This is a genomic window from Gilliamella sp. wkB171 (assembly GCF_001693755.1).
GTDB classification, from domain to species: domain Bacteria; phylum Pseudomonadota; class Gammaproteobacteria; order Enterobacterales; family Orbaceae; genus Gilliamella; species Gilliamella apicola_F.
In genome coordinates, this window is record NZ_LYST01000039.1 from 1 (window position 1) to 57,671 (window position 57,671).

General features: G+C 35.1%; 50 protein-coding genes and 1 pseudogene (1 of these 51 running past the window's edge). 31 read left to right on the forward strand and 20 right to left on the reverse strand.

Features of this window, described 5'->3' with window-relative positions:
* The 4 genes from A9G03_RS05025 to A9G03_RS05040 all read left to right on the forward strand — a co-directional run.
* On the forward strand, positions 1–669 hold a 669-nt coding region (locus A9G03_RS05025; protein WP_065798583.1), incomplete at its 5' end, for a DUF2884 family protein.
* Between the two features lie 80 nt (positions 670–749).
* Positions 750–1,601, forward strand: a complete 852-nt coding sequence (folD, locus tag A9G03_RS05030; RefSeq protein ID WP_065798584.1) for a bifunctional methylenetetrahydrofolate dehydrogenase/methenyltetrahydrofolate cyclohydrolase FolD — start codon at positions 750–752, stop codon at positions 1,599–1,601.
* 67 nt (positions 1,602–1,668) lie between these two features.
* On the forward strand, positions 1,669–2,160 hold the full coding sequence (gene ppiB / locus A9G03_RS05035) for a peptidylprolyl isomerase B (protein WP_065634976.1): 492 nt from the start codon (positions 1,669–1,671) through the stop codon (positions 2,158–2,160).
* Positions 2,153–2,905 (forward strand): UDP-2,3-diacylglucosamine diphosphatase, encoded by a 753-nt coding sequence (locus A9G03_RS05040; RefSeq protein WP_065634975.1) that lies wholly within the window; start codon positions 2,153–2,155, stop codon positions 2,903–2,905. The genes ppiB and A9G03_RS05040 overlap by 8 nt, the downstream gene beginning before the upstream one ends.
* Here the strand turns inward: A9G03_RS05040 and modC are convergent.
* The 3 genes from modC to modA are packed head-to-tail and all read right to left on the reverse strand — an operon-like array spanning position 2,884 to position 5,024.
* Positions 2,884–3,564 carry a molybdenum ABC transporter ATP-binding protein gene (gene modC, locus A9G03_RS05045; RefSeq protein ID WP_065798585.1) on the reverse strand — a complete coding sequence of 227 codons (681 nt, stop codon included), beginning with the start codon at positions 3,562–3,564 and terminating at the stop codon, positions 2,884–2,886. The genes A9G03_RS05040 and modC overlap by 22 nt on opposite strands.
* Before the next feature lie 6 nt (positions 3,565–3,570).
* Positions 3,571–4,260, reverse strand: coding sequence for a molybdate ABC transporter permease subunit (gene modB, locus A9G03_RS05050; protein ID WP_065798586.1), 690 nt, complete (start codon positions 4,258–4,260; stop codon positions 3,571–3,573).
* An 8-nt stretch (positions 4,261–4,268) separates the two neighbouring features.
* A complete protein-coding gene (modA, locus tag A9G03_RS05055) occupies positions 4,269–5,024 on the reverse strand; it encodes a molybdate ABC transporter substrate-binding protein (protein WP_065798587.1) in 756 nt (251 codons plus the stop codon).
* Between the two features lie 379 nt (positions 5,025–5,403).
* On the opposite strand from modA, the gene A9G03_RS05060 reads away from it, so the two are divergent.
* From A9G03_RS05060 to amtB, 9 genes are all read left to right on the forward strand, one after another.
* Positions 5,404–6,183 carry a TOBE domain-containing protein gene (locus A9G03_RS05060; protein ID WP_065798588.1) on the forward strand — a complete coding sequence of 260 codons (780 nt, stop codon included), beginning with the start codon at positions 5,404–5,406 and terminating at the stop codon, positions 6,181–6,183.
* Positions 6,184–6,195: 12 nt separating this feature from the next.
* Entirely contained in the window at positions 6,196–7,656 is a 1,461-nt protein-coding gene (gene modF, locus A9G03_RS05065; protein WP_065798589.1) for a molybdate ABC transporter ATP-binding protein ModF, read from the forward strand.
* Positions 7,657–8,050: 394 nt separating this feature from the next.
* Positions 8,051–10,054, forward strand: a complete 2,004-nt coding sequence (gene uvrB / locus A9G03_RS05070) for an excinuclease ABC subunit UvrB (protein ID WP_065634969.1) — start codon at positions 8,051–8,053, stop codon at positions 10,052–10,054.
* A 26-nt stretch (positions 10,055–10,080) separates the two neighbouring features.
* Positions 10,081–10,431: a RidA family protein gene (locus tag A9G03_RS05075; RefSeq protein WP_065798590.1), complete on the forward strand. Its 351-nt coding sequence runs from the start codon at positions 10,081–10,083 to the stop codon at positions 10,429–10,431.
* A 213-nt stretch (positions 10,432–10,644) separates the two neighbouring features.
* Positions 10,645–11,145 carry a 5-(carboxyamino)imidazole ribonucleotide mutase gene (gene purE / locus A9G03_RS05080; RefSeq protein WP_065634967.1) on the forward strand — a complete coding sequence of 167 codons (501 nt, stop codon included), beginning with the start codon at positions 10,645–10,647 and terminating at the stop codon, positions 11,143–11,145.
* A gap of 1 nt (position 11,146) precedes the next feature.
* Positions 11,147–12,226 (forward strand): 5-(carboxyamino)imidazole ribonucleotide synthase, encoded by a 1,080-nt coding sequence (gene purK / locus A9G03_RS05085; RefSeq protein WP_065634983.1) that lies wholly within the window; start codon positions 11,147–11,149, stop codon positions 12,224–12,226.
* 24 nt (positions 12,227–12,250) lie between these two features.
* Positions 12,251–13,738 (forward strand): dGTPase, encoded by a 1,488-nt coding sequence (gene dgt, locus A9G03_RS05090; protein ID WP_065798591.1) that lies wholly within the window; start codon positions 12,251–12,253, stop codon positions 13,736–13,738.
* 419 nt (positions 13,739–14,157) lie between these two features.
* A complete protein-coding gene (gene glnK, locus A9G03_RS05095) occupies positions 14,158–14,496 on the forward strand; it encodes a P-II family nitrogen regulator (protein WP_065634965.1) in 339 nt (112 codons plus the stop codon).
* A gap of 18 nt (positions 14,497–14,514) precedes the next feature.
* Positions 14,515–15,795 (forward strand): ammonium transporter AmtB, encoded by a 1,281-nt coding sequence (amtB, locus tag A9G03_RS05100; RefSeq protein WP_065798592.1) that lies wholly within the window; start codon positions 14,515–14,517, stop codon positions 15,793–15,795.
* 95 nt (positions 15,796–15,890) lie between these two features.
* Here the strand turns inward: amtB and A9G03_RS05105 are convergent, their stop codons facing one another.
* From A9G03_RS05105 to dsdX, 4 genes are all read right to left on the reverse strand, one after another.
* Entirely contained in the window at positions 15,891–16,346 is a 456-nt protein-coding gene (locus A9G03_RS05105) for a hypothetical protein (RefSeq protein WP_065798593.1), read from the reverse strand.
* Between the two features lie 146 nt (positions 16,347–16,492).
* The gene (locus A9G03_RS05110; RefSeq protein ID WP_065632912.1) at positions 16,493–16,978 is read right to left on the reverse strand and encodes a hypothetical protein; all 486 of its coding nucleotides are present in this window, start codon (positions 16,976–16,978) and stop codon (positions 16,493–16,495) included.
* Positions 16,979–17,197: 219 nt separating this feature from the next.
* A complete protein-coding gene (locus A9G03_RS05115) occupies positions 17,198–18,529 on the reverse strand; it encodes a D-serine ammonia-lyase (RefSeq protein ID WP_065798594.1) in 1,332 nt (443 codons plus the stop codon).
* Between the two features lie 23 nt (positions 18,530–18,552).
* The gene (gene dsdX / locus A9G03_RS05120; protein ID WP_065798595.1) at positions 18,553–19,890 is read right to left on the reverse strand and encodes a D-serine transporter DsdX; all 1,338 of its coding nucleotides are present in this window, start codon (positions 19,888–19,890) and stop codon (positions 18,553–18,555) included.
* A 228-nt stretch (positions 19,891–20,118) separates the two neighbouring features.
* Between dsdX and dsdC the strand changes: the two genes are divergently transcribed.
* A complete protein-coding gene (gene dsdC / locus A9G03_RS05125) occupies positions 20,119–21,054 on the forward strand; it encodes a DNA-binding transcriptional regulator DsdC (protein ID WP_065632915.1) in 936 nt (311 codons plus the stop codon).
* 55 nt (positions 21,055–21,109) lie between these two features.
* Here dsdC and A9G03_RS05130 read toward each other — a convergent pair whose 3' ends face one another.
* From A9G03_RS05130 to fdhD, 4 genes are all read right to left on the reverse strand, one after another.
* A complete protein-coding gene (locus A9G03_RS05130; protein ID WP_065798596.1) occupies positions 21,110–22,018 on the reverse strand; it encodes an EamA family transporter in 909 nt (302 codons plus the stop codon).
* A 181-nt stretch (positions 22,019–22,199) separates the two neighbouring features.
* Positions 22,200–23,441 (reverse strand): nucleoside permease, encoded by a 1,242-nt coding sequence (locus tag A9G03_RS05135; protein ID WP_065798597.1) that lies wholly within the window; start codon positions 23,439–23,441, stop codon positions 22,200–22,202.
* A 52-nt stretch (positions 23,442–23,493) separates the two neighbouring features.
* Entirely contained in the window at positions 23,494–24,312 is an 819-nt protein-coding gene (locus A9G03_RS05140) for a purine-nucleoside phosphorylase (protein WP_065632918.1), read from the reverse strand.
* Positions 24,313–24,745: 433 nt separating this feature from the next.
* Positions 24,746–25,555, reverse strand: a complete 810-nt coding sequence (gene fdhD / locus A9G03_RS05145; RefSeq protein WP_065798598.1) for a formate dehydrogenase accessory sulfurtransferase FdhD — start codon at positions 25,553–25,555, stop codon at positions 24,746–24,748.
* Positions 25,556–25,739: 184 nt separating this feature from the next.
* Between fdhD and A9G03_RS05150 the strand changes: the two genes are divergently transcribed.
* The gene (locus tag A9G03_RS05150) at positions 25,740–26,270 is read left to right on the forward strand and encodes a DedA family protein (RefSeq protein WP_065798599.1); all 531 of its coding nucleotides are present in this window, start codon (positions 25,740–25,742) and stop codon (positions 26,268–26,270) included.
* On the opposite strand, the gene mscM is transcribed toward A9G03_RS05150, so the two are convergent.
* Together mscM and asd are read right to left on the reverse strand one after the other, a co-directional pair.
* Positions 26,267–28,885, reverse strand: a complete 2,619-nt coding sequence (gene mscM, locus A9G03_RS05155; RefSeq protein WP_065633659.1) for a miniconductance mechanosensitive channel MscM — start codon at positions 28,883–28,885, stop codon at positions 26,267–26,269. The two genes, A9G03_RS05150 and mscM, sit on opposite strands and share 4 nt — an antisense overlap.
* Positions 28,886–28,889: 4 nt before the next feature.
* Positions 28,890–29,738 carry an archaetidylserine decarboxylase gene (gene asd, locus A9G03_RS05160; RefSeq protein ID WP_065798600.1) on the reverse strand — a complete coding sequence of 283 codons (849 nt, stop codon included), beginning with the start codon at positions 29,736–29,738 and terminating at the stop codon, positions 28,890–28,892.
* A gap of 210 nt (positions 29,739–29,948) precedes the next feature.
* On the opposite strand from asd, the gene rhaB reads away from it, so the two are divergent.
* The 6 genes from rhaB (at position 29,949) to rhaM (ending at position 36,140) form a co-directional block, all read left to right on the forward strand.
* Positions 29,949–31,355: a rhamnulokinase gene (gene rhaB / locus A9G03_RS05165; RefSeq protein ID WP_065798601.1), complete on the forward strand. Its 1,407-nt coding sequence runs from the start codon at positions 29,949–29,951 to the stop codon at positions 31,353–31,355.
* A gap of 35 nt (positions 31,356–31,390) precedes the next feature.
* Positions 31,391–32,641: an L-rhamnose isomerase gene (locus tag A9G03_RS05170; protein ID WP_065798602.1), complete on the forward strand. Its 1,251-nt coding sequence runs from the start codon at positions 31,391–31,393 to the stop codon at positions 32,639–32,641.
* 13 nt (positions 32,642–32,654) lie between these two features.
* Positions 32,655–33,479: a rhamnulose-1-phosphate aldolase gene (rhaD, locus tag A9G03_RS05175; RefSeq protein WP_065798603.1), complete on the forward strand. Its 825-nt coding sequence runs from the start codon at positions 32,655–32,657 to the stop codon at positions 33,477–33,479.
* 55 nt (positions 33,480–33,534) lie between these two features.
* Entirely contained in the window at positions 33,535–34,569 is a 1,035-nt protein-coding gene (gene rhaT, locus A9G03_RS05180; RefSeq protein WP_065633664.1) for an L-rhamnose/proton symporter RhaT, read from the forward strand.
* Between the two features lie 18 nt (positions 34,570–34,587).
* On the forward strand, positions 34,588–35,739 hold the full coding sequence (gene fucO, locus A9G03_RS05185) for a lactaldehyde reductase (RefSeq protein WP_065798604.1): 1,152 nt from the start codon (positions 34,588–34,590) through the stop codon (positions 35,737–35,739).
* Positions 35,740–35,825: 86 nt separating this feature from the next.
* Entirely contained in the window at positions 35,826–36,140 is a 315-nt protein-coding gene (gene rhaM, locus A9G03_RS05190; RefSeq protein WP_065633666.1) for an L-rhamnose mutarotase, read from the forward strand.
* Positions 36,141–36,185: 45 nt separating this feature from the next.
* On the opposite strand, the gene A9G03_RS05195 is transcribed toward rhaM, so the two are convergent.
* Positions 36,186–37,040, reverse strand: a complete 855-nt coding sequence (locus A9G03_RS05195; RefSeq protein WP_065798605.1) for a helix-turn-helix domain-containing protein — start codon at positions 37,038–37,040, stop codon at positions 36,186–36,188.
* A 29-nt stretch (positions 37,041–37,069) separates the two neighbouring features.
* Entirely contained in the window at positions 37,070–37,894 is an 825-nt protein-coding gene (gene rhaS / locus A9G03_RS05200) for an HTH-type transcriptional activator RhaS (protein ID WP_065633668.1), read from the reverse strand.
* A 650-nt stretch (positions 37,895–38,544) separates the two neighbouring features.
* Between rhaS and A9G03_RS12765 the strand changes: the two are divergent.
* Positions 38,545–38,646 (forward strand): annotated as a pseudogene (locus A9G03_RS12765) (carbohydrate porin); the annotation flags it as partial.
* A 224-nt stretch (positions 38,647–38,870) separates the two neighbouring features.
* On the opposite strand, the gene A9G03_RS05205 reads toward A9G03_RS12765, so the two are convergent.
* Entirely contained in the window at positions 38,871–40,289 is a 1,419-nt protein-coding gene (locus A9G03_RS05205) for a sodium:proton antiporter (RefSeq protein WP_082209404.1), read from the reverse strand.
* A gap of 686 nt (positions 40,290–40,975) precedes the next feature.
* On the opposite strand from A9G03_RS05205, the gene rlmF reads away from it, so the two are divergent.
* From rlmF to dld, 3 genes are all read left to right on the forward strand, one after another.
* On the forward strand, positions 40,976–41,974 hold the full coding sequence (rlmF, locus tag A9G03_RS05210; protein WP_065798606.1) for a 23S rRNA (adenine(1618)-N(6))-methyltransferase RlmF: 999 nt from the start codon (positions 40,976–40,978) through the stop codon (positions 41,972–41,974).
* 342 nt (positions 41,975–42,316) lie between these two features.
* A complete protein-coding gene (locus tag A9G03_RS05215) occupies positions 42,317–43,891 on the forward strand; it encodes a hypothetical protein (RefSeq protein ID WP_065798607.1) in 1,575 nt (524 codons plus the stop codon).
* A 165-nt stretch (positions 43,892–44,056) separates the two neighbouring features.
* Complete coding sequence (dld, locus tag A9G03_RS05220; protein ID WP_065633522.1) at positions 44,057–45,754, forward strand: D-lactate dehydrogenase; 1,698 nt, start codon at positions 44,057–44,059, stop codon at positions 45,752–45,754.
* Positions 45,755–45,993: 239 nt separating this feature from the next.
* Here the strand turns inward: dld and mutS are convergent, their stop codons facing one another.
* Positions 45,994–48,552, reverse strand: coding sequence for a DNA mismatch repair protein MutS (mutS, locus tag A9G03_RS05225; protein ID WP_065798608.1), 2,559 nt, complete (start codon positions 48,550–48,552; stop codon positions 45,994–45,996).
* 327 nt (positions 48,553–48,879) lie between these two features.
* Here mutS and gapA point away from each other — a divergent pair, with 327 nt between their 5' ends.
* The gene (gene gapA / locus A9G03_RS05230) at positions 48,880–49,878 is read left to right on the forward strand and encodes a glyceraldehyde-3-phosphate dehydrogenase (RefSeq protein ID WP_065633524.1); all 999 of its coding nucleotides are present in this window, start codon (positions 48,880–48,882) and stop codon (positions 49,876–49,878) included.
* 148 nt (positions 49,879–50,026) lie between these two features.
* On the opposite strand, the gene cspE is transcribed toward gapA, so the two are convergent.
* The 3 genes from cspE to yjgA all read right to left on the reverse strand — a co-directional run bounded on the left by cspE (position 50,027) and on the right by yjgA (position 51,781).
* The gene (cspE, locus tag A9G03_RS05235; RefSeq protein WP_065633525.1) at positions 50,027–50,236 is read right to left on the reverse strand and encodes a transcription antiterminator/RNA stability regulator CspE; all 210 of its coding nucleotides are present in this window, start codon (positions 50,234–50,236) and stop codon (positions 50,027–50,029) included.
* 406 nt (positions 50,237–50,642) lie between these two features.
* Positions 50,643–51,173: an inorganic diphosphatase gene (gene ppa / locus A9G03_RS05240; protein WP_065633526.1), complete on the reverse strand. Its 531-nt coding sequence runs from the start codon at positions 51,171–51,173 to the stop codon at positions 50,643–50,645.
* A gap of 71 nt (positions 51,174–51,244) precedes the next feature.
* Positions 51,245–51,781 (reverse strand): ribosome biogenesis factor YjgA, encoded by a 537-nt coding sequence (gene yjgA / locus A9G03_RS05245; RefSeq protein WP_065633527.1) that lies wholly within the window; start codon positions 51,779–51,781, stop codon positions 51,245–51,247.
* Positions 51,782–51,858: 77 nt separating this feature from the next.
* Here yjgA and pmbA point away from each other — a divergent pair, with 77 nt between their 5' ends.
* The 5 genes from pmbA to spoT form a co-directional block, all read left to right on the forward strand.
* Entirely contained in the window at positions 51,859–53,211 is a 1,353-nt protein-coding gene (pmbA, locus tag A9G03_RS05250; RefSeq protein ID WP_065798609.1) for a metalloprotease PmbA, read from the forward strand.
* 36 nt (positions 53,212–53,247) lie between these two features.
* On the forward strand, positions 53,248–54,954 hold the full coding sequence (locus A9G03_RS05255) for a SulP family inorganic anion transporter (protein WP_065633559.1): 1,707 nt from the start codon (positions 53,248–53,250) through the stop codon (positions 54,952–54,954).
* A gap of 46 nt (positions 54,955–55,000) precedes the next feature.
* Positions 55,001–56,221 carry a CinA family nicotinamide mononucleotide deamidase-related protein gene (locus A9G03_RS05260; protein ID WP_179854740.1) on the forward strand — a complete coding sequence of 407 codons (1,221 nt, stop codon included), beginning with the start codon at positions 55,001–55,003 and terminating at the stop codon, positions 56,219–56,221.
* Positions 56,222–56,357: 136 nt separating this feature from the next.
* Positions 56,358–56,648, forward strand: coding sequence for a DNA-directed RNA polymerase subunit omega (gene rpoZ, locus A9G03_RS05265; protein WP_065633529.1), 291 nt, complete (start codon positions 56,358–56,360; stop codon positions 56,646–56,648).
* A 19-nt stretch (positions 56,649–56,667) separates the two neighbouring features.
* Positions 56,668–57,671: the beginning of a bifunctional GTP diphosphokinase/guanosine-3',5'-bis pyrophosphate 3'-pyrophosphohydrolase gene (spoT, locus tag A9G03_RS05270; RefSeq protein WP_065633530.1), read on the forward strand. The gene runs 1,105 nt beyond the window's last position; only the first 1,004 of its 2,109 coding nucleotides appear in the window; the start codon lies at positions 56,668–56,670; its stop codon lies beyond the right edge, outside the window.

Consider the following 57,671-nt stretch of genomic DNA (forward strand, 5'->3'; position numbering starts at 1 on the left):
AAATTATTGTTAATTCTATTAATATTCCCAGTTATCGTCCTAGCTAAACAAAAAGAATGCGCAGTTAAACCCAGCTATGATATTACTATAACTGAAAAAAATGTGAGAATTTTCAATAAAAATAATGATCTAACTATTTTATCTAATGGGAATGTCGAGCTAAATCAAAAACCCGTTTTGCTAAATGCACAACGACAAAAACAGACGTTAATGTTTCAAAAGAATATTAGGCAACAGCTACCACAACTTGAACAGCAGGCTTTAACTATGTTGTCTACAGTTAAGTTTAGTTTTGAGAATGCGATTAAAAATAAACTTGGCAATGATAGTAAGTTGCAAAGTGAATTAAATAAATTATATAAAAGATTAGTAAAATTGTTACACCAGTCAATTATGACAGAAAATGGTAGGACAGAATTTCACTATCAAAATTTTAATAATTTGAAAAAAGATGGCGAAGAGATAGGCCAACGAATTTTTTATAATGTTGTGGGGGGGAGTATAGTCAATTTTAACTTCTTTCAAAATTATGCCACAATCAATGAAATTTCAAAAAATGAATGGAAAGCACAAAAGCCAAAACTTAAGGCTTTTGAAGCCCATATTTGTTCAGTTATTACCGATATAAATAATCAATATCAGCAAATATTAAGCGAACTCGAGCATTGAGAAATAAGTCAATAGACATTGATACAAACTTTTGCGAAAATAGCCTATCTTTAACGATAGAATGAAAGACATAGAAATTTATGACAGCACGTATAATTGATGGCAAACAGTTAGCTCAGCAAGTTAGAAATGACATTGCAAATAAAGTAAAAGAACGTATCGCTAAAGGATTATCTATTCCCGGACTTGCTGTTATCCAAGTTGGTTCGGATCCCGCATCAAAAATTTATGTGCAAAATAAACAAAAAGCATGTGATGAAGTAGGTTTTGCATCATTTGCTTATGATTTTCCCCAATCAACGACCGAAGCTTTGTTAACACTGATAGACGAACTCAATGAGCGTAAAGATGTTCATGGTATCTTAGTGCAACTTCCGTTACCGGATAATATCGATAAAACTAAAGTCCTTGAACGGATCCATCCGAGTAAAGATGTTGACGGCTTCCACCCATATAATATTGGGCATCTACTACAAAGAGACCCAATTTTACGTCCTTGTACGCCTTATGGTGTAGTGAAAATGTTACAATCAACCGGCGTCAATTTATCTGGACTGAATGCTACGGTTGTGGGCGCTTCGAGTATTGTTGGTCGGCCAATGGCATTAGAACTGTTATTATTAGGTTGTACAACAACTATTACCCATAGCCGTACTATAGATTTAGCTAAACATGTAAGCAATGCTGATATTGTTGTTGCGGGTGTTGGGATAGCTAACTATGTAAAAGGTGAATGGATAAAACCAGGTGCAATAGTGATTGATGTCGGTATTAATCGATTACCAAATGGTAAGCTTGCTGGTGATGTAGAGTTTGAAACTGCCGTTGAGCGAGCCGAATGGATAACGCCAGTTCCAGGCGGAGTTGGTCCTATGACTGTCGCTATGCTTATGAGTAACACCCTTGAAGCGTGTGAAAAATTTAGTCATTGATTTGATAGATTCGTTGAATTTTGGATTGGTAGATGTAAATTAAAAAAATGGAAATAAGGAACATTTTATGATTATATTTCACACTTCTTTAGGTGATATTAAAATTAAAACCTTCGATAATGAAGCGCCAGAAACGGTTAAAAATTTTGTTGAATATTGCAAAGAGGGTTTTTACAACAACACTGTATTTCATCGTGTGATTAATAATTTTATGATTCAAGGTGGTGGTTTTGAACCTGGTATGAAACAGAAAAAAACCAAAGCACCTATTAAAAATGAAGCTGATAATGGTCTAAAAAATGATCGTGGTACCTTAGCGATGGCTCGCACCTCTGATCCCCATTCCGCAACTGCACAGTTTTTTATTAATGTAGTGGATAATGATTATTTGAATTATCGATCACCTGATGTAAATGGTTATGGTTATTGTGTATTTGCGCAGGTTGTTGATGGTATGGATGTGGTAGATAAAATTAAAGCAGTCAAAACAGGTCGAAGTGGAATGCATTCCGATGTGCCTGTTGAAGATGTGATTATTAAGAGTGTAACGGTTGAATAATCCTACTCGTTATTTTATTGCAGATATTCATCTTACTGATAATGAACCTGCTCAAGATCATTTTGATATAACAGCAGGTTTTTTATCTTTCTTAGACAGTTTACCCGATCACTGTGAACTCTATATTTTAGGCGATCTTTTTGATTATTGGATTGGAGACGATGTCAATTCAATCTTACATCGTAAAATTGCCGATGCGCTAAACAATCTTTCTAACCGACATATAAAAAAATATTTTGTACATGGTAATCGTGATTTTTTATTAGGTAAGAAATATGCCAAATCTTGTGGCATGACAATATTGCCAGAGATTAATTGTTTACCTAATCAAGATAGCAATATTGTATTTTTGCATGGTGATTTGTTATGTCTTGATGATCCACAATATCAAAAATTCCGTAAAGTAATGCATAAAAAATGGTTACAAGCCCTTTTTTTATTATTGCCACTTCGTATTCGTTTAAAAATAGCAGGTAAACTACGTCAAGAAAGTAGCGCACATAATCAAATAAAGTCAGAAAATATTATGGATGTTAATCAAGATGCCGTTGAAAATATGATGAGCAATTATAATGCTAACATTATGGTACATGGTCATACGCATAAACCTGCAACTCATCATTTTTTTATTAACAATCAGCCAGTAACTCGTTTGGTCCTTGGGGCTTGGCATGACGGTATATCTTTTATTAAGCAAGAAACAAACAGTAATATCTTAAAACTTTATAACCACTCTTTTAAATAATCAGTTTGTAAAATGCTATCTTTTTCGCCAAAATCTTTTAATTTACCTTGTTCTAAGATTACTACATAGTTGGCGATACGCTTAACTTCATTAATGTTATGTGTAACGTAAATGACGGGTATTTTTATTTCATGAATTAACTGGTCGATATAACTTAACAGCTCTTTTTTTCTCGGCATATCTAGGGCTGATAATGGTTCATCCATTAATAACAATTGTGGATTAGTTAATAACGCCCGCCCAATAGCAACACGCTGTTTTTCTCCACCAGATAGCATGGCAGGATAACGATTTAATAAATGACTAATATTGAGTACTTCAATCATTTCATCTAATTTTTGCGAACTAAGTTTTTTTATTCCATAAGTTAAATTTTTCAACACCTTATAGTGAGGAAACAACAAAGCATCTTGAAAGACGGTCGCAATGTTTCGTTTTTCAGGAGGAATAAAAATATTTTGAGTGGTGGAAACCAACGTCACTTGGTTAAGCGTGATATTGCCATGGTCAGGTTTAACCAGTCCATTGATAAGATTTATCAAAGTTGATTTTCCCGAGCCTGATACGCCTAAAATTGCTGTCACTCCTTGACAAGGTATTGAATGTTTAAATTCAAATGCAAATGAAGATAGTTGTTTTTTTACATCTATTTCTAACATAACTTATTATCCAAATAATTTTTTCTTATGCCAACGATTGAGCATTTCGGATAAAAAGAGTGCCGCCAAAGACAACACAATGGATATTATACATAACCTCAAAGCAGCATGTTCACCATTAGGCATTTGTAACAGTGTATACATAGCAAGCGGTAGTGTTCGCGTTTCACCTTGGATATTAGAGACAAAAGTGATAGTGGCGCCAAATTCACCTAAACATCTTGCAAAACCTAATACAATACCCATTAAAATACCAGGAAATGCTAATGGTAGTGTAATAGTTATGAATACTTTTAATGGACTTGCACCTAATGTTCGAGCAACACTTTCTAAACGTAAATCAATGGATTCAATTGCTAGACGAATTGACCGTACCATCAATGGAAATGCCACAACTGCCGAAGCTAATGCGGCACCTTGCCAATTAAAACTAAAGCTAATTTGTAAATAATAATTTAACCACTCCCCTATAAAACCATGTCGTCCCATCGTTATTAACAGTAAATAACCTAAAACCACAGGGGGTAAAACTAAAGGCAGATGCACAAAACTATCAAAAAGTGATTTACCTAAAAATTGGCATCTAGCTAAAATCCATGCAGTCAAAATACCAATAGGTAAACTGAATAAAATTGCGGCCCCAGCTATTTTTAAGCTCAGTAGCAGTGTTTGCCATTCAAATTCGGTTAATATCATGAGTTTTATTATTTTGTTACAAAACCATATTTTTCAAATATGCGTTTAGCTTCAGGTGATTTTAAATATTGATAAAACTCTGTCGCTTCTGGTTTTAACAATGCTATTGGATACTCAATAGGATCAAATGAGTTAGCCGGAAAAACACCAATAATTTTGACTTTATCGCTAACCTTTGCATCTGTACTATATACAATGCCTAATGCAGCTTCGTTACGTTCAACCAGCATTAACGCATCACGTACATTACTTGCTGGTGCAAATTGTGGTGCTAATTTATCAAATACGCCTAAATAAGTTAAGGATTCTTTGGCATACAATCCAGCAGGGACATGATCGGGATCGCCAATCGCTAATTTTTCTGTTTTAGGTAAAATTGCATTCCAATCAGTGTTACTATTAATATCGATTTTTTCTAAATTTGACTGTTTAGGTGCGATTAATACCAAAGAATTTTTAAGTAAATCCTCTTTGTTTTTAACTAAATTATGTTCTATTAAATAAGTCATCCATTTTTGATCTGCTGACATAAAAATATCAGCGGGCGCACCTTGTTCGATTTGTTTGGCTAATACCGATGACGAAGCGAACGAAAAAATAATTTCCTGATTTTTGTGATTTGTTTTATATTCAGCTGCAATATCTTGCATCGCATTGGTTAATGATGCCGCTGCAAATAGGGTTACTTTTTCAATAGCTAAAGTGGAAAATGTGGTTAATAAGGTTGTGACTATTAAAAAAATTTTAATACGTGTTTTCATCATATTCCTCACGCTAAAAATAACTTATGTAATTTTGTATATTGATGATGATGCGTAAAGCGGTAACTGAGATTTAACATAAAAATCGATAATTAAAACAGCTATCATACCCCTTACTTATCAGGTTCATCATATTATAATAAACTTTTCGTTATATAAAATAAAATATATCGATAAATTAATAAACCTTTTCTGATTTAATCATAAGTTAATGATTGTTAATTGGATTGTTCCAAATAATTTAATTAGTTAATTGTTCTAAAAGGTATTTGAAAAGTAACATCAATCACTTGACGCAACTTTTTTGAAGGTAGTTGAAAAAACGTCTACAATAATTGAAATTATCTGAATAAGATGTTTTTCAGTTTATCAAGGTGGTGTCATGAGTTTTTCTCCAGAAATTTTATTAACTATAAATTCAAATCAGCAATTATTTACTGATCCAAGGCGTATAGCATTACTTAAAGCCATTGACCAAACCGGTTCTTTAAGCCAAGCCGCCAAATCAATTGGTATAAGCTACAAAACAGCTTGGGATGCAATGAGTGAAATTAATCGTTTAGCACCGACGCCATTTTTGATAACAATAACTGGAGGTAAAAATGGTGGGGGAACCAAACTCAGTGCTTATGCCGTCAGATTTATTCAACTTTATGATCTTTTGACCCACATACAGCATAACGCGTTTAATATTTTGAGTGATGATAACGTTCCATTGGATGATATTTTAAAAGCCACAGCGCGATTATCATTACAAACCAGTGCACGTAATCAATTATATGGTAGTGTTAAACGGATTGAGGCAAATAACATTGCCGGTTTTATTACGGTTTCGCTTGGGGATAATCAAACTGAATTAAAAGCTTATATAACTCACAAAAGTATCGAAAGGTTAAAGTTAACTACGGACAAGACTGTGCTACTGTTAATTAAAGCCCCATTGATTGAATTAAATGATTCGCTTGAAAATTGTTTATCAGTAACAGTTGAGAAAGTAACTACAGATGGTGAATGGACTGAAATTGCCTTTTGTTTAGCATCAGGTATGATGCTTTATGCAAGTAAATTAACGAATACAGTTAAGGATTATGCATTAATTGCAGGCAAAAAGCTGACAATATCAATTGATCCTCAGCATATTATTGTTGCTACATTAGTTTAATTTGAGGTATTTATGTTACATATTGAACACGCACACTATAAAATTAATGATCATAAAGTTTTTGTTATCGAATCATTAACCATCAATCAGGGGCATAGTGTTGCTTTTGTTGGACGTAATGGTAGCGGTAAATCAGTTCTAGCTAAAGCATTAGCCGGTGAACAACCGTTGCTATCGGGTAATGTGATTAATGAGTTTAAATCAATAGCGTATATTTCTTTTGAACAATTACAAAAGTTGGTAGATGAAGAATGGAAGCGCAATAATACTGATATGCTTAGCGAAGGCGAAAATGATACAGGATTAACGACATCGCAAATCATACAAGAATTTAAAACAGATGATGAGCGATGCTTACAGTTGGCAAAACAGTTTGGTATTAGTCAGCTGTTGACTAGAAAATTTAAATATTTGTCAACAGGTGAAACACGAAAAACTTTGATTTGCAAAGCGTTAATGTCAAATCCCGATTTATTAATTTTAGATGAACCTTTTGATGGTTTAGATGTTTTATCGCGTGAAAATTTAGCCGATAAGCTTGGTGAATTGTCTAAACAAGGAGTAACTATCGTATTAGTGTTAAATCGTTTTAATGAAATTCCTATTTTTATTGAAGAGATAGGCCTGCTTGTTGAATGTCAGCTCTTGAAATTTGGTAGTAAAGCAACAATATTAAATGACGAAACAGTTAAACAGCTAGCTGATCTAGAAAGCTTACCAAATGTACCTTTACCTGATGCAGATGTGCCTCCTGCTGCATTATCTAACGAAATCGATCGTGTGGTTTTAAATAATGGCTATGTCCATTATGATGATAAAGCCATTATCGATGGGTTAACTTGGCGGGTAAAAGCGGGTGAAAACTGGCAAATAGTTGGACCTAATGGTGCAGGTAAATCAACGCTATTAAGTTTAATTACGGGTGATCATCCTCAAGGATACAGTAATGATCTAACACTATTTGGTCGTAAACGAGGTTCAGGTGAAACTATTTGGGACATTAAAAAGCATATTGGCTATGTCAGTAGTAGTTTACACCTTGATTATCGCGTCAGTTCTAGCGTTAAAACAGTACTTGTTTCAGGCTTTTTTGACTCAATAGGTGTATATCAAGCCACAAGCGATAAACAAGCAAAGCTAGCCGATGAATGGCTTAAATTGCTAGGGTTATATACACAAGCTGATAAGCCTTTTCAGTCGTTATCGTGGGGGCAGCAGCGATTAGTGCTAATAGCTCGTGCTTTAGTAAAACATCCAACCTTGCTGATTTTAGATGAACCATTGCAAGGATTAGATCATCTTAACCGAGAATTAGTCAAAGGTTGGATAGATCGATTAATCAATGAAGGAAACACACAATTATTGTTTGTGTCGCATCATGCTGAAGATGCGCCAAAATGTATCACTCATCGTTTAACTTTTGTTCCTAATTTCGATCTCAGCTATCAATACCAATTTGAGACACTTAACTAATCATTAGTTAATAACTATTAAAATCAGTATTAAAAATAGAAATAATCAATAAAAAAAACGTATTTTAATGATGAAATTTTTACTTGATTATTGAAAAAAGTTTATAACGGCTATACTTAGAGAGTTATCCCCGATGCCTGTGGATAACTCTGTGAATAGTTTATTGAAAAACGCTTAAACTTCAATAACCATCAGGTTTTAGCTTGGTTTGGTTACAAGTTAAGCATGAATTGTTATTTTATTATTAATCAATTAGTTATCTTAAATCAAGCTATCTTTTTAAGGTGGGTTTGGTTAATTTTTAAGTTAACTGAACAAAAAATATAAGATTTTAAAAGGTCAAGTCTTTTTGGGGATAATTTTTATTAATAGGTAAAATATTAGGTCACGAGTAATGAAAAAATTTAAATTATGTTCTGAATTTAAACCTGCTGGCGATCAACCTGAAGCCATTAGACGGATAAGTCAAAATCTTGATGACGGTATTGCCCATCAAACATTATTAGGTGTGACTGGGTCAGGTAAAACCTTTACTATGGCAAATGTTATTGCTCAGCATAATCGTCCAACAATTATTTTGGCGCCAAATAAAACGTTGGCCGCTCAATTATATGGTGAAATGAAAGCGTTTTTTCCTGAAAACGCAGTTGAGTATTTTGTCTCTTATTATGATTATTATCAGCCTGAATCTTATGTGCCATCAACCGATACTTTTATTGAGAAAGATGCATCGATCAATGAACATATCGAACAGATGCGCCTTTCGGCCACTAAATCACTATTGGAACGTCGCGATGTTGTGATTGTTGCATCGGTATCAGCAATTTATGGTTTGGGTGCGCCCGAGACCTATATGGCGATGATTCTGCACCTGACTAAAGGTACCATTACCGATCAACGCTCAATCCTAACCAGATTGGCTGAACTACAATATACTCGCAATGAAATGGGTTTTAGTCGTGGTACGTTTAGAGTAAGAGGTGATGTGATTGATATTTTTCCTGCTGATTCAGACGAGTTAGCTGTACGAGTAGAATTGTTTGATGATGAAGTAGAACGCATTACTATGTTTGATCCTTTAACAGGCAGTAGTGTTAATGATGTCTCTCGTATTACTATTTATCCAAAAACCCATTATGTTACACCAAGAAACATTATGGAAAACGCTATTGCTGAAATTAAGCAAGAACTTAAAGAACGGCAAAAAGTATTGTTAGATAATAATCGTCTGTTAGAAGAGCAGCGTTTAACTCAGCGAACACTATTTGATATTGAAATGATGACTGAACTTGGATACTGTTCAGGTATCGAAAACTATTCCCGCTTTTTATCTCAACGTAAACCCGGTGATCCACCTGCAACCTTATTCGATTACTTACCTGCTGATGGTTTACTGTTTATTGATGAATCACACGTTGCAATACCACAGATTGGTGCAATGTATAATGGCGACCGTTCACGTAAATTAAATTTAGTTGAGTATGGATTCCGTTTACCGTCAGCACTGGATAACCGTCCATTGAAATTCACGGAATTTGAAAACATTATGCCACAAACTATTTATGTGTCGGCAACACCAGCTAAATACGAAATTGAAAAATCAGGTGGTGAAATTATTGAACAAGTAGTAAGACCGACAGGTTTATTAGATCCGATTATTGAAGTTCGCCCAGTTGCTACTCAAGTTGATGATCTTTTATCCGAAATTAAAATTCGTATGCAAAACGAAGAGCGGGTATTAGTAACAACACTAACCAAACGTATGGCTGAAAACTTAACAGATTATTTATCCGAGCATAATGTCAATGTGAAATATTTACATTCCGATATTAATACGGTTGAACGGATGGAAATTATTCGTGATTTACGGTTAGGTAAAGTTGATGTTTTGGTTGGTATAAACTTATTACGTGAAGGATTAGATATTCCAGAGGTATCGTTAATTGCTATTTTAGATGCGGACAGAGAAGGCTTTTTGCGTTCAGAAAGCTCACTCATTCAAACAGTTGGACGTGCAGCGCGAAATGTAAATGGTAAAGCCATATTGTATGCTGATAAAATCACGCCAGCTATGCAAAAAACCATTGATGAAACAGCCCGTCGTCGTAAAAAACAGGAAGATTTCAATCAAGCTCATGGCATAACACCAAAATCAGTACGCAAAGAAATAAAAGATATTTTAGATGCAGGATTAAGCACTAAAAAATCAACGACTAAAGTACAAGCATTTGAACCGGGTAAACCTTATCATTATGTATCTATTAAAGAAGTTCAAGCGAGAGTGAAAGAACTTGAAGCTATGATGTACGAAGCTGCCCAAAATCTCGAGTTTGAAAAAGCCGGTGTATTACGTGATGAAATAAAAAAATTACGTGCTGATTTTATTAAAGTCTCTTAAAAAAATCATCAAAGAAGGAAAACATGATGACAATTATTCGACTCGATCCACAAGACCGTTGGTCTGAAGCAGTTATTCACAATAATGTAATTTATTACACGAGTGTGCCAAGCAATTTAGTTAATGATGCCTATGAACAAACCAAAAGTGCCTTGGCTGAAATAGACAAAATTTTAGCTAGAGCAAATAGTGATAAAACCCGTATTTTAGATGCAACCCTATTTTTGGTAAACAAAAGCGATTTTGCTGCTATGAATAAAGCGTGGGACGAATGGGTTGCTCACGGCGATGCTCCTGTGCGCTGCACAGTCCATACTGGATTAATGAAAAATGAGTATTTAGTCGAAATAAAAATCGTTGCAGCAGTGTCGGTATAATATTTTGCAATAAACAACTCAATAATCGTTGGTGATTAATTACTTCATTATTCTAGATAAACTAACATGATAATATTATTAGCTTTTTTAGTAATAATATTATCACTACTATTGAGTTTTTCTTGTCATGTTACATATTGATTATTATCCCATTTGCTAAATTTTAGTGTATACTTTGAAAACTTTAAACTTCATCTATTGATATAATTTGCTATGCATACTCAAGCTAAAATTGCCATTGTAATGGGATCGAAAAGTGATTGGAGCACAATGCAACATGCTGCCGATATCCTCGATACACTTACGGTTAATTATCATGTTGAAATAGTTTCAGCCCATCGCACACCTGATAAATTGTTTCAGTTTGCTCAAGATGCTAAACGTCGAGGTTTTGATGTCATCATTGCTGGTGCTGGTGGTGCCGCTCATTTACCCGGTATGCTAGCGGCGAAAACATTGGTACCCGTATTAGGCGTACCCGTACAAAGTGCCTCGCTAAATGGTATTGACAGCTTATATTCCATTGTACAAATGCCTAAAGGTATTCCTGTTGGGACCTTAGCGATTGGTAAGGCTGGGGCTGCTAATGCTGCATTATTAGCTGTGCAAATTCTGGCATTACATGATAAAGACATCTATCAACGATTATCAACTTGGCGTTTAAGCCAAACTGATGAAGTTTTAAATAACCCTGATCCAAGAGTCGATGCATAATATGATAACTAAATCAGTTTGTGTTTTAGGTAATGGCCAACTAGGCCGAATGTTAAAGCAAGCTGGCGAGCCATTAGGTATCCATGTTTTTCCTGTTGGTTTAGATGTTGATCCAGCAACGATTCCTTATCAAAAATCAGTCATTACTGCTGAAATTGAACGTTGGCCCGATACGCCTTTTACTCAGATTTTAGCTCAGCATGGGCATTTTATTAATCGGGATGTGTTTCCAATTATTGCCGATCGTTTGAGTCAAAAACAACTATTAGATGAACTTAATCTACCCACAGCTAAATGGTTTTTGCTGAAAAATAGACAAGATTGGCCAACGCTATTTCAACAGTTAGGTCAATTGTTAATTGTTAAACGTCGTACTGGTGGTTATGATGGTCGGGGTCAATGGCGTATAGCGATTAATGACGATATCGACGTACCTGAAGATATCTATGAACAAGCGATTGTAGAACAGGCAATTGCATTCGATAACGAATTATCATTGATTGGTGCACGCAATGCGAAAGGTGAAACCGTTTTTTATCCATTGACGCATAATTTACATCAAGATGGTATTTTAAGAATGAGTATTGCTTTACCGGATAAAATGCCTGTATTACAAGCCAAAGCCGAAAAAATGTTATCCGCCATCATGCAAAAGCTCAATTATGTCGGCGTAATGGCAATGGAGTGTTTTGTTGTCGGTGAAAATCTATTAATCAATGAATTAGCGCCAAGAGTCCATAACAGTGGCCACTGGACCCAAAATGGTGCTTCAATAAGTCAATTTGAGCTTCATTTACGGGCAATCTTGGGATTACCAATACCAAAGCCTAATGTTTTTGCGCCTTCTATCATGGTTAATCTGATTGGAACTGAATTAAATTATGATTGGTTATCAATTGATTTAGTCCATTTACATTGGTACGAAAAAGAAGTCAGAGTTGGCCGTAAAGTGGGGCATTTGAATTTAACTCACCCTCAAATATCAACATTGATTGATTCGTTAGATACATTGTTACCTATGTTGCCTGTTGAATATCATCCAGCTATTTGTTGGGCAAAACAGCAATTTGAATCGTTATAGCTTGTTGAAGAAAAGGGTAGCGCCATGGTCAACTTTAGCAAAAAGATCAATTACCAACGTTATGCTAGTAAACAATATGACACTCTAACAGATGAATATTCAGTTTTACGCTGTTTTGAAAGTGATCGTGGACGAATTATCAATTCTGCAGCTATAAGACGCTTACAGCAAAAGACTCAAGTGTTTCCTCTCGAACGTAATTCAGTCGTCAGGAGTCGTTTGACGCATTCAATGGAAGTTCAACAAGTTGGGCGCTATATTGTTAAAGAAATTGTTAATCGTTTAATAAAATCTGGACAGTTAAAAGCGTTTGGTCTGGATAAATCGATTATGTCGATTGAAAGCTTAGTTGAAATGGCGTGCTTAATGCATGATATAGGTAATCCACCTTTTGGTCATTTTGGTGAATCGGCAATTAATCAGTGGTTTACGTTACGACTAGGTCTTGATAAACCTTGCAGCTACAGTATTCTTGAAATAAACAAACAAGACGATGATTTACTTACTGAATTAAAGCAAAAAATCCGCCAAGACTTGTCCAATTTTGAAGGGAATGCTCAAGCTATTCGTTTAGTTCATACAATTTTACGTCTTAATTTAACTTATTCTCAAATAGCCTCAATAGTTAAATATTCAAAACCCGCTTATTGGAAGGATGCGGTACCGTCTGAATTTGATTATTTAATGAAAAAACCCGGTTTTTACTTATCGGAAGAGCCCTTTATCAATGAATTATATCAACAACTTGATATAAAACCATTTCATCGTTACCCGCTAACTTACATCATGGAAGCGGCTGATGATATCTCTTATTGCATAGCCGATCTTGAAGATGCCGTTGAAAAGAAAATTTTCACTGTACAACAACTTTATCAATATTTAAAACAAGCATGGGGACCGGTTAAAAGCGGTGATTTATTTGATAAAGTGATCAATCGGCCTTTTGATAATTTTAAACAAATTGAGTCTACCGCTATTGGTATCGATCAGTTTTTTATGTATTTGCGAGTCAATACTATCAATAAACTTGTTCCCCATGCCGCAGAACGGTTTATTGAAAATATTGAAGCTATTTATGATGGCTCATTTAATCATGCTTTGCTTGAAGATCACGACGCTGAATACAAACTCCTCAATATTTTTAAAACTGTCGGTTTTGAACATGTTTTCAATCATGAATCTGTTGAAAATCTTGAACTGCAAGGTCATCGAATTATTACCGGTTTGCTCGATATTTATAGCCCATTACTTGCGATGCCCGTTGAGGATTTTATTAAATTATCCACTACAGGCAATCACAAAAAATACCCAATAGAAACCCGACTATATCATAAACTATCCCATAAACATTGTGATGCTTACCAACAAGTCATTAGCAAACTTGATAAAAATCAGCCAGTTTTTGATTGTTGGGAATTTTATTACCGTTGTCGTTTAATTCAAGATTACATTAGTGGTATGACAGATCATTTTGCTTACGATGAATATCGTAAATTGATGGTCACATTTTAATTTAGTTAATTGATTAAAGTTTTAGCACCAAAAAAAAGCAAAAGCACTACAATAGTGCATTAATTTTTAAACCCTATCGATAACCACATTTTTATTATCAACATATCCAAACACTTCTAACTATATTGCTCATCTTTTTTAATAAATAGAATGGTTGAAATTAGATTTGGTGTAGTTAATTCGTTGGCTAGAGAGTGAGTATTGATGACACTTTATTATTCGTTTTGTTAATTCTAGTTAAATTTTCTTTGGTTTGATTTCAACATTTTTATTTCTATTAATTGACATTAACATAATGAATTACATCGTTATTTTTATTAATGAGTATAGTCAATAACTACAAATCGAAATTTCTGGCATAGGCTTTGCATAAGTTTTGCATAAGTTCGGTTATACACCCTATTAATGAGGAGCAATTGATGAAATTAGTGACTGTTGTTATTAAACCTTTCAAATTAGAAGAAGTGAGAGAATCATTATCCAATATTGGCATCACGGGATTAACCGTTACTGAAGTTAAAGGATTCGGACGTCAAAAAGGGCATGCCGAACTTTATCGTGGTGCTGAATATAATGTTAACTTCCTACCTAAAGTAAAAATTGATTTAGCAATCAGTGACGAACAACTTGATGAAGTGATTAATACTATTACTAAAGCGGCTTATACCGGCAAAATAGGCGATGGCAAAATCTTTGTAACTCCACTTGAACATGTGGTTCGTATTCGTACCGGTGAAACGGATGAGTCAGCATTATAATCATAAAAGGATATCATTATGTTGAAAAAATTTATTTTACCTTTGGGTTTAGCGCTTTCAAGCTCAGCAATTGCTCAAGAAGCAACCGTCGCCGATAATGCTGATAACGGTTTTATGATGATTTGTACAGCCCTAGTTCTTTTTATGTCAGTTCCTGGCATTGCTTTGTTCTATGGTGGATTATTACGTGCTAAAAATGTCTTATCAATGTTATCGCAAATATTAGTCACCTTTTCACTTATTGCGGTATTATGGATAATTTATGGTTATACACTAGCATTTGGTGAAGGAAACTGGTTTTTTGGTAACTTTGAACATTTTTTACTAATTGGTATTAATATTACTGATGTATCTGGATCGATTTATGAATTGATTTGGGTCGCTTTTCAAGGATCCTTTGCTTGCATTACTTGTTGCTTAATACCAGGTGCATTTGCCGAACGTACGCGTTTTTCAGCGGTATTAATTTTTATGGTGTTATGGTTTACCTTCTCTTATATCCCAATGGCCCATATGGTATGGGGTGGTGGCATTTTAGGTGATGAAGGTGCGTTAGATTTTGCGGGTGGAACTGTTGTTCACATCAATGCAGCTGTTGCAGGTTTAATGGGGGCGTATTTACTAAAAAATCGAATAGGTTTTAATCGTGAACCACTAAAACCTTTCAACCTTCCTTATGTTTATATCGGTGCCGCTATTTTATATATTGGGTGGTTTGGCTTTAATGCTGGATCTTCAACTCACGCTGATCAAATCGCGGGGCTTGCTTTTATTAACACCGTGGCGGCAACGGCAGCAGCAGTTTTAGCATGGTCTATTGCTGAGTGGGTTTTACGAGGTAAACCTTCATGTTTAGGTGCGGCATCAGGCATCATTGCTGGATTAGTTGGAATAACGCCTGCAGCTGGTTTTGTTGGTGTTGGTGGTGCTCTGTTGATTGGTTTGATTTGTGGCTTTGCAGGCGTTTGGGGCGTATCTTCGCTAAAAAGAATTCTTAAAATAGACGATACTTGTGATGTATTTGGTGTACATGGTGTTTGTGGTATTGTTGGTTGTCTATTGACTGGTATTTTTGCGTCAGAATCACTCGGTGGCATTGGTTATACAGAAGGTACCAGCATGGCAAGCCAGATTGGTATACAATTAATGAGTGTAATAACTTGCATTATTTGGACGGCAGTTGTTGCTTTTATCTCGTATAAGATTGCAGATATTTGTGTTGGCTTACGTGTGTCAGAAGAACATGAACGTGAAGGTCTAGATATTAATAGCCACGGTGAAAGCGCATTTAACAATTAATTCTTAAACAAATATAACTAATTTAATTATAAAAAAATCTACAGTGAAATTAACACTGTAGATTTTTTGCTTATATTAATTATGATAAATGTCTTTTAGTCATCCCAAAGCATAATTGCATTATCTTGCGTAAGGATTAACGGTGGTGAAAACAGATATTCTTTAATGGTATCTGGTAATGCATTTAAGTCATTCAAATCAAGCTTAAGATCAGGATTTGATTGGCTAAGTTCTGCTATTCTGCTTGATAATATTTGATTGATCCTCTCACATTCTAAATCTTGTTGATTTTTTAACGTTTCTAAATCAGGTTCATTGAATGCTTCACGATAAATAAACTGGAAAGCATCGATATCCTTAAAAACATCTTCTAAAACATACTGTTGATATTTTGAATGACGTTGTTTCAATGCTTCTAAACGTAACGCAATAATTTCATCTTTTTGATCCGGATAATCTAAAATTGAATCTTTATCTGTTAATTGCTTTTTTTCAGGAATTGACTCATTAAAAGATGCTAAAGTAAATAATGGTTTTTTGTTCGATGTCATTTATTATTTCATAACCTATATTATTGAATAATAAAATAAATTATTATTTTGTTCTAAAAATAATCTTGCTTAATGTCATCAATTTTTTTGCAAAAATTGATGACATATTTCTAATATTGATTCATTTATCAACACTTCTAATCGGACTAATTCCCGTCTTCCCAAAGCATAATTGCATTATCTTGTGTTAAGATTAACGGTGGCGCAAACAGATATTTTTTAATTTTATTAGGCATGACAGTAATATCATTTAAATCCAGTTGCACGTGTGGATAAATTTTTGCCATTTGTTTTAACCGCATGCTTAATAATTCTTTGACCTTATTCGATTCTTTAGCAAAGGCTAATTCCTCTTTCAAAAGGCTTATTTGCCTTTTATGATGCTCTGATTCGAACATCTCAGGAAATATAAAACGCATTTCTCTATTATTCTCGATCTTAGCTTTACTATTGTATTCTTTATCTTTATATTCGCCATGGTGTAACTTAAGCTCCTTAACATGTAATGCAATAATTTTATTTATGTTTTCAGGATAATTTAATTTAGAATCTAAATCACTTAAGGTATTTTTTTGAGGTAATAATTTATCACTTTGTACTAAGGTAAATAATGGTTTTTTATGTGTCTTCATTTCTATAACTTCCTTTTTTTAGGACAATAAGATAACGATCTGTAGAACATTAAAAAACGACTGTTACTCTATCGCAAAAAAATTTGAGGTAAACATAACGTTTTAGTATAAAAACAACTAAAACCTCAATTATTACTTTTATCTCCTTTTCATTAAAGATGATGTTATTATCATAAGATAAAACATCATGTTATTATTATTTTAACATTTTAATAAACGCTATATTTTTGCCAATTTAAGGTATTTATCCATTTCTTCTTCTGGAACCATACCTCCACCTGTAGCCCAAACTAAATGGGTAGCATTTTCTAAAATTTCGGGTGAAAAATTATTTCGTTGTAAATACTCTGTATTTGCTTCTAATTTTGATGGACCTATCATTCCTGCTAGTGCTGAAGGCTCCAATTGAATTTTTTCTTGCTGGTTCAACAATCCAAGTAAGTCATACATTTTTTGATCACTAATTGTCAAATAGCCATCAATTAGCCTTTCCATTGCAGGCCCAACAAATCCAGAAGGTCTACCAACAGCTAAACCATCAGCAGCAGTAATATTATCGATACCAATATCTTGGACAGCAATTTTGTCGTGTAATCCTGTATATACACCTAATAACATACAAGGTGAATGGGTTGGTTCTGCGAAAATACAATGTACATTATCACCAAAGGCTAGTTTTAATCCAAAAGCAACACCGCCAGGACCTCCGCCTACACCACAAGGTAGATATACAAATAATGGATGTTTTTCATCAACAATTATATTCATTTCTTGGAACTGTTTTTTTACACGATCACCCGCAACCGAGTATCCTAAAAATAGGTTTTTCGAATTTTCATCATCTATAAAAAAACAATTAGGATCAGACTCAGCTGCTTTACGACCTTGTTCAACAGCTACGCCGTAGTCTTGTTGATATTCAATGACATTTACACCATGGGAACGTAGTTTATTCTTTTTCCATTCTCGAGCATCACTAGACATATGAACACTGACTTTGAAGCCTAATTTAGCGCTCATAATACCTATAGATAAACCAAGATTCCCTGTTGAACCAACCGCAATACTATATTGACTAAAGAATTGTGTAAAACTCTCTGAAAATAATTTACTGTAATCGTCAGTTTCAGTTAATAGTCCATTTTCTATGGCAAGTTTTTCCGCATGATATAATACTTCGTATATTCCGCCACGAGCTTTTATAGAACCTGAAATTGGTAAATGACTATCTTTTTTGAGGAACAAACTTCCTGTAATTTTTTGTTGATAGTGGCTTTCAAGTGCTGCTTTCATGTTTGGTATAGCAACAATATCTGACTCTATAATTCCTTTAGTCACCACTGTATCTGGAAATACTTTACAAAGATAAGGTGCAAATCTAGCTAATCTATTAGTAGCATCATTTACATCTTGTTTTGTTAGTTTGACATAAGGTAAGCCTTCCGTCAAGGTGGTCACCTTAGGATTAAACCAAATTGTCTCCTCTAGGTTTATTAAATTATTGACTAAAGGATATTGTTTTATTAATTTTTTTATATTGTTAGGTGTCATGAATCCATTCCTGTTACTATTTTTTAAATAATATAAGACAATAAAAAAGTAACTGCCAATGCGACTAACGAAGCAATAAAGGTAGCAGATGTGTAATATTTGAATATTTCATTTAATGTTGCGCCACAATATTGCTTTACAAGCCAAAAAAGCGAATCTGTTACAATTGTACAACCAATAGCGCCCGAACCGATCGCTAACGTTATGATTTCAGGGCTAACATTAGGGTAAAGTGGCAACATAGGTGATACAATAGCTGTTGCTCCCATCATGGCAACCGTTGCAGAGCCCACTGCCGCATGTAATATGATTGCAACCAACCACGCCAATAAAATAGGGTGCATATTTAGCTGTGATAAAATACCCGCTAATCCATCACTCAAACCACTACTTTTTAACACCCCATTAAATGCACCACCCGCACCAATAATCAACAAGATATTAGCAATTGAAGAAAAGCCACTTTCTGTTTTTATTAATAAATCTGACATTCGCATTTTTTGGCGAATACCTAGTATATAGTAAGCAACAAAAGCACCAATGAACATTGCCGTAATCGGGTTACCAATGAATTCTAAAATTTGATACATAAAGGTTGTTTTATCTATATTGAGTTCAGCTATTGTTTTAATTAGCATCAAAATAATGGGTAATAGTACTGTAAATAATGTAGCACCCAATGAAGGAAGTTCTAATTCATCTCGAATTTTCATTTCGGAAAACTCTTTTGGTACTGTTTTAAAGGGGATTTTTTTGTTAATCATTTTTAGAAAAATTGGTCCTGCAACTAACGAAGCTAAAAGACCTATCATTAATCCATAAACGATTACCGTACCAATATCTGCCCCAAGAGCATTAGTGACAAATAAAGCTGCCGGGTGAGGGGGGACAATGCAATGAACAGCCATCAATGCAGTACAAAGAGGGATAGCTAATGTTAAAAGTGAAGTTTGTGTTTTCTTTGCAATTGAAAAAGCCAAAGGAATTAGTAAGACCACACCAACTTCAACAAATAGAGTAATGCCGCAAATTAACCCTACTAAAACCATAATTACTTGTGGTGATAAGAAGCGACATTTTTGCAATGTTAAACCAATACGTTCTGCTGCTCCTGAGACTTCCATCATTTTGCCAAGAATGGTTCCTAATCCAATTACAGCGGCTAAAAATCCTAAAGTATTACCAATTCCATCTTCGATGGCAGAAATCATTTTGAGAGGAGGCATTTTCATTAATAATCCAACGTAAAAGCTGGCTAGTAATAACGATAAAAAAGGATGAAGCTTAAATTTTATTATCGAATACACTATTAAAATAATACTCGTTACTAAAACAACAATAAACCAAATTTGTGAATCCATATTGTTTTCCTTATATTATATAGTTATCAGTGTAATTAAAGATTTTTATCGTTAATTTGACAAATGATTAATAATTAATTTCACATGATTTATTTTCATGCATAAATGTGATTTCAATCAGTATATTAAGCAATAAGATAGTTAAAATTTTAACCAGTATTTAAAAATTAGTTTTAGATAGATAAATAACAGAATTAATGTTTTAATGAAGTTGGGAGAGGACGAGCTATGTATGATGAAAGTAAGTTATTTAGCAAGAACCGTGTTATCAATCGTTATCAGTTATCAAAATTGCATACATTTGAATCAGTGGCCCGACACCTATCCTTTTCATTAGCAGCAAAGGAGCTATATATCAGTCCGAGTGCTGTAAGCCATCAAATAAGCAAATTAGAAGAAGAGCTTTCGATTAAATTATTCCATCGATTTCATAGAAAAATTGCATTGACTCACGATGGTGAAAATTTATACACAGTCGTAAAAAATTCCCTTCATATCTTAAATCAAGAAATATTAGAAATTAAAAATCAAGAGATCTCAGGTACGCTTACTGTTTATTGTAGGCCGTCTTTTGCACAAGGTTGGTTAATACCCAAAATATCACAGTTTGTTTGCCGTTATCCTTATATATCGCTCAATATATTATCAGGAAATGAGATTATTAATTTTTCACGGCATCGCATTGATTTAGCTATTTATTATGACGATATTATTTATGATGAATTGGTTTGTGAACATTTATTTAATGAAACAATTATTCCAGTTTGTAGCCCTGATTATGCAAAACAAAAAAATTTAACTAATAAAGTTGAAAATTTAGATAAGTGCCTTTTACTGCATGATAATCAGGCTTGGGGTTATGATTCTAATTGTGATGAATGGATGGGGTGGGCTAATCATTATTCTTTGCCTTTTGATTTTAATGATATACCCAAAATAGATTTTGATCGTTCTGATCTTGCAACTACTGTCGCTGTTAATCATGGTGGTGTTGCTATGGGGCGACGGAAATTAATCGGCAAGTTACTTGAATCGGGTGAGCTTATTACACCTTTTCCTGAAATGGAAATGTTATGTAAACAGCGCTATTACATCTTACGAGCGCAAGCCAAATATAACCCCAAAGCAGATATCTTTATAAAATGGCTAAAAAGCCTAGTTTAATAAAGTAATGCTAGGCTAAAGGTAAGCGTTTAGGCTTCCCTTTAGTCTAAGTATATTATTTATTCCGTTTTAAATGTTTCAAATTGGATAGTGCGATGGATAGTAGAATAATAATGACACCAATCCATTGATTAAAATAGACCGATTCTTTTAAATAAAAATATGAACAGGTGACGGCAACAGGCAGTTCAGCTGCGGATAATATTGCACTTAATGAAATACCAATTTTGGGAATGCCAACAGAAAACAAAAACGGAGGTAATACGGTGCCTAGTAGTGCTAATAAAAATCCTAATTGATAAAGTTGATCATTCAAATTTAATTTAAAGAAGAATAAAGGTGGGAATATAATAAAGGTTATTATGCACGCTCCGGTTATCATCAAAGCACTTTTCTCTAATTTTGGTAATTCATTGCCAATATTACTGCTTGTACTGATAAATAGCGAATACATTAAGGCCGCTAAGAAACCAAAAAAACAGCCGGTTAAGTTCAAACGAATATCTTGATTAAATAGTCCAGCGGCTAGGCAGCTACCGGCTATAATGGTAATTACCGTTAAAATTTGAGTCGTAGTCGGTTTATTTTTGAAAATAACATAATCGATAATAATACTAATCCATAAATACTGCATTAATAGTATTATAGCAATAGATGCAGGAACGAGTTGAACACATTGATAATAGCAAATGCCAACTAAACCAGGGAAGATACCCACAGCACATACTTTCAATCTGTTAGTTTTGGGATTATGAGTTGTCGTTGCTGTACTTTTAGGTTTTAAGAATGTTTTAACTATTAAGTGAATAATCCATAATATTAGCATACCCAAAAAACATTGTACGCCAGTAACTTCACCAAGGGAGTAGCCAGCTTTATAAGCGGTTTTCACAATAGAGGAGAGCACACCAAAGCTGCACGCCCCTAAAAAAACTAATAAACCACCTAAAAATTTTTCTTTCATATTTAAATCTCATAACTTATATAAATTAATTTTGTAGCTAAAAAGCAAACGAAATAAGAGACCACAGGGTGGAGACCCTGTGTCACTTTTCATTTTTTAACATATTAGAATAACGAATACTAAGTGAATCAGAACAGAATGTAAGCTTGAATTATTAGCCCATTAGTTTGATTGTGGTAAGTTATTGCTTAACTGTTTCGTTTCTATTATGGTCATAGTTAAAGGTAAAGTAAAAAATAATTCCCAACACTAGTGCATAAGATGCAAATATTAACCATATTGTTTGCCAATCTCGACCAGTTGTGTAAGTGTATTCATCAACCACCATACCACTTAAGATTGAACCCAAATATGCACCAATTCCATTTACCATCGTCATAAAAAGCCCTTGTGCACTTGCTCGAATATTGGAATTAACTTCCTTTTCTATAAAAATTGATCCCGAAATATTAAAGAAATCAAATGCACAACCATAAACTATCATGGATAACAACAGTAAGACAAAACCAAATGGTGTTGGATCACCAAACGCAAATAAACCAAATCGGAGCGTCCAAGCTATCAGGCTTATCATGATTACTTTTTTTATTCCAAACTTTTTAAGAAAAAACGGAATAGTTAAAATAAATGCCACTTCTGCCATTTGTGATACGGATAATAATATCGCTGGATGCTGAACAATCAAACTGTCTGAAAATTCAGGAATTTTACCAAAGTCTTTTAAAAATGCCCCGCCGAAAGTATTAGTGATTTGTAGTATTGCGCCAAGTAACATCGCAAATAAAAAGAATACTGCCATGACGGGTTTTTTAAATAACACAAATGCATCAAGCCCTAAACGAGAAGACCAAGATTGTTGTTGGCTATGTTTTATTTCAATATTTGGTAACGTTGCGCTGTAGATCACTAATACGACTGATGCCGCACATGCCACATAAAGTTGTCCATTACTGGAATCTAACTTCAGTAGACTTATCATCCACATAGCAATAATAAAACCTACTGTACCAAACACCCGTATTTTAGGAAACACTTCGACAGTATTTAAGTTATTTTTATCTAAACACGCGTAACTAATTGAGTTAGATAGCGCAATAGTTGGCATGAAAGCCATTGCATTAGCAAACATCAACCAAAATAGTAAACTTGATGTCGTCACTGATGCAGCATAAAAAAGCGCAACAGCACAAATCGAGTGACACAGCATGTACAAATATTTTGCTTGAATAAATTTGTCAGCAATAATCCCTATAATACAGGGCATAATTAATGCGGCTAAGCCTTTAGTACTGAAGATCATACCTATTTCAGCACCAGAAAATTTTAGTGTATTAAAAAGATAAATACCTAAAGTCGTTAGCCAGCTTCCCCAAATAAAGTATTGGAAAAACATCATTATTTTTAATCTATTTTTTATGTTCATTATTTAAATCCTAAATAAATTGAACTGCTTATATAAAATTAAAAACTATGAACTAAAAACGTGCAATGGTTTTAGTAATGAGTTGTAAAAAAGTGGATTTTACACGTTCAGCGGTTTCAATCACTTCTTCATGGCCGAGTGGTTGATCTAAAATGCCACAAGCCATGTTAGTTAAACATGAAATGCCGATAGTTTTAATCCCTGAATGATGAGCAATAATTGCTTCAGGAACTGTTGACATACCAACTGCATCAGCTCCTAATGTACGGATCATTCTAATCTCTGCTGGAGTTTCGTAGGTTGGTCCTGTCCACCAAGCATAAACACCTTGTTGTAAAGTGATATTTAGCTCTTTAGCTACTTCGCTAACCGTTGCTCTTAATTGCTTGTTATAAACTTCACTGACATCCAAAAAGCGAACACCTAATTCAGGATTATTTGGACCCATTAATGGATTATTAGCGGTTAAATTAATGTGGTCAGTGATTATCATTAAATCACCTGGTTTAAAGCTAGTGTTGACTGCACCACAAGCATTGGTAATGATCAGTTTTTCAACGCCTAGCATTTTCATTACACGCACAGGGAAGGTAACTTGATCTAATGAAAAACCTTCATAGTAATGAAAACGACCTTTCATCGCGACAACAGTCTTATCACCACATTTACCAATCACTAATTCATTTGCATGACCAACAGCTGCTGATTTAGCAAAGTGTGGAATAGTGTCATAAGGAATGTGAACGGCATCTTCAAGAGTATCGGCAAAAGGACCTAAACCTGATCCAAGTATAATTCCGATTGTTGGTTTTTTGTCGGTTTGCTGTTGAATATAGTTTACTGCTTGTTGAATATCTGCTGTTTGATGCATGACTGTATCCTTTCAAATTGTAGTAGTCTTAATGATGAATAAAATGCAGTGATGTTAAATAATCACTTAAAACTTGCTTATATTTTTATCATGAATAAAAAATACGTATCTCAATTGTTCACATCGATCTAGTATGTCATAGAAAACGATGTGAATAATTGACTTTTTCTCAAAACGAGAAAACGATCACATAAAAAGAATATATAATAAAAACAACGTAGTTTTCATTTTTCAGGGTATATTATGATGATGTTCTGATAATAATGAAAGGGACTTTTTAGGTTTGGTTTAATTTTTTAAATTAAATTGCTATATTTAACTTTATTAATCAATGAATTATCTTGAAAATTAATTTAAAAAATTAAAATATAAAGATTACTTATGATACATTAAGTTTCAATTTGACAACCGTGTTTATCTTATAGAATTATTATTACTCGATGATCCGATTGCTATCGGTATAGATCACCCCTTTATCACCTCTAAAAAATCCAATCAAAGTCAGGTTACTTGTTTTGGCTTGATCAACTGCCATCGATGTAGCTGCTGAAACCGCACAGAGAATTTCGATGCCACAGATAGCTGCTTTTTGTACCATTTCATAACTAGCTCGACTTGAGACTAATATTATGCCTTTTATATCTGTTTTATTTTGAGCGAGGTATTTAGCGCGATAACCTAGTAGTTTATCTAACGCTACATGTCTACCGATATCCTCAAAACCTGCAATAAAATTACCATGTAAATCAAGCCAAACTGCTGCATGGGTGCAGCCTGTTTTCGCCCCAACTTGTTGCACTTGGTTTAGATAGGCTAGTGAATGCGCAAAATCTGATAACTGAATTTTGTCATTGGATGGCAAAGTTGGAAAAATTGAGCATACCTGTTCAAGTTGCTCTGTTCCACAGATACCACAACCAGTGCGACCGGTTAAATTACGACGTTTTTCTTTTAATTGATTGAAGCGTCTGGAAGATAATTCAATATGAACTTCTATCCCTTTTAATGAGTCGATAATATCAATCCCATAAATGTCATTAACCGATTCAATAATATTTTCAGTTAACGAAAAACCAATCGCAAAATACTCAAGATCTTTCGGCGTCGCCATCATAACTACATGAGAAATACCGTTATAAATTAATGCAATAGGTTTTTCTATGGCAATCGTATCAAATTGAGGATCGTTTAGCGTGCTATTGCTAAATTTTGTTACTAATACTGTGTTAATACCGTTAGTCATGGCTGGTCTCTGGCTGTTTATTTTTGAGCATTGCTTTAGATTTACATTGCTAATGTGAATAATCAGTAAAGCAATTTAGCTGCGTAATAAGATTCTGCCAATACATGATTAACACAATCTTAAACTTATATTATTATGGTAAAATGCATGAATCTAATCAATTAATAATTTACCTAATACAATTATGTCAATACATGAATTTACCTATGCAATAATGCAGTTTATTCAAGCTCATCAACTATGGGCATTGCCAATTATTTTTTTATTGGCATTCGGTGAATCTTTAGCCATTATTTCATTGATTGTGCCAGCAACAGCAATTTTATTGGGTGCAGGCGCTTTAATTGGTACTGGTGTTATCTCATTTATTCCGGTATTGATTGCTGCATCGCTAGGTGCTGTGATTGGTGATTGGCTCTCTTATTGGTTAGGTAAGCATTATCACAAACAAGTAATCTCTTCTTGGCCATTAAGTAAGTACCCAAAATTGGTTTATCGTTCTGAACAATTTTTTCAACGCTATGGCGCTTTAGGGGTTTTTGTTGGTCGATTTTTTGGACCATTTCGAGCAATAGTACCGTTAATTGCTGGCACAATGCATATGCCTGCAACTAAGTTTAATCTAGCCAATATCTCTTCTGCGCCAATTTGGGCATTTGTGTTATTAGCGCCAGGTGCATTTGGTGTACCTTGGTTAGAAACGCTTTTCGGTTAAAGCGTGCCAACTGTGTAGCTACGGCGTCCACTTTTACGACCAAGCGCTTCCAAATTGGTTTGTAATGGTGGAAATGGTAATTTTAAATCATGCTGACGATAAGCTTCTAAGATTAATTTATGAATTGCTGTTCGTAAAAGCATTCGATGCCCCATTTCGGCTGCAAACACACGCAGTTCAAATAATTGTATTCCTTCTTGAATATCGACTAAAAAGACTTGTGGTTCGGGATCGTTTAACACATATTCACATTCCATACAGGCTTGTTGTAATAGGTTTATTACCAAATCACTATCAGCATCAATAGTTGCAGGGATAGTTAACACAATACGGGTAATGGAGTCTGATAACGACCAGTTAACTAATTGCTCAGTGATAAAAGCTTTATTCGGCATGACGATTTCTTTGCGGTCCCAGTCAACAATTGTAATTGCACGCGTGTTAATTTTAGTGATATTGCCGGTTAAATCACGAATAGTGACGGTATCCCCGATTCTGACCGGTTTTTCAAATAAAATGATTAAGCCAGAAATAAAGTTAGCAAAAATTTCTTGTAGACCAAAACCTAAACCAACACCTAATGCAGCAATAAGCCATTGTATTTTTGACCAATCAATCCCAATAAATGAAAATGCAATCATACAACCGATCATTAAAATAATATATTTAGAAATTGTTGAGATAGCATAACCGGTGCCCGGTGCTAAATCTAAATGTTGTAAAATTCCTAATTCGAGTAATGCTGGTAGGTTTTTAACGGCTTGCACGGTGATTGTCATGACTAAAATGGCAATACATACCGCGCCAAGGGTAATATATTGTTCGATTTCAACGCCATTGACAATGGTGCTTGTGCCCCAAAGTTTTATATTATTCATGAAGGCAAATGCCGAATGTAGTTCAGACCATAGCAATATCATACTAATTAAAGCAATCAGCATAATAATCGATCTAACTAATTGTAACGATTGTGCACTAATAACATCTAAGTTGATGACTGGTTCATCGACACCTTCATTCACCGATGTTAACTCTTCTTCGTGTCCTTTCGCGCGTTGCATGCGCTCTAATCGGCGTTGTTTGTCTCGTTCAAATTCAATACGACGTTTTTGGATCCACATCCAACGTCGAATCATAAAATAGATAACTAATAAACCAAACCAGATAATAACTGATGCTTCAAGTCGACCTAATAATACTTGTGCTGTAGATAAATAACCTAAACAAGCCGCAATAATAGCTAACCAAGGCGCACTTAATAAAATAAACCAAAGAATGTGACTTAATAAGTTATCGCCAGATCCTTTTTTATCAATATAAAGAGGAACGCCGGCTCGATGGATTGATTTAGTCATAAATACTAAAGCAAAGCAAAGAATAATGAAGGCTGTTCGTCCTATGGTGGCTGCAAATTGGCGGTTGTTAAACTGATCAAAACTCATGACAATCATAACAAGCGGAATTACTACCCAAACCGAAAGTTGATAGTATTTCATTGCTTCTCGTACACTTGATTTGGACCAGCCAAAATGGGTAATAAATAGACCATTTTGTTCTGCAAAATGTGCAGTAATAATAAAGACCCATAAAATAGGCGCAGCAGCATTTACCCCATAACCCAGCGCTACTGCGACAGGGTAGTCCCAGTTAATTTGCAGCGCATACCCAAAAACAGCCCATAAAATAGGTACAGGCAGCGCCATAATTAGCGAATAGATAATTACTTTTAATGTTAAAGAATAACTATCTTGCGTTACTTTACCTACGCGTGAGGCGGATTTGTTTAAAAATGCGTAATATTTTGTGCGCATTTTAAAGTGGGTAACCACAAATAGCATCGCTAAAATCAATAAAAATAATGGCTTAGGTGTTGTTAATACTTCACAACTGGCATTATATAGCTGAGTTAAGGTATCGATTGAAAAAATGACATACACAACATCTTTGGCCAAATTAACCGGGAATTTAAGTGAAATTGGGTTAACATCAGCCACCCAGAAAAAATAGCGGTGTGCCGCGTCATTGACTTCGTCAATTGCATTGGTTAATTGTTTATTTGAAATTTTTAATTTCGTTAATTCTAAAATAGTGGTATCAGTACCCGAAATTAATGTTTTAAGTAATTCGCTTTGTTCGCGTAACAAGCGTCGGTACTGTGTAGCGAGTTTTACACTATTAAGTGGGCTACTTAAAGTTGGATAGTTGTCTAATGCGGTTAGCGTATTGGAGTAATTAAGCTGTTGGACTTTTGCTTCGGCGATTTCGGCATCAAGCGGTTGAGACTTGGGTTTTTCTGGTAAACGTAGTAGCTGTTGGCGAAGGGTTTCGCCAAGCGCGGTTGAAAAACTTAACCATTCACCTTGTTCAGCCAGTGTCGCTAACGTATTTTGTACATGTGAAATCTGCGTGGTAATGTTATTTTGTTCATTAATGATGCTGGTTAAATGCGATTTTTGGAACTCCATATTTTGACGAAGTTCATCGTTTTTATCACTTAACTGATTCACAACTTGTGATAGCTCTTCTTCATTATCAATAGTTAAAATTGCTTGTTCAGCAAACGTTAATGAAGATAACAGCAATAATACACAACAGCAAAAACCACGCATCCACATAATGTTAGATCCTTTCAGCTAGCTTTTGACCAACGCGCGTTATGTCACCAACTTTAAGATGACTATCAAATGCAATAGCATTTGATGCAAACAAGGTAATGACAGTTGAGCCTAATTTAAAACAGCCCATATCTTGTCCTTTAGTTAATTTCACTTCGCCAGCATAGGTCCAACGTTTCATAATACCTTCGCGAGGAGGAGTGATACAGCCTTCCCATTCTACTTCAATACTACCAACAATCGTTGCACCGATTAAAATTTGTGCCATCGGTCCAAATTCGGTTTCAAATAGACAGATAACGCGCTCATTACGCGCAAAAATATTCGGTATACTTTCGGTTGTTGCTTTACTGACTGAGAACAATGAACCAGGCACATAAATCATTTCACGTAAAATGCCATCACAAGGCATATGAAAGCGATGGTAATTTTGAGGTGATAAGTAAGTTGTAGCATAAGCGCCATCTTTAAAAAACTTGATCATATCAGGATGGCATGCCAATAATGATTCTAAAGAATAAAAATGCCCTTTAGCTTGTAACAATAAATTATCTTGAACGACACCAAATTGGCTTATCACACCATCGGCAGGCATGACAATAGAATTAGCCGCTGAATCGATAGGACGGGCATCGTCTTTTAGCTCACGAGCAAAAAAATCATTGAAAGTTTTATATTCTTTTACATCACTAATTTTTGCTTCACTTAAATCAACTTTATACAGTTTACTAAAGCCTAAAATCATCCATGTTGTCACTTTCCCTAAATGTTTATTAGCAATCCAACCAAATATTAGGGTTAATAGCTGTTTAGGTAGTAAATATTGAATAATTGCTTTTAACTGATTAAACATAGGTTACTCTCAAATTATTTTTATAAACACGTCATTATACCAATAATTATTAAGAATGTATAAAACCAACATAAATCGATAATTTGTGCGGTAGATCACACTGAGTTTTAAAATTTTGCCAATATGGTTAATACAATGGCAATCAATTGAAAGTATTTATGTTATACGTTATCTACACTCTACCCATTAGCAATAATGGGGATAGTGATAATGGCTGATAGATATATTGCCGCAATAGATTTAGGTGCTTCAAGTGGGCGGGTAATGTTGTCTTGTTATCAAGCGGACAATCAACATTTAACCCTGAAAGAAGTGCATCGATTTAAGAATGATTTTAAATCACTAGATGCCAATTTTTGTTGGGATCTTGATTATTTAGAGCACGAAATCATTACCGGTTTAAACAAAATTATTCAGCAAAGTATTAAGCTTGATAGTATCGGCATTGATACTTGGGGCGTGGATTATGTACTGCTTGATAAACATGGACAAGTCGTTGGCCCGACTTATGCTTACCGCGATCATCGTACCGATAATGTTATGTCACAAGTTCAATCAGAGCTTGGAATCGAAAACATCTACCAAAAAACCGGTATTCAATTTTTAACCTTTAATACCCTTTATCAACTTAAAGCCATGATGAGGGACAATCCAACTTTGTTATCACAAGTCACGGATTGGGTGATGATACCGGATTATTTAATTTATCGATTGACTGGTAAGTTAAACCGTGAATATACCAATGCAACAACAACACAACTGGTTAATGTGACAACACGTGATTGGGATCAGCAATTGCTCGATTACTTAGGTGTGCCGCGGAAATGGTTTGGCGATATTACCATGCCCGGTAATAAAGTCGGTTATTGGCAAAGTCCGAATGGCGAACAAATTCCAGTTATTGCTATAGCCAGCCACGATACCGCTAGTGCAGTGATTGCCGCTCCCATAACAGATAAACAAAGTGCTTATTTGTGTTCAGGGACTTGGTCATTAATGGGCATCGAGTCAAATCATCCATTTACCGAAGTTCAAGCTCTAAACGCTAACATCACCAATGAAGGTGGGGTAGAAGGGCATTATCGCGTCTTAAAAAACATTATGGGTTTATGGCTATTTCAGCGTGTTTGCATAGAACATAACATCCCTAACATTAGTCACATTATTGAATTAGCAAAGCAAGAACAATCCTTTGCTTATGTGATTAATCCTAATGATGACAGGTTTTTAAATCCCGCGTCCATGACCGAAACCATAAAACAGGTCTGCCGTGAAAAATATGAACATGCTCCTGAACGTTTATCACAATTAGTGCGCTGTATATTTGATAGTTTAGCCACTTTATATCGTGATGTAATTGCAGAATTATCCCTACTTATCAAGCAACCAATTAATACCTTACATATTGTTGGTGGTGGTTGCCAAAATACTTTTCTCAATCAGTTATGTGCCGATCTTTGTCATATCAACGTGACCGCAGGTCCTGTTGAATCGTCAGCCTTAGGTAATGTCGGATACCAATTAATTTCGTTAGGGGATATCGATGATGTTAAGACGTTAAGACAGATTATCTCGCACAATTTTGATACCCAATATTATTATCCACAAAATAGTTAATTAAAAAATTTACCCAATTTATTAAGGAGTTACTAATGAGTACAGTTGAAAATGCTTATCAAAGTGCTAAAGCAAGATTTGCCGAAATAGAGGTAGATACCGATGCAGCTTTAGCTAAAATGGCTAAATTACCAATTTCAGTCCATTGCTGGCAAGGTGATGATGTTACAGGTTTTGAAACACAAGAAGGTGAGTTAACAGGCGGTATACAGGCGACAGGTAATTATCCAGGCAAAGCACGCAATGCAAGTGAACTTAGGGCCGATTTAGATAAAGCGTTTAGCTTAATCCCGGGTCCAAAACGGTTAAATTTACATGCGTCATATTTAGAAGCTGATCACAAAGTTGATCGTAATGAAGTAAAACCGGAACACTTTGCGAATTGGGTGAGCTGGGCTAAAAAGCAGCACATTGGTTTAGATTTTAATCCAACTTATTTTTCTCACCCATTAAGTAATGAAGGCACGTTAACGCATGTTGATGCAAAAATTCGCCAATTTTGGATTGAACATGGTAAAGCGTGTCGTAAAGTATCTGAATATTTTGGTAAAGAGTTAGGTACACCCTCAGTAATGAACATTTGGTTACCTGATGGCATGAAAGATATTACCGTCGATAAATTTGCACCAAGACAACGTTTATTAGAATCGTTGGATGAAATTATCAGTGAAAAAATCGATCCTAAATATCATATTGATGCAGTAGAAAGTAAATTATTTGGTATTGGACTTGAATCTTATACTGCTGGTTCAAATGAATTTTATCTCGCTTATGCTACATCACGTAAAACTGCACTCTGTTTAGATGCGGGGCATTTCCACCCAACAGAAGTCATTTCAGACAAAATTTCTGCCGTTATGCCATTTGTTGAACACCTATTACTGCATGTAAGCCGCCCTGTACGTTGGGATAGTGATCACGTCGTACTTTTCGATGATGAAACCCAAAATATTGCCAGTGAAATCATTCGTAATAATTTATTTGATCGAGTTCATATCGGCTTGGACTTTTTTGATGCATCAATCAACCGTATCGCGGCTTGGGTAATTGGTACACGCAACATGAAAAAATGCCTATTAAAAGCGTTATTAGAACCTACAGCGCAACTCAAACAATTTGAACGTGAACGAGACTTTACTTCCCGACTAGCATTACTCGAAGAACAAAAATCCTTACCTTGGCAAGCAGTTTGGGATAAATATTGCCAACAAAATGGCGTGCCAGTAGGACGTGCTTGGCTTGATGAAGTTCGTCAATATGAACAACAAGTATTAACTCAACGATAATGAGGTGAAAACAATGCAACAGATTCTATCTTCTTGGTTTGTGCAAGGCATGATCAAAGCAACGTACGACATGTGGTTAAAAGGTTGGGATGAACGTAATGGCGGTAACGTAAGCTTACGATTATTAGACACCGATGTCACTTCATTTCAAGGTGACTTTTATGCTAATCCACGGCACGTATCATTAACACAAGATGTGACTAAGTTAGCCAATCAATACTTTATTGTGACAGGCTCTGGAAAATTTTTCCGAAATGTCATTTTAGATCCCGCTGATACCTTAGCTATTGTCAAAATCGATGAGCAGGGTAAGGGCTACTATATTATGTGGGGGTTGATTAATGGTGGTTTACCCACTTCTGAGCTAGCCGCTCACTTACAGTCTCACATCGTTCGAATGGAAAAAAGTCAAGGTAAAGATCGCGTGATCATGCATTGTCATGCAACCAATTTAATTGCATTAACTTATGTTTTAGAACTCGATACCGCAGTTATTACCCGTTTACTATGGGAAATGAGCACCGAATGCTTGGTGGTTTTTCCTGATGGAGTAGGTGTTGTGCCTTGGATGGTGCCAGGCAAAGATGAAATTGGTTATGCCACAGCACAACAAATGGCAAAACATACATTGGTTTTATGGGCTTTTCATGGTGTTTTCGGTACTGGTCCTACATTGGATGAAGCCTTTGGGCTTATTGATACAGCAGAAAAATCAGCAGAAGTATTAGTTAAAGTTTTATCAATGGGTGGTAAACGACAAACTATTACAACCGAGCAATTTAGACTGTTGGCACAGCGCTTTGATGTCAATCCAATTGAAGAAGCATTAAAACCTTAGTTAGGTTTAGCTCAGAATATATTAAATTATATTCTAAACATATAAGGACACATATATGGGTAGTTCAATTATTTTAGGTATTTTTTGGCACTTTGTCGGTGCTACATCGGCCGCTTGCTTTTATGCACCATTGAAAAAAGTCAAAAATTGGTCATGGGAAACAATGTGGTCAATCGCGGGTATTTTTTCATGGATTATTTTGCCTTGGTCTATAAGTTACTGTTTATTGCCTGATTTTTGGGGATATTATGGTAGTTTCAGTTCAGATATATTAATTCCTGTTTTTCTATTTGGTGCAATGTGGGGAATTGGTAATGTCGGCTATGGACTGACTATGCGCTATTTGGGTATGTCCATGGGAATAGGTATTGCAATTGGCATTACCTTAATTGTTGGTACGTTAATGACGCCGATATTACAAGGTAAATTTGGTGAACTTGTCGCTTCAACGGGCGGCAAAATGACACTACTAGGCGTAGTTGTCGCTGTTATTGGGGTAGCCATTGTTACTTATGCGGGACTTTTAAAAGAAAAAACATTAGGCGTACAGGTAGCGGATTTTAATCTACGCAAAGGACTATTGTTAGCGGTAATGTGTGGGATTTTTTCTGCTGGTATGTCTTTTGCCATGAGCGCCGCAGTACCTATGCATACTAAGGCTGCTGAATTAGGTGTTTCTCATCTGTATGTTGCGTTACCTAGTTATGTAGTCATCATGGGTGGTGGCGCGATAGTTAATCTTGGTTTTTGTATTTCCCGCCTCTGTTTTAAAAAAGAACTGTCATTCAAACAAGATATCTCGGTTGCTAAATCGTTACTCATTAGCAATGCATTGTTTGCCATTTTGGGCGGTGCAATGTGGTATTTTCAATTCTTCTTTTATGCATGGGGCCATGCCAATATCCCAGCAGAGTATGGCTTTATGAGTTGGATGTTACATATGAGCTTTTATGTGCTCTGTGGTGGTATTGTTGGTTTAGTTTTAAAAGAGTGGTTTGGAACCGGGAAAAAACCAGTAAAAGTATTATGTATAGGTTGCTTAGTTATTATTTTGGCTGCCAATATCGTTGGTTTAGGCATGGCAAATTAATTGAAAGGAAAACAGATTATGGCTTATAGAATGATTTTAAATGAAACCTCTTATTTTGGTGCAGGGTCAATCCAACATATCGTTGATGAAATTAAAAAACGTGGTTTTAAAAAAGCATTGGTGGTTACTGACAAAGATCTAATCAAATTCAAAGTAGCAACAAAAGTAACAAAATTATTAGATGACAATGGTTTTGCTTATCAAATATTTGATGAAGTCATGCCAAATCCAACTATCGGAATTGTTAAAAAAGGGGTAGAAATTTTTAAACAGTCAGGTGCTGATTATTTAATCGCTATCGGTGGCGGATCTCCGCAAGATACGGCCAAAGCCATTGGTATCATTATTAATAATCCTGAATTTGCTGATGTGCGAAGCTTAGAAGGCGTTGCACCAACTAAAAAACCTGCGGTTCCAACGATAGCCATCCCAACAACAGCAGGTACCGCAGCTGAAGTGACTATTAACTACGTCATTACCGATGAAGAGAAAAAACGCAAATTTGTCTGTGTTGACCCTCATGATATTCCGGCTGTTGCAATCATAGATTCAGATATGATGACAAGCATGCCAGCGAGTTTAAAAGCGGCAACTGGGGTAGATGCGCTAACACATGCCATAGAGGGTTATATTACTAAAGGTGCTTGGGAACTATCAGACATGTTCCATCTTAAAGCAATAGAAGTTATATCTCGTTCATTACGTGACTCAGTAAAAGGGATTGCAAAAGGTTCAGAAGACATGGCATTAGGCCAATATATTGCTGGTATGGGTTTTTCAAATGTGGGATTAGGTTTAGTTCATGGAATGGCACACCCGCTTGGTGCTTTTTATAGTACACCGCATGGTGTTGCTAATGCCGTATTGCTACCGCATATCATGGATTACAATGCCGAATTTACTGGTGATAAATATCGTGATATTGCTAAAGCAATGGGGGTGGCAGACACTGAAAAAATGACAATAACGCAGGCCAGACAGGCTGCTGTTGATGCAGTAAAACAGCTTAACAAAGATGTCGGTATTCCAGCAACATTGAAAGATATTGGCGTTAAACTCGAAGACATTCCAGCACTAGCACAAGCTGCCTTTGATGATGTTTGTACCGGTGGTAATCCACGTGAAACTAATGTTCACGAAATTGAACAACTTTATCAGGCTATTTATTAATGATAAGTTGCTGATTTAAAATTATGAAATAGGTCAATATTATATCGACCTATTTCATAGGTGATGCTTAATAAGAAGGAATGATTATGTTAAGAAAAGCTTCAATCATGCAGGTTAATCCTGATAAACATGCGGAATATAAAAAACGACACGATGAAATTTTCCCAGAATTAGTGAAAGAGTTAAAAGCACATGGTGCACATAATTATTCGATTTTTCTCGATCCAAAGCGCAATCTTTTATTTGCTTACGTTGAAATTGAATCAGAAGATCGTTGGGATGCTATTGCCAATACGGCTGCTTGCAAAAAATGGTGGGCATTTATGCAAGATATCATGCCAAGTAATGCTGATAACAGCCCAATAAGTGAAGCGCTTTTACCTGTGTTTTATCTTGAATAAAAATGGACTCTCTTTTATAAAATTAAAAGAGAGTCTCTACCTTCATTAACGTTTATTGGTTTTATTGCTAAATTTTGCTCGATATTGTGACGGTGTCTGCTTGGTTTCTTTTTTAAATACGACTGAAAAATAGTTACTATCATCATAACCACATTCAGCCGAAATCATACTAATTGAGTATGGCGTGTTACGCAGTAATGACATCGCTGTACACAAGCGCCGCTTTTGTAGATATTCATTAATTGTCATGCCCGTTTGAGTTTTAAATAAACGGCTTAGTGATCTTGCAGCAATATGATTTTGCTTACAAAATATGTCTAAATTAAATGGCGTGGCTATGCTATTGTGCAGTACGGTAAATAATAAATCCAATTGATGAGTTGCGGTTGGTGATTGAGTATTAGGCATTTGTTTAATACGATCTAATAAAATGACTAACTGTAAAAATAGCGCTTCGGCCAGATGCACGGATGCTAAATTATTTTTTTTTGATTCAATCGCGATCTGTTCAATTAAAGGGGAGACCATTTTAATTAAAGAAGGTTTAATGCGCCAGCCTCGCTCGGTGTGCTTGGCATTTTGTTTTGGCAAATATTGTTCAATGATTGATGATAAAAATAGAGCATCTCGTAAATATAAAATATTGTCGAGTTTTAGATTATTTACCGATTCATAACCATGAATATCTTTAGGGTTAATATATAAAATATCACCACTAGTGATTGGATAAATATAATCATTCCAGTGATGTAATCCATTACCCGAACAGACAATGACAATTTCATGAAAGTCGTGGTCATGCAAAGGAAAGGGTTGTTGATGATCTCTTTTTTCGACAGTAACAGTATTAATATCTGCAATAAAATAATCTTGTCTAAATAAATGCAAATAGTGATTCATAAGCTGTTCCTGACGTATATATTTACCTATTAATGATAACGTTTATCTGGACAAGTACGTAATTCTTGTGGTCCAAAAGTAAACTCCTGTTTAAAACAAGTCGAAAAATAAGCACTATCATTAAATCCACATTCTTGCGCAATGTCTGTGATGGATTTATCTGTCTGAATTAATTGTGTATAGGCATCAGCCAAACGTAATTTTATAAGGTATTTTTGCGGAGTTGTGCCTAATTGATCTTTTACATGACGATGAAAAGAACGTAATGATAATGAAAATTGCTCGGTTACCTTATGCCAATCAATCGGTTCTTTAAAATGGAATTGTAGATAGCGTAATAGCTGTTTAACGCGGTTATCACTGGTGCCCGTACCTTGATTTACATATTGATTTTGTTTGAATAATAGTAATAATTGTAAAAAAAGGCTTTCTTGAAAAGCATTGCTTTGCACTGATACTTGATTCAATTGCGCTAAAATGATGTGTATATTTTTGTCACAATTTTTATCAAAAAAGAAGTGAGATTGGCACAAATCTTGATTCGGAATCAATTCATTAATACCATTGATGAAATGAAAGTTGTCAGGATCTCTAAATAAAATATTTGTTAAATGTAAATTGTTCACGTTTTCGTATAAATGGCAATCACTAGCGTGAATATAAAACATCATACCCGGATAAAGATCGAATAATCGACCGTTTAAAATATGCTTGCCATAACCTTTTGTGACAATGACTATTTCATTAAAATTATGCGTATGTTCAGGATACACAGGTTGGGGCTCTCGCGGCTCTATAGTGATATTTTGCTGACTAGAAGCAAAAAAATCTTTATCGAGTAACTTCTGTATCATGCGCGATCCTCACTTTATTGCAAATCACTTTAGCCTTATTCTAAAAAGGAAAAGTGTATCTGACCTTTAAAATTCGGACATGGTAAATCTTTTTTTGGCTGTAATTTATAGTAACTTAAGACTTTTTATTAAAATTGTGCGAAGACTCACATTTTTATGATGAGAATTTTATAAATTCAATGGGTAAAGTTTACTTACTCTATAACCGTTTTTTGTTACAGAGTATTATGTAAAGTTAGGTTGTTATTTTCTATTTTTACGTTCATCTTATGGCTTAATACTAAAACTTTTTTATAAAGTTTTTTGAAATGTATATTGTTGGCAAAACTACATAACAAGACAATTTCGTTAATAGTCATCTTACTTACTCGTATTTTTAGCTTTGTAAATAATAATTTTAAACGCTTAATATACTGTTTGGATGTTAAGGTTGAGGCCTGTTTGATATGGCGACAATCTATATAAAGTGGCAGCGCTGTTTAGTCAATATTAAACTTGATTAAGTAAACATTGATTACAATAGCAATAGAAAGCATTTGGAATAATATTGGCTTTGGTTATATTTACGCCGATAACGATATACAAACCTTTTACAGCAAGTTATAGCGAAGAAAGTAAAATTTATGCTAAAGGCATAATATAAATTACATACTATTAATGCATCATATTCAATTGCTAATGTGATGGATATGAACAATTTTAATCTTTACTTAGGCAGTTACAAATCACAGCTAAAATGCAATGCAAAATAGGGTGCCGATAACCGTTATTGTGGAATATTACGCTTTAAATATTTTTTCTAAACTTAATTTATTAATTAAACCAGATAATTTTTAATATCTGGTTTTACGCTGAATGACACAATAATATTATTGCGCTAACTATTGCTATAGTGCAGTACACATAATCTATTATTCGTTCATCTTATAATTTGTTATGTTTATTAAAATAACATCAGTAGTAATGTTAGGGCATGTTAGATAAAAAATATCAAATTATTGATGATAAACACTGGAATCAATATGCTAATTGACCATTTCATATAACCAAAAAAGCTTGGCATATTAATTTGGTGTTGTGTTGCTATACTTTTAACCATAAAGTTAGGTGCGTTGCCTATGTAGCTAAGTGCTCCCATAAACACCGATCCCATTGATATAGCTAATAGTGTTTTTGCCATGGTGGTCATTAACGTCATGGCATCGCCTGATGCTAGATTGAAAAACACCAAATAAGTTGGTGCATTGTCTAAAAAGCCCGAAAGTAATCCCGCAAACCAAAAATACAAACTATTAATTGGCTCAAGATGGTCGTTGTTAACGAACGTTACAATTGCCGATAAAGCGCCATTACTGCCCGCGCGTAAAATAGTTAATACCGGTACAATCGTAATAAATATACCAATAAACAATTTGCCAACTTCAATAATTGGATCCCAATTAAACTCATTACCTGCACGAACTTGTTTTGGTGTAATCATGACAGATGTAACTGTGATGAGTAACAATAACAGATCTCGCACCAGATCAGGTAGGCCAATTGAGGTTGCTAAAATAGTAAAAGTGATTGAAGACTGCCAAATTCCCGACATCAATACACAAATAATAATGGCTACCAATAAAAAAATGTTGGTAATACCGTAGAGTTTAAACAGTTGAGTAGGTTTAGTCTCTATCTTTGACGATTGACCATATTGCTGGCGAAAGTAATAATTGTCGATAATATAAAAAATTATTAATAATAAAATCGTCGTCAATAATACCGGACAAAGCATATGCTTAACAGTCCAAAAAAAATCAACCCCTTTTAAAAAACCAATAAATAACGGTGGATCACCTAATGGTGTTAATCCACCGCCAATGTTAGCAACGAGAAAGATGAAAAAAATAATAATATGAACAGATTGATTACGGTGACGATTAGCTCTAATTAAAGGACGAATCATTAACATTGCCGCACCTGTAGTGCCCATAATTGAGGCTAATATCGTGCCGACTGCTAACAATACAACATTCAATTTAGGCGTACTAATAATATCACTTTTAATCAAAACCCCACCCGATACGGTATACAGGGCAAGTAGTAAAACGATAAAAGGGATATACTCTTCTAATATTGCATGAGCGGTTAGATTGACGGTGGTTTGCATGCCGAATGAATAAATGGCAGCAACTATAAACAGTGTTGTCCAAAAAATAATAATTTTGCCGTAGTGATAGTGCCATAATCGCGCTAAAAATAGTGGACATAATGCAATCGAAAGCAAAATACCAATAAAAGGTACAGCCCAAACTAAGCTTAACTGTTCACCGTTAAATTCGGAAGCATAGAGCTCAAAAGAGCTAAATAGCAATATGATAAAAGGTACACAGAATAATTTGAATGGGATTCTCATGGCATTTCCATTTGGATTAAAAGTTGAAAATTATAACAAATAACAACGCTTTTTCGAATGGAATGAATTAAGTCATTCTTGAGTATATTAATAACTAGCTTTGATTAAATTCATATCATTCAATCAACATTAAAGTTAATCATAATACTGGACTTATTGAAGCTATTAACGTTTAGTTATTCATAAATTACGATCATTAACCATAGAACAAAACTGTAAAACAGTGAAAAGTAATGTGCTTCAAGTAGCAAAAATAGCCCTGGCGGTGAATAAACTGTAAGTTATATTCAATTTTATCGTTGATGGTAAAGTGAGTAAACCAAACATTTTAATACAAAAGTGACTAATGAATTTAGTGACGAGCTCAAATTAGCCGACTCTATAATTAATCAGTTTTATTATAATTTGTTGGATAACAAAATAACTTGCGTCAATAAAATGGTGATTAGATACCACTCAATCATTTTAGACTAGTTGTATTTGTTTGAAATATTATGATGAGGGGGGAATGTTTTAGCTGGTAACAGCAAAACCATAGATGGTGATGGTAATTATTTTTTCTGATACCTGTCGCAATTATCAAGCAAGTGAATGGATATTCAAAGTAAGCTAGGTTCAGTTTTTTACTTTTCCTTATTATGCGTAAAACCTTTATAATAGACAGTCTTTTTATTGTTGGATAAAACATGCAAAAACAGTCGAACTTAGCAAACAAAACTGCTTTACATCAACGTAATAAACATCGCCAAGGTTATGACTTTTTGGCGCTATGCGAAACGTTACCTGATTTCACACCGTACGTTAAACCAAATCAATACAATAATTTATCGATCGATTTTGCTGATCCAATGGCAGTTAAATTGCTAAATAAAGCATTGTTATTACATTATTATCAACTGAGCAATTGGGATATTCCCAGCGAGTATCTTTGCCCACCCATTCCTGGCCGAGCAGATTATATTCATTATCTAGCCGACTTACTTGCTTATGATAACAACGATAAGATCCCTGTAGGTAAGCAGATCCGTGTTCTTGATATTGGTGTAGGGGCAAATGTAATTTACCCCATTATTGGTCGAGCTGAATATAATTGGTCATTTGTGGGGAGTGATATTAACCCAATCTCAATCAAAGCCGCAAAGCTTATCATTCAGTCTAACCCATTATTAAATGGTTTTATTGATTGTCGATTACAACGTGATACCTCAGCAATTTTTAGACAAATTATAAAGCCGAAAGAATTTTTTATGTTAACTATGTGTAATCCACCTTTTCATGATTCGGCACAAGCAGCACTGGCGAGTAACCAAACTAAGCTCAAAAAGTTAGGTAAATTGCAGTATTCAAAATCTAATCCTGCACTCAATTTTGGTGGTCAGCAGACCGAATTATGGTGCAAAGGGGGGGAAAGTGCTCTTATCACCAATATGATCAAAGAAAGCACACAATATAAACAGCAATGCTTATGGTTTACTTCGCTGGTTTCTAAAAAAGAGTCACTCAAAGTGCTTAACAAGCAATTAATCACAGTTAAACCTGCTGAAGTCAAAATTATTCCAATGGCGCAAGGGCAAAAGAGTAGTCGTTTTATTGCATGGAGTTTTTTCCATCAAGATAAAAGGCGAGAGATTATCAAAAATCATCAGGGAAACAGTGAGGGTATAAAACAAACATCTGTTTCTTAACAGATTATTTTTAACGATGATTCTCATTTTTTAATTTGGTGTTATTTACCATTTTCAATGTTTCTTTCAAAGGGCAACAATTTTCTTCAAAAAATAGAGGTTTTTATTCATTTAGCGTGTAACAAAAAGCCAGACATGTTTACTGTAATTTTTATGTAAAAAATTACATCCAATTGATTAATAATATTATTTTTATGTTTTGGTTACTATGCAATCTATTTTTTTTTGATGAATAGTCATTTATACTTGTTACGCTTTTATATTTTGTATCGAAATTGAGTTTTAGTTTTTTTAGATAGTCACTATTACGAATAAATTAAGCGGTTTCAAAGGAGATACAATATGTCTGAAGTAGTCTTGTGTCAAAATTATCTGTTTTTTTTTAACACCAAACATTATTTAATCTTTTTTTTAATCCGCCTCAATCAATTTTGTTGTTCTTTTATGATTACTGTCAAATCAGTTTCAGTAATTGTTGTTTATTGGTTATTTGTGCATAGTAATCCTGTCAATGCATTATCGGCTTCGACTGAAAATGCTATTCATGGCCATGCGCCTTATTTAACGTTTGACAATGGAAAAACTAAAGCGGTAAGTGTTGAAGGGTTACTGGGTTTACAGCTATCTGATGGTCGAAGTTTTATTGCTGCTGGTGGGCAAAGTGATTTGTATCCCAATGCTATTATCGATAATTCAAGCCAAGAATCACCCATTGATTTGTTGAGTGATGATGATACATTTTTGAGTATTAAAACCTTGGTACCATTAGTCAATAATAGTAGCTACCCGAGTATTTCATTAAGTAATCTTATTACATCGTCTGATAATTATTGGGGAGATGAAGATGGTGATGCATCACCAAATGCAACCGGTAATTTGATGGTTAAATGGTTAGATGCTAATAACAACGATATTACTACGCAAGTCAAAAATAACCCCAATGCTCAATTAACCGGATGCGACTCCCCTTATAAGTTAACCATTACGTCTAATGGTGGTCAATTATTTACCCAATATGGTATACCTAATGTGACAGATTTTAGTGGAGCTAAGCATACGTATTATTTTAATCGTAAAATTGATACGCCGTATGTGTGTTATGTTCAACCAAATGTTTGGTATGATGGGCGTCATTATCCTGATGCAGATGGTCCTGATTGGATCAGAAGTCGAGGATTTAAAGTACAAGATATCAGTAATCCGGATTTAAATTTTCCCACGACAGGTTTAAATGGGCTTAATTTTTATTTGATATTAGGTGGTGTTACACCTGAACAAGTCATAACTGCAAATACTCAAGATGGTCAAACTGTTTATCCTGTCAACGGTGGGAGTAAAGTCACCATTTCATTAAAATCCGAACAAACACCAGGTTGGGATAATTCACCCAAAGTGTTAGCATTAAAAGTGGTTTTAAATGGTCCTAATGAAAATTCCACAGATACTTCATTTAGTCCTGTTCTGTTTAAGATTTATGCAGACAGTGAAAGAAAGCAACTATTATACAGTTTTAATATCGATAGATGGTATATCGCCAGTTCAAATGATGCCGCCACAAGTGATGATGTTGAGCGGTTTTGTGATAATTTGGGTAATGGTTATCGATTCCCGAAAGTCAATGATTTAACTAATGCCAATGGCAAAGGTTGGCATGGCGGAATTAGTGGTCGCAATATTAATAATTATCGTCGGCAAATAAGCTTTAAAGACACAAGTGGGAAATGGATTGGTGGCATTTTTAATGAATGGGGATCTTCTTATAAACTCTATTATCCAACAAGTGATTGGCATACTTCAGCGCAATCCTACTATTGGGCATTATCTGATGATGCCAGCATACAATATGCGGTTGGTTCTGATGTTGGCGATATCGATTCAGATTCTACAGCAGGTAAAATGGTTTGTGTTAATCCTTAATATGAAAAATTAATTATAAAAAAATTTTAATATTCATTGAGCTAAATAAATATCTTAAAAGTGCTGATTAAATAGCACATTATGTATCTTTTCTATACGATTTAGTAATTATAAAATAATTGCGATTAATTCAAAGTTAAACTAAATATAGGTAGGGAAGATAAAATGAACGGAAATGAAAAAACAGCATTAATTGAACAACTACAAACTATTGTTGGCAAGAAATATACGTTAACAAACCCTAATCGGACTTTGCCTTATCGTCAAGGTATTCGTTTTGGTGAAGGTGATGCATTAGCGGTTGTATTACCTGGCACATTAGTTGAGCAATGGCAAATATTAAAAGCATGTGTTGCCGCTGATGTTATTGTTATTACGCAATCAGCCAATACTGGCTTAACAGGTGGATCAACCCCAGATGGCAATGATTATGATAGACCGGTTGTAATTGTGAGCACTCGCCGTTTAGAAGGTATTCAAGTTATTGAAAATGGTGAGCAGGTTGTTTGTTTACCCGGAAGTACATTATTCCGTTTGGAAAAAGAGTTAAAAAAATATAATCGAGGACCGCATTCAGTTATTGGCTCATCATGTATCGGTGCATCTGTTATGGGAGGGGTCTGTAATAATTCTGGTGGTTCCCTGATTCAACGTGGTCCTGCTTATACCCAAATGGCTGTGTTTGCACAATTGGATGCACAAGGTCAATTGCATCTTGTTAACCACTTGGGCATTGAACTGGGTGATGAGCCAGAAACCATTTTACGAAATCTAGAAAATCATACCTATACTGAAAAGGATATTAATCGTAATGCGGGCTTAGGTCATGATCATCATTATTGCGATCATGTTCGTGAAGTTGATGCTGATACACCTGCACGTTTTAATGCCGATCCAGCTCGCCATTATGAAGCTTCGGGAAGTGCTGGTCGCTTAATGGTTTTTGCCGTGCGTCTTGATACATTTCCATTAGAGAAAAAATCAGAAGTATTTTATATAGGTACTAATGACATTAATGAGTTAAATGATATTCGTCGTCATATTTTAAGTCAGTTTAAAACATTACCTGTATCAGGCGAATATATGCATCGAGTCGCATTTGATATTGCTGCGGTTTATGGCAAACCAACTTTTTTAGCTATCCAAAAATTAGGTACTGATACCATACCTCGCCTTTTTGCTTTTAAAAACTTTGTTGATCGCGTTACAGGTAAAATTCCATTCTTTCCGAAAAACTTTTCTGATCGTTTTTCAATTTTTGTTGCTAAATTTTTACCTAATCACTTACCGAAAACCATTCGAGACTACCGTGATCGCTATGAACATCATTTGATTTTAAAAATGGCAGATGATGGGATAGCCGAAGCTGAAGCATTTTTGAAATCGTATTTCCAAAATAAAAACGGAAGTTATTTTTTGTGTAATGCAAAAGAGGCTGAAGCAGCAATGTTACATCGATTTGCAGCGGCAGGTGCAGCGACATCTTATCGAAATGTCCATAGTAAAACAGTGGAAAACATTGTAGCGTTAGATATTGCTTTACGCCGTAATGATACAGATTGGTTTGAAACTTTGCCAGAAGACATTGATCAAAACTTTATCTATAAAATGTATTATGGGCATTTTTTCTGTTATGTCTTTCATCAAGACTATATTGCTAAAAAAGGCACCGATTGTGATAAAGTGAAAGAACAAATTTTAGCTTTACTTGATCAGCGTGGAGCACAATATCCAGCAGAGCACAATGTTGGTCACCTGTATCATGCTAATGCCGATTTGAAAAAATTCTATCAAGAGCTTGATCCGACTAATAGCCTCAATCCTGGTATTGGTAAAACTTCTAAGAAAAAATATTGGAAGTAATCCAATCTTAGCAATTGCCAGCTGATATGAGCTGGCAAAGCTTAGATGGAGATAATTTAATGCACAATGATCAACTTTAGTCGCTTTAACCTAGTCGTATGGCAAGGTGAGATTATCAATATGATGGTTGATCAAACAGATAATAATTATTTTATATTCTGTGATAAGTAAAACTATTTAAACAAATAGCTAGATAATAAAAAGGGCGCGCAGCCCTTTTTAATTTAAGAGCGCCATTGTTAAAGCATTTTCTTTAATTGATACAACATCTCTAATGCTTGTTTTGGTGATAAGGCATTAGGGTCGATCTGTTTGAGCGCTTGTTCAAGTTCAGATGGTTCACTTTCTGTCACAAAACTAAGCTGTGATTGGTCCACATGACTGTTTGCCGCTTGTTTCGAAATGACTTCAAGCTCTTTTAGTTTTTGTTTGGCGCGTTTTAATACTTGCTTCGGTACGCCAGCTAATCCCGCTACTGCAATACCAAAACTTTTACTGGCCGCACCTTCAGATACTTCATGGATAAAGGCAACGGTGTTGTCATGTTCAATGGCATCAAAATGAATGTTATAAACGCCTTGCATATGTTCAGGCAGTTGCGTTAACTCAAAGTAATGGGTAGCAAAAAGTGTCATCGCTTTGATTTGGTTTGCTAAGTTTTCAGCACATGCCCAAGCTAAGGATAATCCGTCATAAGTTGAGGTACCACGTCCAATCTCGTCCATTAGCACAAGGCTTTGTTCAGTGGCATTATGCATTATGTTAGCGGTTTCAGTCATTTCGACCATGAAAGTTGAACGACCCGACGCTAAATCATCCGATGCACCAATGCGGGTAAAGATGCGATCAACCGGTCCAATAATGGTTTTGGATGCTGGCACAAAACTACCTATGTAGCTCAGTAAGACAATTAATGCAGCTTGGCGCATATACGTGCTTTTACCACCCATATTAGGGCCGGTGATAATGAGCAATCTTCTATCAGGTGAAAGCCGTAATGAGTTAGCAATAAATGGCGTTTGCAATACTTGTTCAATAACGATATGGCGACCATTGATAATTTCAATACCTGCTTTTTCAGAAAATGTAGGGCATTGATAATTAAGTGTTAAAGCGCGTTCAGCTAAATTCGTTAAGACATCAAGTTCAGCGATAGCATCGGCACTGAGTTGCATTTCGGCAAGCTGTGGCATAAGTAAATCAAACAATTGATCATATAACTGTTTTTCAAGTGCTAGTGCACGACCTTTTGAGGTGAGGACTTTATCCTCATACTCTTTAAGCTCTGGAATGATGTAACGTTCAACATTTTTAAGCGTTTGGCGTCGGGTATAATGAATTGGTGCTAAATGGCTTTGTCCCCGACTAATTTGAATATAGTAACCATGTACAGCATTAAACCCGACTTTTAGTGTGTCGATACCTAAAGTTTCACGCTCACGAATTTCCAGTTGTTCCAGATAATTTGTTGCACCATCTGCAAGATTGCGTAGTTCGTCAAGTTCGGCATTGTAACCGCTGGCAATGACGCCTCCATCACGAATAATGACAGGTGGCGTTTGGACAATTGCTCGCGTTAAAATAGATGCAATGTGATCAAATTGATTGATTTTAGCTCGCAAAGCAATTAAAGCTGGCGTATTCATTTGGCTTAATAACTGTTGCATTTGTGGCAGTAAGTTATAAGCATCACGCAAACGGGCAAAATCGCGAGGGCGAGCTGTTCGCAGTGCAAGCCGCGCTAAAATACGCTCAAGGTCGCCAATGAGTTTTAATAATGGCTGAATATCATCAATATGATTTTGTAATTCACTGATTGCTTGTTGACGGTGTTGTAATAAGTTTATGTCACGAATTGGCGCATGTAACCAGCGTTTTAACATGCGGCTACCCATTGGGGTTTGGGTTTTATCTAAAATTTCAGCCACTGTATTTTGTGTGCCACCCGATAAATTTTCAGTGATTTCTAGGTTGCGCCGCGTTGCCGCATCGAGTACCACAAAGTCGAAAGCTGATTGTTTGATGATTGAACGAATATGCGGTAGCGCGGTGCGCTGTGTATCTTTCACATATTGCAGTAAACAGCCAGCTGCACTAAGTGCATAAATACAATCTTCCACCCCAAATCCAACTAAATCATTGGTACCAAATTGCAAGTTAAGCTGCTGTTTGGCGGTTTCAAGATCAAAATCCCACAATGGACGACGTCTTAGCCCGTGACGATTTTCAATTAATGACATGGATTGAAACTCTTCCGGATAAAGAAGTTCAACTGGATTGGTGCGTTGTAATTCAGCTTGTATTGATTCGTAACTATCTGTTTCAAAAATAAAAAACCGCCCAGAACTTATATCGAGCGTGGCATAACCATAGTGGTTTTTTGATTGCCATATTGATGCTAATAAATTATCTTTACGATCTTCTAATAATAATTCATCACTGACCGTACCAGGTGTTACAATACGAACAATTTTGCGCTCGACAGGACCTTTACTGGTTGCCGGATCCCCGACTTGTTCACAAATCGCAACCGATTCACCAAGGGAAATTAACTTTGCTAAATAGCTCTCAACTGCATGATACGGTACGCCGGCCATCGGAATCGGCTCGCCATTAGAAGAACCACGTTTAGTTAACGATATATCAAGTAATTGCGAAGCTCGTTTGGCATCATCATAAAACATCTCATAAAAATCGCCCATACGATAAAACAGTAGAATGTCGGGATTTTCCGCTTTTAGTCTGAGGTACTGCCGCATCATTGGTGTGTGTTCAGTAAAGTTTTCTTGTTCGGTCATCGTATTAATTCTTACTAAATTAGCTCATTATTTATTCAACATTGATTTATTATAGCGAAATATTAGGATTTATCGGAGTATTTATTTTAAGAGGTTAAAGAATTTTATGTTTTACTTTTTTCTATTGGCGTTGTCATAAAGCAAAAAAATGACTTTTTTGTTACACACTTTTGATTTTATTTATGATTAGTGATATCCAAAAATTGGTTAATAAACAATTTAATTAAATCGTGCCTTATTGTGCTTAATGATCTTGAATAACCTATTAAAATTTGATAGTTTACTTGCAGTTATTTTTATCGTTTAACACAAAAGAAGGTAATTGTTATGACAATCAAAGTAGGTATTAATGGTTTTGGCCGTATTGGTCGTATTGTTTTCCGTGCTGCTCAAAAACGTTCTGACATTGAAATCGTTGCAATCAATGATTTATTAGATGTTGAATATATGGCTTATATGCTTAAATATGATTCAACTCATGGACGTTTTGATGGTAAAGTTGAAGTTAAAGATGGAAAACTAATCGTTAATGGTAAAACAATCCGTGTTACTGCTGAAAAAGATCCAGCAAACTTAAAATGGAATGAAGTGGGTGTTGATGTTGTTGCTGAAGCAACTGGTTTATTCTTAACTGACGAAACTGCGCGTAAACATATCCAAGCAGGAGCTAAAAAAGTCGTATTAACTGGTCCATCTAAAGATAGTACTCCTATGTTTGTAATGGGTGTTAACGATAAAGATTATGCAGGTCAAGATATCGTATCTAATGCATCATGTACAACTAACTGTTTAGCACCTTTAGCGAAAGTTGTTAATGATAACTTCGGTATTGTTGAAGCGTTAATGACAACCGTTCACGCAACAACAGCAACTCAAAAAACTGTTGATGGCCCATCTCACAAAGATTGGCGTGGTGGTCGTGGTGCTGCACAAAACATCATCCCATCTTCAACTGGTGCTGCTAAAGCTGTAGGTAAAGTTATTCCTGAATTAAATGGTAAATTAACAGGTATGGCTTTCCGTGTTCCAACTCCAGACGTTTCTGTTGTTGATTTAACTGCGCGTTTAGCAAAACCTGCTAAATACGAAGATATCTGTAAAGCAATCAAAGCTGCTGCTGAAGGCCCAATGAAGGGTGTGCTTGGCTATACAGAAGATGATGTAGTTTCAACTGACTTCTTAGGTGAAGTTTGTACTTCAGTATTCGATGCTAAAGCAGGTATTCAATTAAGTGATACTTTTGTTAAACTTGTTTCTTGGTATGATAATGAAGTTGGTTATTCAAACAAAGTATTAGACTTAATTGCTGTTGTTTCTAAAAAATAAGTCATCTTTGTGTCATATTAGAAAGGCAACCTTATGGTTGCCTTTTTTGTAATTAAAATAATCAATAATGATGATTACGCGGCAAATAAAAAAGCCCATTTTCGCAAATGGGCTTTTTACTTAGACTAATTAACGAATTAATTAGCTATTAAATAACGACAACATCAGCTGCAGCTGGTCCGCGAGGGCTATCTTGGATTGCAAATTCAACTTGTTGTCCTTCAGCTAAAGTTTTGAATCCGTCACCGGAAATAGCTGAGAAATGGACAAAGACGTCTTTGCTTCCATCGGTAGGGGTAATAAAACCAAAACCTTTACTCTCGTTAAACCATTTGACTTGGCCTGTTTTCTTATTCATTTACTAGACATCCTAACAATAATTAATAATTTGCCTTTACGGCTCGCATAGACTTAAACTTAGTATAGATTATGTAATTCATGACTAAAAAATATAAATAAATTTACATTAAAAAGTTAATCGTTTTCATAATGAATAGCTTTGTTATAAGTCTGTTACTATTACCGCACAAATTATAATCGAAAGCAAGATATTAATGACAATTTTTTCATGTTAGAGTGCAGTTTTTTATAAATTTTTAGTTAAATAAATGTAATTTGATCTAAAACAAATTATTAAATCTTAAAAATTTTATAATTATTTCGAAAGTGTAATTTACAAAAAAAACCAGAGTATGAGAAAAAAATTTCATAGCTCTGGTTTAACGGTTACTTTTTTACATCAAATTGTGAAATTAACAGTAATTTTATTTTTTCTTTGCTCTTTCAAAAGATTCTAAAATCTCTTTACGAGCAGAATCGACATTTTCCCAACCGTCAACTTTAACCCATTTACCTTTTTCTAACGCTTTGTATTGTTCAAAAAAGTGTTTAATTTGTGACTTGAGTAGTTCAGGTAAATCGTCAACATCTTTTATATGATCATACTCTTTTGTTAGTTTAGTGTGTGGTACCGCAACTAATTTTGCATCAACACCTGACTCATCTGTCATTTTTAGAACGCCAACTGGGCGACAACGAATAACGGCACCCGGTTGTAAAGGGTAAGGCGTTGGGACTAGTACATCAACAGGATCACCATCTAAAGATAGTGTATGGTTGATATAACCATAATTACATGGGTAAAACATTGCTGTTGCCATGAAGCGGTCGACAAATACAGCACCCGTATCTTTATCAACTTCGTATTTTATTGGTGAAGCATTCGCTGGAATTTCAATTACAACATAAATATCATCTGGTAATTCTTTACCTGCTGGTACATTTAAAAGTCCCATTTTTGTATCCTCTATTATTTATTTGTTAATAATATTGTTTAGTGACAAGTCTTAAGCACACATTATAAAAGTTATTCCGTGTCGCTCAATTCTTTTAGATATTGAAAAATCTGTCTGGCTGTTTTCGGAGGCTTGTTCGACGCTAACTCTTTTTTAGCCATACGAGCAAAAGTACGTAGCTGCTGCCTGTCAGCATTTGGATATAAGTCCATAATCATTTCAGCATCGCCGGTTTCAATCAGTTCATCGCGTAACATTTCAAGTTTATGAAACATCGCTACTTGTTGATTATGGCGGTTTTTGAGTTTATCTAGGGCAAGTGTTATTGGCTCGATATCCCGATTTCTAAGTAATTTACCAATATATTGAATTTGTCTTCTGTAACCCTCTTTTTTGATTTTTTGAGCCAATTCGATGGCATACAGTAAATCTTCATCAAGGGGGATTTTAGCAAGTTCATTTTTACTTAAATTAACGAGTTCAATACCGAGTTTTTTAAGTTCTTCAGCATCTCTTTTTATTTCACTTTTACTAACGTAGATAATTTCATCTTCGATATCATCGACATTAAAGTTTGCTTCTTCGGTTGTCTTTTGATTTTGATTCATATAATTTCTTTTGTTAACTAAAATGCATTTCTGGCTTATTATAACGTATCACTAGCAGAATTGTAGAAAATAATAAAATGAGTATTGAACAAATTAAAAAAGAGGCAAAAGATCAAAAAGCAAATTTGTCGGCTATAGTGGCTGATACTATTGCTAAGGCAAAATCGCGTGTTGATTCAGTTGCGGTGTCAATTAATCAGTCAACTGGTATTAATGTCAGTACCCGTTTAGGTGAACCTGAAACGGTCGAATTTAACAGTGATGGTGCTTTAGCTATTACTGTTTATCAAAATCAGCGAAAGGGGAGCGCTTCTACTAATGATTTATCCCCTAAGGCTATTGAGCAAACTATTGATATGGCTGTTAATATTATGCAATACACTTCGCCTGATCCTTACTCTGGATTAGGTGATCGTTCTTTAATGGCATTTAATGCGCCTGATTTAGATCTTTTTTACCCGAGTGATCTGAATGTTGATCGAGCTATTGAACAAGCAAAGCAAGCAGAAGAAGTGGCACTCGCTAATCCAAAAATAAAAAGTAGTGATGGTGGCTATTTTAGTAGTCGTTATGGTATTTACATGTATGGTAATAGTTTGGGAATGTTACAAGGCTATTGTGCGAGTTCGCATTCTCTTTCTTGTTCCGTTATTGCAGAACAAGACGGTCAAATGGAGCGTAATTACGCCTATACTTCGTCACGCGATATTAGTGAGCTAAGATCCCCTTCATGGGTAGGCGAACAATCAGCACAACGAACTATTGTACATTTAGGCGCCAGGCAGATAGCTACAATGCAAGCGCCAGTTCTTTTTTGTCCAGAGGTAGCGGTTGGCTTAATTGGTCATTTAGTTGGTGCAATTAGTGGGGGAGCAATTTATCGTAAATCCTCATTTTTGTTAGATAGTATTGGTAAATCAGTGTTTCCTTCATGGTTAACTATTTTTGAAGATCCTCACATTCTAAAAGGTGTCGGCTCTTCTCCTTTTGATAGTGAGGGAACCCAAACGGTCAAACGTAATATTATTGAGCAAGGCGTATTGCAAACTTATTTACTCGGGAATTATTCAGCCCGAAAATTAGGTTTAAAATCGACGGGTCACGCAGGCGGAATTCATAACTGGTTAGTATCTTCTAGCCAGCCTCGCAGTGATTTCAATGCTATGTTGGCTAAATTAGATAAAGGTGTTGTAGTCACGTCATTGATGGGTCAAGGTGTCAACAATATTACTGGCGATTATTCTCGAGGCGCAACTGGATTTTGGGTTGAAAATGGTCAAATACAGTATCCAATTAATGAATTTACCATTGCTGGAAATCTTAAGGATATGTATCAAAATATTGTAGCAATTGGTAATGATATTGAAACAAGAACTAATATCCAATGTGGATCGATATTGATTGATAATATGAGTATAGCAGGGAAATAAAAGACATATATGGGAAGCGTGACAAACAGCGCACTAATGCAAAAAATTGCATTATGGATGCCAGGGTTAAAAAATTTATTACACTATAGGCGTGATTACTTTAGTTTTGATCTCAAAGCGGGTTTATCAGTTGCAGCTGTTTCTTTACCCGTCTCTATTGCTTATGCAGAACTCACTGGTGTTGGAGCAATTGCTGGATTATATTCAACAATATTACCGTTGATTGTTTATGCACTTTTTGGCTCTTCCAGACAACTTATTGTTGGTCCTGATACTGCAACATGTGCGGTAGTTGCCGCAGTAGTTTTACCTCTGGCATCAAATGATCCTATTTTGCGTTGGCAGCTGGTTGTTATATTAACAATTATGATTGGAATATGGTGTATCATCGCCGGCAAATTGCACTTAGGTGCGCTGGCTGATTTGCTTAGTCAACCGATATTAATTGGTTTACTCAATGGCATTTCTATCACCATAATGGTGGATCAGCTCGCCAAGACATTAGGGTTCTCTTATGATTACTCTTACTTAATTGAACGCGTTGTCTATTTACCGTTTAAAATTCCACAAATTCATATCTTCACAGCATTAATTTCACTGTTTACTTTGGTGATATTGATCGGCTTGAAAAAAATAAAACCACGTTATCCCGCACCGCTTTTTGCCGTGGTTGTGATGACTTTTTTTTCTTGGTTATTTAATTTTGAATCTCACAATATTCGTATTATTGGCACAGTGACTGGTGATTTTATCCCCGTTGAATCATGGCTTGATTTTGATAAAGGCTTGATGCGTGATTTAGTTGTGCCATCACTGAATATAGCGATTATTTGTTTTGTCAGTATGATGATAACAGTACGAAGTTTTGCTTCAAAAAATAACTATGAAACTAATGCTGATGTTGAATTTAAAGCCTTAGGTATGGCAAATATTGTGGCTGGATTATCACAAGGATTTGTGGTTAGTGGCACTTCATCGCGAACTGCGGTTAATGATGCTAATGGCGGCAAAACCCAGTTAGTTTCGATTATTGCAGCTATCATTATTGGTTTTGTTGTTTTGTTTTTATTATCCCCATTAAAATATATTCCAACTTGTGTATTAGGGGTGATTTTAATTTATTCTTCTATTTCGCTAATTAACTTTCAGACTATTATTCGCTTTTTTAAATTTGATCGTGATGCGTTTTATTTAAGTTTGACCACCCTAGTTTCGGTGTTAGTCATTGGTATTATTCCTGGTATGGCGTTAGCGGTGTTATTAGGTTTATTCTTATTTTTAAGACGAGTATTTAGACCTAAAGATCAATTACTTGGAGTTGATGAAAGTGGACGCATTCATTCTTTAGGCAAAGACGTTAAACCTTTAGATAATACCATTATTTATCGATTTAACTCTCCACTTACTTACTTTAACATTGCCTATTTTAAGCGCAGAATTATCAGTTATATTGACGAAGCACAGCAACCGATAAGTTATGTCATTGTCGATGCTATTCCTTGTTTTACTTATAAAGATGTTAGTGTTTTATCGGGTATTGAAGAGCTGGTGAAATCGTTAAAAGTAAGAAATGTGATTTTGATATTATCGGGTCGACGAAAAACATTAAAAAACTGGTTTAAACAGATGAATATTAAGTTAGATGAACAGTATATTGAATTTGCTTATGATCTCTATTTTTCAGTTCGACTAGTGCAAAGTAAAGAGCACATGGAAAATAATGAAGATGATTTAAATCATTAATAATAAAACCATCTTGTAATCATTAACCAGCATGTTAAGGAATATTATGAATCAAATTAGCAAAATACCTAAAATAGAGATGATTAGCACCGGTGACGAAGTGTTATATGGTCAAATAATCGATACTAATGCTACATGGTTGTCGCAATTGCTATTTGAAGAAGGTATTACGATCACATCAAGATATACCGTTGGTGATAATTTAGAACAATTGATTCATACATTCAAGCAGCGTAGCTTAGTTAATGACATTATTATTATCAATGGTGGTTTAGGACCAACAAGCGATGATTTAACCGCAGAAGCTGCTGCTAAAGCTAACAATGAATCACTGACATTAAACCATGATTGGCTACTTAAAATTGAACATTATTTTAGCCGTCGTGGTAAAACCATGCCTTCAAGTAATATTAAGCAAGCAATGTTGCCTGAAAGTGCCTCTTTAATTGATAACCCGATCGGCACGGCTTGTGGATTTAAAATGGAAATCAATAACTGTTTGCTATTTTTTACACCCGGTGTACCATCAGAATTTAAAGAAATGGTACAAAACTCTATATTACTCGACATTATAGAGCGCTTGCCAACAATCGATAAAAAATTGTGTTACCGATTAACGACGATGGGGCGAACTGAAAGCGATCTCGCTACAGAAATTGAAGCTAAAATTGATTTTCCAAAAGATATTATGATTGGCTATCGTGCAGCAATGCCAATTATTGAATTAAAACTAACAGGACCAGAGTCTCAAAAAGATAAAATGGATGAATTATGGTCTAAAATTAAAGTTATTGTTTCTAGCAATTTTTTATTTGAAGGTGTGTTAAGCCAACAAGATGCGTTTGGTTTAGCTCAACTGGTTTCTAGATTATTACTTGACAAAAATCAGACTATCGCCGTTATTGAACAGCAATCGGCGGGGGTTATTGGCTCACAATTATTTGAATCGGCTGCGCCTTTAGTCAAATCAGAAATTTTACCGTTGTTACTTGAAGATCCAAAATCGTATTGTTTACGGATCTTAAATCATAATCATGCAGATATTGTGCTTGGACTGGTTAATTTCCGTGAAAAAAATAGCGAATTTACGCTATTAATTGCAACGTCAAAACAGGTTTGGCAATATAATTTAAAATATACGGGTCGTCTGCAAAATCGACAAACTGAGCGCAAAATTTTTTGCGCGATTGCTTTAGATGCTTTACGGCGTTACTTACTAAATATGCCAATAATTGGGCCAAACGTTTGGTTAGAAGTTATTGCCTAATGTTATTTGGCATTGGCGATAAGGTTAGTTATTTTACATAGTGAAATAATATAAATATGGACAATTCCCCATAAAATTAAGTACAATAAGCGATCTTTCACATTAGGTAATTTAGTAAAACAAATTAGAGGTAAAAATGGCTCGTGTAACTGTTCAAGATGCAGTAGAAAAAATTGGTAATCGCTTTGATCTGGTTTTAGTTGCAGCAAGACGTGCTCGCCAATTACAAGTTGAAAATAAGTCGCCATTAGTTCCGGAAGAAAACGACAAGGAAACCGTTGTAGCATTACGTGAAATCGAAGATGGTCTTGTCAATAAACAAATTCTTGATAGTGCTGATTTTCAGGCTTTACAAGATGAAGAGGCTGAGGTTCGTTCTGCACTTCATGAATCGATTCTTCTCGAAAATACTCCCTCGTACGAATAAGTTTTTCTGAGAATTGCCTATGCAATATTTTGACAGCTTAAAAGAGATTGTTGCATCTTATCTTCCAGCTAAACAAGTTGAAGTGATTCAAGAAGCTTACTTTTTTGCTCAAAAAGCGCATGAAGGGCAATTCCGATGTAGTGGTGAACCGTATATTACTCACCCAGTTGCTGTCGCAACGATTTTAGCGGATATGCGGCTTGATTATGAAACCATCATTGCCGCACTTTTGCATGATACCATCGAAGATACCCCCGTCACCTTTCAAGATATAACTAAAGAATTTGGCAAGCATGTCGCTATTTTAGTTGAAGGTGTTTCCAAACTTGATAAGCTAAAATTTCGTAACAGGCAAGAAGCGCAAGCTGAAAATTTTCGCAAAATGGTGTTAGCCATGACCGAAGATGTGCGAGTTATATTGATTAAACTTGCCGATCGTACTCATAACATGCGCACATTAGGTGCATTAAGACCTGACAAACGCAGACGAATTGCCAAAGAGACATTAGAAATTTATGCGCCATTAGCACATCGATTGGGAATCCATCACATTAAAACCGAGCTGGAAATTCTAGGTTTTACTGCTATGCATCCTAATAGAGCGAAAGTGTTAGAAAAAGTTGTGAAAGCAGCGCGAGGTACTCGAAAAGAATTAATCCAACAAATCTTATCAGAGATTAGAGGGCGTTTGGCTGAAGCTAATATCGAAGCTGAAGTTGAGGGACTTGAAAAGAATATCTATGTCATTTATCAAAAAATGCAAATGCGTGAACAACACTTTCACTCTATTATGGATATTTATATCTTTCGGATTGTGGTTAAAGATGTTGATGCTTGCTACCGTGCACTTGGTTTGGTACATAATTTATATAAACCAAGACTTAACCGTTTTAAAGACTATATAGCTATTCCAAAAGCAAATGGCTATCAATCTTTACACTCGTCACTAATAGGTCCGCATGGTACTCCCGTTGAAGTGCAAATACGCACAGAGGATATGGATCAAATGGCCGAAATGGGGGT

Excerpts from the sequence above, each read along its gene's own strand:
- A9G03_RS05105 (WP_065798593.1), bottom strand. The coding sequence starts at position 16,346 with ATGACATCGAACAAAAAACCATTATTTACTTTAGCATCTTTTAATGAG.
- A9G03_RS05110 (WP_065632912.1), bottom strand. The coding sequence starts at position 16,978 with ATGAAGACACATAAAAAACCATTATTTACCTTAGTACAAAGTGATAAA.
- glnK (WP_065634965.1), top strand. The coding sequence starts at position 14,158 with ATGAAATTAGTGACTGTTGTTATTAAACCTTTCAAATTAGAAGAAGTG.
- A9G03_RS05115 (WP_065798594.1), bottom strand. The coding sequence starts at position 18,529 with ATGACACCTAACAATATAAAAAAATTAATAAAACAATATCCTTTAGTC.
- A9G03_RS05170 (WP_065798602.1), top strand. The coding sequence starts at position 31,391 with ATGAGTACAGTTGAAAATGCTTATCAAAGTGCTAAAGCAAGATTTGCC.
- modC (WP_065798585.1), bottom strand. The coding sequence starts at position 3,564 with ATGTTAGAAATAGATGTAAAAAAACAACTATCTTCATTTGCATTTGAA.
- uvrB (WP_065634969.1), top strand. The coding sequence starts at position 8,051 with ATGAAAAAATTTAAATTATGTTCTGAATTTAAACCTGCTGGCGATCAA.
- rhaD (WP_065798603.1), top strand. The coding sequence starts at position 32,655 with ATGCAACAGATTCTATCTTCTTGGTTTGTGCAAGGCATGATCAAAGCA.
- purK (WP_065634983.1), top strand. The coding sequence starts at position 11,147 with ATGATAACTAAATCAGTTTGTGTTTTAGGTAATGGCCAACTAGGCCGA.
- pmbA (WP_065798609.1), top strand. The coding sequence starts at position 51,859 with ATGAGTATTGAACAAATTAAAAAAGAGGCAAAAGATCAAAAAGCAAAT.
- A9G03_RS05060 (WP_065798588.1), top strand. The coding sequence starts at position 5,404 with ATGAGTTTTTCTCCAGAAATTTTATTAACTATAAATTCAAATCAGCAA.
- A9G03_RS05205 (WP_082209404.1), bottom strand. The coding sequence starts at position 40,289 with ATGAGAATCCCATTCAAATTATTCTGTGTACCTTTTATCATATTGCTA.
- mutS (WP_065798608.1), bottom strand. The coding sequence starts at position 48,552 with ATGACCGAACAAGAAAACTTTACTGAACACACACCAATGATGCGGCAG.
- rhaM (WP_065633666.1), top strand. The coding sequence starts at position 35,826 with ATGTTAAGAAAAGCTTCAATCATGCAGGTTAATCCTGATAAACATGCG.
- dgt (WP_065798591.1), top strand. The coding sequence starts at position 12,251 with ATGGTCAACTTTAGCAAAAAGATCAATTACCAACGTTATGCTAGTAAA.
- dsdC (WP_065632915.1), top strand. The coding sequence starts at position 20,119 with ATGTATGATGAAAGTAAGTTATTTAGCAAGAACCGTGTTATCAATCGT.
- A9G03_RS05135 (WP_065798597.1), bottom strand. The coding sequence starts at position 23,441 with ATGAACATAAAAAATAGATTAAAAATAATGATGTTTTTCCAATACTTT.
- rhaS (WP_065633668.1), bottom strand. The coding sequence starts at position 37,894 with ATGATACAGAAGTTACTCGATAAAGATTTTTTTGCTTCTAGTCAGCAA.
- gapA (WP_065633524.1), top strand. The coding sequence starts at position 48,880 with ATGACAATCAAAGTAGGTATTAATGGTTTTGGCCGTATTGGTCGTATT.
- mscM (WP_065633659.1), bottom strand. The coding sequence starts at position 28,885 with ATGTGGATGCGTGGTTTTTGCTGTTGTGTATTATTGCTGTTATCTTCA.
- modA (WP_065798587.1), bottom strand. The coding sequence starts at position 5,024 with ATGATGAAAACACGTATTAAAATTTTTTTAATAGTCACAACCTTATTA.
- modB (WP_065798586.1), bottom strand. The coding sequence starts at position 4,260 with ATGATATTAACCGAATTTGAATGGCAAACACTGCTACTGAGCTTAAAA.
- fdhD (WP_065798598.1), bottom strand. The coding sequence starts at position 25,555 with ATGACTAACGGTATTAACACAGTATTAGTAACAAAATTTAGCAATAGC.
- A9G03_RS05195 (WP_065798605.1), bottom strand. The coding sequence starts at position 37,040 with ATGAATCACTATTTGCATTTATTTAGACAAGATTATTTTATTGCAGAT.
- fucO (WP_065798604.1), top strand. The coding sequence starts at position 34,588 with ATGGCTTATAGAATGATTTTAAATGAAACCTCTTATTTTGGTGCAGGG.
- A9G03_RS05255 (WP_065633559.1), top strand. The coding sequence starts at position 53,248 with ATGCAAAAAATTGCATTATGGATGCCAGGGTTAAAAAATTTATTACAC.
- cspE (WP_065633525.1), bottom strand. The coding sequence starts at position 50,236 with ATGAATAAGAAAACAGGCCAAGTCAAATGGTTTAACGAGAGTAAAGGT.
- yjgA (WP_065633527.1), bottom strand. The coding sequence starts at position 51,781 with ATGAATCAAAATCAAAAGACAACCGAAGAAGCAAACTTTAATGTCGAT.
- dld (WP_065633522.1), top strand. The coding sequence starts at position 44,057 with ATGAACGGAAATGAAAAAACAGCATTAATTGAACAACTACAAACTATT.
- rlmF (WP_065798606.1), top strand. The coding sequence starts at position 40,976 with ATGCAAAAACAGTCGAACTTAGCAAACAAAACTGCTTTACATCAACGT.
- A9G03_RS05150 (WP_065798599.1), top strand. The coding sequence starts at position 25,740 with ATGTCAATACATGAATTTACCTATGCAATAATGCAGTTTATTCAAGCT.
- ppiB (WP_065634976.1), top strand. The coding sequence starts at position 1,669 with ATGATTATATTTCACACTTCTTTAGGTGATATTAAAATTAAAACCTTC.
- A9G03_RS05260 (WP_179854740.1), top strand. The coding sequence starts at position 55,001 with ATGAATCAAATTAGCAAAATACCTAAAATAGAGATGATTAGCACCGGT.
- A9G03_RS05130 (WP_065798596.1), bottom strand. The coding sequence starts at position 22,018 with ATGAAAGAAAAATTTTTAGGTGGTTTATTAGTTTTTTTAGGGGCGTGC.
- purE (WP_065634967.1), top strand. The coding sequence starts at position 10,645 with ATGCATACTCAAGCTAAAATTGCCATTGTAATGGGATCGAAAAGTGAT.
- folD (WP_065798584.1), top strand. The coding sequence starts at position 750 with ATGACAGCACGTATAATTGATGGCAAACAGTTAGCTCAGCAAGTTAGA.
- rhaB (WP_065798601.1), top strand. The coding sequence starts at position 29,949 with ATGGCTGATAGATATATTGCCGCAATAGATTTAGGTGCTTCAAGTGGG.
- dsdX (WP_065798595.1), bottom strand. The coding sequence starts at position 19,890 with ATGGATTCACAAATTTGGTTTATTGTTGTTTTAGTAACGAGTATTATT.
- asd (WP_065798600.1), bottom strand. The coding sequence starts at position 29,738 with ATGTTTAATCAGTTAAAAGCAATTATTCAATATTTACTACCTAAACAG.
- A9G03_RS05215 (WP_065798607.1), top strand. The coding sequence starts at position 42,317 with ATGTCTGAAGTAGTCTTGTGTCAAAATTATCTGTTTTTTTTTAACACC.
- rpoZ (WP_065633529.1), top strand. The coding sequence starts at position 56,358 with ATGGCTCGTGTAACTGTTCAAGATGCAGTAGAAAAAATTGGTAATCGC.
- A9G03_RS05075 (WP_065798590.1), top strand. The coding sequence starts at position 10,081 with ATGACAATTATTCGACTCGATCCACAAGACCGTTGGTCTGAAGCAGTT.
- ppa (WP_065633526.1), bottom strand. The coding sequence starts at position 51,173 with ATGGGACTTTTAAATGTACCAGCAGGTAAAGAATTACCAGATGATATT.
- modF (WP_065798589.1), top strand. The coding sequence starts at position 6,196 with ATGTTACATATTGAACACGCACACTATAAAATTAATGATCATAAAGTT.
- A9G03_RS05140 (WP_065632918.1), bottom strand. The coding sequence starts at position 24,312 with ATGCATCAAACAGCAGATATTCAACAAGCAGTAAACTATATTCAACAG.
- rhaT (WP_065633664.1), top strand. The coding sequence starts at position 33,535 with ATGGGTAGTTCAATTATTTTAGGTATTTTTTGGCACTTTGTCGGTGCT.
- amtB (WP_065798592.1), top strand. The coding sequence starts at position 14,515 with ATGTTGAAAAAATTTATTTTACCTTTGGGTTTAGCGCTTTCAAGCTCA.